At 34.0% G+C, this 57671-nt stretch carries 47 protein-coding genes, 1 tRNA gene and 1 riboswitch (1 of these 49 running past the window's edge); of the genes, 22 read left to right on the plus strand and 26 right to left on the minus strand.

What is annotated here, in order from left to right:
- Positions 1-185: 185 nt before the first annotated feature.
- Positions 186-587: a type ISP restriction/modification enzyme gene (locus ITJ86_RS12415; RefSeq protein WP_230080296.1), complete on the minus strand. Its 402-nt coding sequence runs from the start codon at positions 585-587 to the stop codon at positions 186-188.
- A gap of 181 nt (positions 588-768) precedes the next feature.
- Here ITJ86_RS12415 and ITJ86_RS12420 point away from each other — a divergent pair, with 181 nt between their 5' ends.
- Positions 769-2241 carry a T9SS type A sorting domain-containing protein gene (locus ITJ86_RS12420; RefSeq protein WP_195871969.1) on the plus strand — a complete coding sequence of 491 codons (1473 nt, stop codon included), beginning with the start codon at positions 769-771 and terminating at the stop codon, positions 2239-2241.
- A gap of 81 nt (positions 2242-2322) precedes the next feature.
- Here ITJ86_RS12420 and ITJ86_RS12425 read toward each other — a convergent pair whose 3' ends face one another.
- The 6 genes from ITJ86_RS12425 to recF form a co-directional block, all read right to left on the minus strand.
- On the minus strand, positions 2323-2757 hold the full coding sequence (locus ITJ86_RS12425; RefSeq protein ID WP_195871970.1) for a BLUF domain-containing protein: 435 nt from the start codon (positions 2755-2757) through the stop codon (positions 2323-2325).
- Between the two features lie 38 nt (positions 2758-2795).
- The gene (locus tag ITJ86_RS12430; protein ID WP_195871971.1) at positions 2796-3155 is read right to left on the minus strand and encodes a hypothetical protein; all 360 of its coding nucleotides are present in this window, start codon (positions 3153-3155) and stop codon (positions 2796-2798) included.
- Positions 3155-5572, minus strand: coding sequence for a penicillin acylase family protein (locus ITJ86_RS12435; protein ID WP_195871972.1), 2418 nt, complete (start codon positions 5570-5572; stop codon positions 3155-3157). The genes ITJ86_RS12430 and ITJ86_RS12435 overlap by 1 nt, the downstream gene beginning before the upstream one ends.
- Positions 5573-6313: 741 nt before the next feature.
- Entirely contained in the window at positions 6314-6610 is a 297-nt protein-coding gene (locus ITJ86_RS12440) for a DUF721 domain-containing protein (RefSeq protein ID WP_195871973.1), read from the minus strand.
- 120 nt (positions 6611-6730) lie between these two features.
- Entirely contained in the window at positions 6731-7150 is a 420-nt protein-coding gene (locus tag ITJ86_RS12445) for a lipocalin-like domain-containing protein (RefSeq protein WP_195871974.1), read from the minus strand.
- A complete protein-coding gene (gene recF / locus ITJ86_RS12450) occupies positions 7147-8226 on the minus strand; it encodes a DNA replication/repair protein RecF (RefSeq protein WP_195871975.1) in 1080 nt (359 codons plus the stop codon). The genes ITJ86_RS12445 and recF overlap by 4 nt, the downstream gene beginning before the upstream one ends.
- A gap of 140 nt (positions 8227-8366) precedes the next feature.
- On the opposite strand from recF, the gene ITJ86_RS12455 reads away from it, so the two are divergent.
- The 8 genes from ITJ86_RS12455 (at position 8367) to ITJ86_RS12490 (ending at position 14988) form a co-directional block, all read left to right on the plus strand.
- Positions 8367-9131, plus strand: a complete 765-nt coding sequence (locus ITJ86_RS12455) for a tetratricopeptide repeat protein (protein ID WP_195871976.1) — start codon at positions 8367-8369, stop codon at positions 9129-9131.
- A gap of 3 nt (positions 9132-9134) precedes the next feature.
- The gene (gene ribH / locus ITJ86_RS12460; RefSeq protein ID WP_195871977.1) at positions 9135-9641 is read left to right on the plus strand and encodes a 6,7-dimethyl-8-ribityllumazine synthase; all 507 of its coding nucleotides are present in this window, start codon (positions 9135-9137) and stop codon (positions 9639-9641) included.
- A 255-nt stretch (positions 9642-9896) separates the two neighbouring features.
- Entirely contained in the window at positions 9897-10112 is a 216-nt protein-coding gene (locus ITJ86_RS12465; protein ID WP_195871978.1) for a hypothetical protein, read from the plus strand.
- A gap of 7 nt (positions 10113-10119) precedes the next feature.
- The gene (locus ITJ86_RS12470; RefSeq protein ID WP_195871979.1) at positions 10120-10404 is read left to right on the plus strand and encodes a riboflavin synthase subunit beta; all 285 of its coding nucleotides are present in this window, start codon (positions 10120-10122) and stop codon (positions 10402-10404) included.
- Complete coding sequence (mutL, locus tag ITJ86_RS12475; protein ID WP_195871980.1) at positions 10404-12263, plus strand: DNA mismatch repair endonuclease MutL; 1860 nt, start codon at positions 10404-10406, stop codon at positions 12261-12263. The genes ITJ86_RS12470 and mutL overlap by 1 nt, the downstream gene beginning before the upstream one ends.
- A 3-nt stretch (positions 12264-12266) precedes the next feature.
- On the plus strand, positions 12267-13085 hold the full coding sequence (locus ITJ86_RS12480) for a rhomboid family intramembrane serine protease (RefSeq protein ID WP_195871981.1): 819 nt from the start codon (positions 12267-12269) through the stop codon (positions 13083-13085).
- 2 nt (positions 13086-13087) lie between these two features.
- Entirely contained in the window at positions 13088-13960 is an 873-nt protein-coding gene (locus ITJ86_RS12485; protein WP_195871982.1) for a rhomboid family intramembrane serine protease, read from the plus strand.
- 5 nt (positions 13961-13965) lie between these two features.
- Positions 13966-14988, plus strand: coding sequence for an endonuclease/exonuclease/phosphatase family protein (locus tag ITJ86_RS12490; protein WP_195871983.1), 1023 nt, complete (start codon positions 13966-13968; stop codon positions 14986-14988).
- Here ITJ86_RS12490 and ITJ86_RS12495 read toward each other — a convergent pair whose 3' ends face one another.
- From ITJ86_RS12495 to ITJ86_RS12565, 15 genes are all read right to left on the minus strand, one after another.
- Entirely contained in the window at positions 14989-15297 is a 309-nt protein-coding gene (locus ITJ86_RS12495; RefSeq protein ID WP_195871984.1) for a DUF6122 family protein, read from the minus strand.
- Positions 15298-15328: 31 nt separating this feature from the next.
- Positions 15329-15958, minus strand: a complete 630-nt coding sequence (locus ITJ86_RS12500; RefSeq protein WP_195871985.1) for a WbqC family protein — start codon at positions 15956-15958, stop codon at positions 15329-15331.
- 3 nt (positions 15959-15961) lie between these two features.
- Positions 15962-17584 (minus strand): signal peptidase I, encoded by a 1623-nt coding sequence (gene lepB / locus ITJ86_RS12505; RefSeq protein ID WP_195871986.1) that lies wholly within the window; start codon positions 17582-17584, stop codon positions 15962-15964.
- 62 nt (positions 17585-17646) lie between these two features.
- Positions 17647-18348 carry a 4-hydroxy-tetrahydrodipicolinate reductase gene (gene dapB / locus ITJ86_RS12510; protein WP_195871987.1) on the minus strand — a complete coding sequence of 234 codons (702 nt, stop codon included), beginning with the start codon at positions 18346-18348 and terminating at the stop codon, positions 17647-17649.
- A gap of 91 nt (positions 18349-18439) precedes the next feature.
- A complete protein-coding gene (locus tag ITJ86_RS12515; RefSeq protein ID WP_195871988.1) occupies positions 18440-19027 on the minus strand; it encodes a DUF5683 domain-containing protein in 588 nt (195 codons plus the stop codon).
- Positions 19017-19919: a ParB/RepB/Spo0J family partition protein gene (locus ITJ86_RS12520; RefSeq protein WP_195871989.1), complete on the minus strand. Its 903-nt coding sequence runs from the start codon at positions 19917-19919 to the stop codon at positions 19017-19019. Before ITJ86_RS12520 ends, ITJ86_RS12515 begins: the two co-directional genes overlap by 11 nt.
- Entirely contained in the window at positions 19919-20686 is a 768-nt protein-coding gene (locus ITJ86_RS12525; RefSeq protein WP_195871990.1) for a ParA family protein, read from the minus strand. Before ITJ86_RS12525 ends, ITJ86_RS12520 begins: the two co-directional genes overlap by 1 nt.
- Positions 20687-20826: 140 nt before the next feature.
- A complete protein-coding gene (locus ITJ86_RS12530) occupies positions 20827-23670 on the minus strand; it encodes a M16 family metallopeptidase (protein ID WP_195871991.1) in 2844 nt (947 codons plus the stop codon).
- 101 nt (positions 23671-23771) lie between these two features.
- Entirely contained in the window at positions 23772-24710 is a 939-nt protein-coding gene (locus tag ITJ86_RS12535) for an alpha/beta hydrolase (RefSeq protein WP_195871992.1), read from the minus strand.
- Positions 24711-24766: 56 nt separating this feature from the next.
- The gene (gene scpA, locus ITJ86_RS12540; RefSeq protein WP_195871993.1) at positions 24767-26890 is read right to left on the minus strand and encodes a methylmalonyl-CoA mutase; all 2124 of its coding nucleotides are present in this window, start codon (positions 26888-26890) and stop codon (positions 24767-24769) included.
- Between the two features lie 56 nt (positions 26891-26946).
- Positions 26947-28326 (minus strand): methylmalonyl-CoA mutase subunit beta, encoded by a 1380-nt coding sequence (locus ITJ86_RS12545; protein WP_195871994.1) that lies wholly within the window; start codon positions 28324-28326, stop codon positions 26947-26949.
- Positions 28319-28645 (minus strand): FtsB family cell division protein, encoded by a 327-nt coding sequence (locus tag ITJ86_RS12550; RefSeq protein WP_195871995.1) that lies wholly within the window; start codon positions 28643-28645, stop codon positions 28319-28321. Before ITJ86_RS12550 ends, ITJ86_RS12545 begins: the two co-directional genes overlap by 8 nt.
- Positions 28645-29250 (minus strand): uridine kinase, encoded by a 606-nt coding sequence (gene udk, locus ITJ86_RS12555; protein ID WP_195871996.1) that lies wholly within the window; start codon positions 29248-29250, stop codon positions 28645-28647. The genes ITJ86_RS12550 and udk overlap by 1 nt, the downstream gene beginning before the upstream one ends.
- A gap of 56 nt (positions 29251-29306) precedes the next feature.
- Positions 29307-29756 (minus strand): c-type cytochrome, encoded by a 450-nt coding sequence (locus ITJ86_RS12560; RefSeq protein WP_195871997.1) that lies wholly within the window; start codon positions 29754-29756, stop codon positions 29307-29309.
- Positions 29753-30853 carry a PQQ-dependent sugar dehydrogenase gene (locus ITJ86_RS12565; RefSeq protein ID WP_195871998.1) on the minus strand — a complete coding sequence of 367 codons (1101 nt, stop codon included), beginning with the start codon at positions 30851-30853 and terminating at the stop codon, positions 29753-29755. The genes ITJ86_RS12560 and ITJ86_RS12565 overlap by 4 nt, the downstream gene beginning before the upstream one ends.
- 207 nt (positions 30854-31060) lie before the next feature.
- On the opposite strand from ITJ86_RS12565, the gene ITJ86_RS12570 reads away from it, so the two are divergent.
- Positions 31061-31135: transfer RNA gene (locus ITJ86_RS12570), tRNA-Pro, on the plus strand.
- A 127-nt stretch (positions 31136-31262) separates the two neighbouring features.
- Here the strand turns inward: ITJ86_RS12570 and ITJ86_RS12575 are convergent.
- From ITJ86_RS12575 to ITJ86_RS12590, 4 genes are read right to left on the minus strand one after another with little or no spacing between them, the layout of a single operon-like run.
- On the minus strand, positions 31263-32195 hold the full coding sequence (locus tag ITJ86_RS12575; RefSeq protein WP_225035610.1) for a T9SS type A sorting domain-containing protein: 933 nt from the start codon (positions 32193-32195) through the stop codon (positions 31263-31265).
- Positions 32196-32233: 38 nt separating this feature from the next.
- Entirely contained in the window at positions 32234-33520 is a 1287-nt protein-coding gene (locus ITJ86_RS12580; RefSeq protein ID WP_195872000.1) for a YncE family protein, read from the minus strand.
- Between the two features lie 24 nt (positions 33521-33544).
- Entirely contained in the window at positions 33545-34633 is a 1089-nt protein-coding gene (locus ITJ86_RS12585; protein WP_230080297.1) for a YncE family protein, read from the minus strand.
- Between the two features lie 3 nt (positions 34634-34636).
- The gene (locus tag ITJ86_RS12590) at positions 34637-36424 is read right to left on the minus strand and encodes a TonB-dependent receptor plug domain-containing protein (protein WP_230080298.1); all 1788 of its coding nucleotides are present in this window, start codon (positions 36422-36424) and stop codon (positions 34637-34639) included.
- Positions 36425-36506: 82 nt separating this feature from the next.
- Positions 36507-36737, minus strand: a riboswitch (cobalamin riboswitch).
- A gap of 916 nt (positions 36738-37653) precedes the next feature.
- Between ITJ86_RS12590 and ITJ86_RS12595 the strand changes: the two genes are divergently transcribed.
- The 12 genes from ITJ86_RS12595 to ITJ86_RS12650 all read left to right on the plus strand — a co-directional run.
- A complete protein-coding gene (locus tag ITJ86_RS12595; protein WP_195872002.1) occupies positions 37654-38439 on the plus strand; it encodes a T9SS type A sorting domain-containing protein in 786 nt (261 codons plus the stop codon).
- A 486-nt stretch (positions 38440-38925) separates the two neighbouring features.
- Positions 38926-39486 carry an RNA polymerase sigma-70 factor gene (locus ITJ86_RS12600; protein ID WP_195872003.1) on the plus strand — a complete coding sequence of 187 codons (561 nt, stop codon included), beginning with the start codon at positions 38926-38928 and terminating at the stop codon, positions 39484-39486.
- A gap of 131 nt (positions 39487-39617) precedes the next feature.
- Positions 39618-40769 carry a FecR family protein gene (locus tag ITJ86_RS12605; protein ID WP_195872004.1) on the plus strand — a complete coding sequence of 384 codons (1152 nt, stop codon included), beginning with the start codon at positions 39618-39620 and terminating at the stop codon, positions 40767-40769.
- A gap of 135 nt (positions 40770-40904) precedes the next feature.
- Positions 40905-44327 (plus strand): SusC/RagA family TonB-linked outer membrane protein, encoded by a 3423-nt coding sequence (locus ITJ86_RS12610; protein ID WP_195872005.1) that lies wholly within the window; start codon positions 40905-40907, stop codon positions 44325-44327.
- A gap of 26 nt (positions 44328-44353) precedes the next feature.
- Positions 44354-45853 (plus strand): RagB/SusD family nutrient uptake outer membrane protein, encoded by a 1500-nt coding sequence (locus tag ITJ86_RS12615; protein ID WP_195872006.1) that lies wholly within the window; start codon positions 44354-44356, stop codon positions 45851-45853.
- Positions 45854-45868: 15 nt separating this feature from the next.
- On the plus strand, positions 45869-46930 hold the full coding sequence (locus ITJ86_RS12620) for a DUF4465 domain-containing protein (protein ID WP_195872007.1): 1062 nt from the start codon (positions 45869-45871) through the stop codon (positions 46928-46930).
- 128 nt (positions 46931-47058) lie between these two features.
- A complete protein-coding gene (locus ITJ86_RS12625; protein WP_195872008.1) occupies positions 47059-48438 on the plus strand; it encodes a TlpA family protein disulfide reductase in 1380 nt (459 codons plus the stop codon).
- Between the two features lie 237 nt (positions 48439-48675).
- Entirely contained in the window at positions 48676-50646 is a 1971-nt protein-coding gene (locus ITJ86_RS12630) for a protein-disulfide reductase DsbD family protein (protein ID WP_195872009.1), read from the plus strand.
- A gap of 87 nt (positions 50647-50733) precedes the next feature.
- Positions 50734-51603 carry a S1 family peptidase gene (locus tag ITJ86_RS12635; RefSeq protein ID WP_195872010.1) on the plus strand — a complete coding sequence of 290 codons (870 nt, stop codon included), beginning with the start codon at positions 50734-50736 and terminating at the stop codon, positions 51601-51603.
- A gap of 324 nt (positions 51604-51927) precedes the next feature.
- Positions 51928-54396 (plus strand): T9SS type A sorting domain-containing protein, encoded by a 2469-nt coding sequence (locus ITJ86_RS12640; RefSeq protein ID WP_195872011.1) that lies wholly within the window; start codon positions 51928-51930, stop codon positions 54394-54396.
- A 54-nt stretch (positions 54397-54450) separates the two neighbouring features.
- On the plus strand, positions 54451-55926 hold the full coding sequence (locus tag ITJ86_RS12645; protein WP_195872012.1) for an aminotransferase class V-fold PLP-dependent enzyme: 1476 nt from the start codon (positions 54451-54453) through the stop codon (positions 55924-55926).
- Between the two features lie 100 nt (positions 55927-56026).
- Positions 56027-57671, plus strand: partial view of a S8 family serine peptidase gene (locus ITJ86_RS12650; RefSeq protein WP_195872013.1) — the 5' portion only. Its footprint extends 230 nt past the window's final position; the window shows 1645 of its 1875 coding nt (coding positions 1-1645); its start codon is at positions 56027-56029; the stop codon falls past the right edge of the window.

Below are 57671 nucleotides of genomic sequence, written 5' to 3' on the forward strand. Positions count from 1 at the left end.
TTCTAAGGTTAATTCCGTAATTCTTTTTATGTATATATGTCGCTCCGCTGGAGCTAAGTGTTTGTGCTTTTGTTGTTTTAGATATTAATATGTTGCCACGCTGTGGCAATATGTTAAATATGGGTTCTTAATGTGAATTGAAGTGCTTTTAGTTTAGGCGAACCAATTGCATTTATAGTAGTAATCTAGGCGTCTGCTTTTGTTAATGCTAAAACGATGTCTTTATAACGAAATATATCAACCTCTTCTTTTTTAGAGATATCTAACAAATGTATTTGTCTTAATGATTTACCCAATCGTACTAATTCCCAAAATGTGTCTGTATGTTTAGGAATTGGTATATTAGGATCATCTATGACTAAAAAAGCGTTATATTTTTCTCTATTGCTTGGCGATTGTAAAAGAGCATAGCTATAATCTAAAACATCTATGGTTCTAAAACTTGTTTTGTAATCGTCTCTGAGTTCTTCACTATTTATAAAGCAAACATTGCCTTCGGGTTCAGTTTCTAAAATAAATGTAAGACCCAACCTTTTTGATATCTGCTTAGTAAGTTTTTGTATGTGGTTGGTTTGTAGTTCTTCCAAAATAATAAAATGTCTGTTTATTAACTATAACACGTTTATGTCTCTAATTTACTAAATAATATTTAATGCTGTTAGAATGGATATGATATTAGAAATCTAAAAGATTCATATTTAAAAATAGGTTTCGACGTTCAATACAGTCCATTTTTTTAACTTTATAAAAAATTTAAAACATTATTTTATGAAACAACTATTACTTAATTTATTTACTGTTTTTGGCTTTGTTGGACTAGTTTCAGCGCAATATATTACGCCAGATACAGGTATGACCTACAGCTTGGACGACCTTGTTGTAGAAAGTCCGGCTACCATTTCGGTTAGTGGAACGACGTATACGTTAGTAGAAGATTTAACCATTTCTGCAACGGATACTTTTAATATTAGTGAGGATATCACTTTAGAGATTGGAGAGGATATTAGAATTACCATTTTTGGAAATTTTAATGTCGATGCGGATACGGCTATTTTTACAGCAATCGATACTGCTGCTCCGTACGATGGTTTTCGTTTTGAGGAATCTTCTGCGATTAATATTCAGAATGCAACCATACAATATGGAGGTGGTATGCGTGTATTAACAGAAACATTTACGTTAAATAACTGTTTAGTGACTAACAATGTTGCTGGTGTTTCTTCAGGTGGAGCTATTGGTCTTTCTAGAGGTATGCCTCAAATTACTAATAACACTATAATTCTTAATCAAACTACGGCTATTGGTTCTGGTGCTACAAATCTAGTATCTCCTTACATTTTTAATAATTTTATTGAAGGGAACAATCAAGCGAATTCTAATCGACCTCAGATTAATTTAGGGCCACCAATGGCTGGTAATCCGACACAAATTATTCAGAATATTATAAAAGGTGATCGTAGTTTAACTTCGGTAGGTGGAATTTCTGTTTCAGATTTGTTGAGCACTCAAGGGGTTAATGCTGTTATTGAAGGTAATATTGTAAGCGATAACCGTTATGGTATTACAATACAGAGTAATGATGCTATTGCATTTATAACAAACAATGTCATTGAAGACAATAATTCTCAAGGAAACCCAAATTTAGGAGGAAGTGGAATAAATTTATTGGCTTCCGTGGAAGGTAATAACATTATTGCTTTTGGAAATGAGATTCGAAGAAACTTATGGGGAATTACACTTCAAGGCGAAGCTATGATTAACTTGGGTGATAATGTTGATAATATTGGTCAGAATGTATTTTCTGAAAATGGAAATGGTGGTAATGTTTACGCACTTTTTAACAATACTGACAACCCTGTAACTGCAATGCATAATTGTTGGGATGAAGACAATGCACCGATTTCACTTGCAGATGCTGAAGCTGTTATCTCACACCAAAATGATAATGCAACTTTAGGATTGGTGACGTTTGATCCTGTTGATTGTGGGTTTTTAAGTGTTGAAGAATTGGCTTTAAATGACCTAACGATATATCCGAATCCTACTAATGGAGAAGTAAATTTGGATAACAATAAGGTGTTTACGCAAATGAATGTTTTTAGTATTGAAGGTAAATTAATTATGCAAAAATCACTTCAAATAGGCACTAGCACATTACACCTTGATTTAAATTCTGGGATGTATTTATTGGAGTTTAATGGAGATACGTCAAGAGCCGTAAAAAAGCTTGTAGTTAAATAGTTTCTTTAACTACATAATATTGAAAAGCTCCACTGTATAGATTGGAGCTTTTTTTTTCTAATTATTTAAACGTCACACTTCTTAGAGGCTTGCATGCTGTTTTAGAGAACCACTTTCAATAATTCTTCGTACTTGACCCCAAAACGTTATTAAAGAATTTGAGGCGTTATCTGAAAGTTTTGAAAGCAATAATAGATTGTTTACATATTGAACAATGAATTGATCATCTGGTTTATGATAGGCCATATTCCAATCTATAAAAGACCTTCTGTCAACGTCATTTTCATAAAGCTTCATTATGCTGTGATGGCGTTTGTCTTCTTTAATTTTATTATAAACTTCGAGTACATCTTTTTTTTCTCCTTCTAGGATTTGAACAAAGCTTTCGTTATGGTATATGAGACATCCGGTGATATTTCTTTCTCCATTTGTTGAAGTCGCTTCATTAAGAATATTTTCTAGATTTTTAGACGTAAGTCCAGGAATTGATTTAGAATGGTAATTTAATTGATACATAAATTCTAGATATAATAATATATATGTATTGAAAATAGTTATTTCCTTCCAGTTAAGACCAAACTCAACTGCTTCCCAAAAATAGCAGCTATACCAGCGGCTAAACCACCAATAGCTCCTGTGACTAACATTAAAACATACGGATTTCCACCTAAAGGTAAGAGAACTGCAATGCGTTTGGCCAAAGTGAAATCGTTTCCACTACTTAAAAAATAACTCAATACAAACCAGAACAAAAGTATGGCTAAAAACGGGATAAAAAACACCCAAATTCGTTTTAATGGAATAAATAAAGCAGTCGCTACAGCGGCAACCATTACAGACCACCAAGGCAGAAATAATGAGAGAACGTAAGCTAACAGTATTGTGACTATAAAATTGATGATATTTTTACTCATTAGTTCTTAGGTGTTAAGGTTTGTGTGCCAATAATAACGTCGGTTGCAGTATCATTTTGTAAAAAATTAAGCTCGTGGTATTCTCCAGCAGCCCAATCGTCTATAAAATTATCGTAATATTTACTGCCAGGATTTCCCGATTGTCCTCCAGGATAAATACCTAAAGCTGTTGGAGGAGAGGTCATTTCTACAATCATTCGCCAAGATGGTCCATGATCTTCAGAAGTAGCATTAACAATGCTGCGATCTCCACCAATTGGAATATCGAATACCGAAAAGGCAGGTAATCCTTGTAATAAATGTGCAGCGTAAGTCGCTTTATACTTCAACCATGTGTAATCTCCTTTTTCTGCTTTAATTTCCATTAATCGTTCTGCAGCTGATTTAAAGGCTATTAAAAACAGATCTTTAGCTGTTTCTGTTTCGGGTGTGTCTTGAATATCCATAAAGGCATCATCTCCATTATTTTTGAGTAAATAAATGGTTTGGTAGGCAAAAGGTGTATCTAAAAGTGTATCGTCAACATCCATCTCATCCCAGACCAAATTATAAAGTTTGCCGTACCATTGTCTAAAAATACTTGGACCAACTTCATCAATATCGTTATTAAACCTCCAGGTTTTTATTTCATTATAGATAGCTTTTTCATCTGCTGTTAAATCAGATGCATCCATGTGCTCTAACATATAAGGTACTATTTCGGCAGCCTTTAAATTATAGTTGTTATTGTGTAAATCTTTAAAATCTTGAATATTAAACGTATCCTTAGAGCTGAAGTAATCATTTATCACTCGATTTCTGTACGTTTCATAACCATCATTAAACACATAATAGGGGTAATTTTCGTCTACAGGATGTTGATTTGCAGAACTTACAAACCCACGTTCCGGATTTTTGGTAAAAGCATTAAATTCTTGTGGTATAAAACTCTGCCAATCATTTTCAGATTTACTACCATCCATTACAAACTTCCCTTGACCTTCCCATTTATTAGGAAATAAGCCTTGTATCCAAATGGCGATATCACCTTCAGTGGATGCAAAAACAAAATTTTGAGCTGGTGCGACCCAGTGTTTTAAAGCCTTGGTGTAATCATCGTAATTCTTAGCTTTATTCATTTCGGTGAAGGTTTTCTGGCCATTTCCAGGGATATGTCCTGTCCACTGCATTGCATAACCCGATAATTCATTGTCAGATTTAAAATTTTTGTCATAAACCACAGGACCATGATGTGTGTACAGCACGGAATCCTTGTAAGTCTCCTTGCCTTTTATCTTTATCTCTTCAATTCTTACGGAAACGTCTTTCCATTCGTTGTCAAATTTGTATTGGGTTCTGTCTTTATTAAACTCAATTTTAAACCAATCAATAACGTCTCTTGTGGCATTAGTTTCTCCCCAAGAAATATGTTGATTAAATCCTGAAATAACAGCCAAAGCACCAGGAAGTGTAGCGCCAAAAGCATTATGATTAGGTGTGCTCAGCTGCATAACAAACCAAATAGAAGGTAGATTTAATCCTAAATGAGGATCGTTTGCTAAGATCGGATGACCTGAATACGATTTTTCACCAGAAACAGCCCAATTATTACTTCCATTATCTGGGTTGGGTTGGGTAATGGTTTCAGAAACAGCCTCTAAAATGGTATCATTTAGTGTCGTAGGACGAGGTGTTTGTGGAACATCAATATAACTCCAATCTGTTTCTTTTGGAATTATTGGATCTGTAATATCGAAGAAATCAGGAAATAATAAATCGAATCGGTCTTTTCCAAATAAACGCAATGCATTGGTGTTCTCCATGTCTTCATCACCTCCTGCTAGCATTTTGGTCATGTACATTAATAATAACGCCGTCTTTTTGGTCGTCCAAGTTTCGGGTTTGTAATCTAGTAGTTTGTATTCTACAGGTAAATCTTTAGGGTCTAATTGATTGATGTAACTATTAACACCATCGGCATAAGCCTGAACAAAGGCTGTTGTTTTCTCGTCTTCTGCCATTTTTTTTAAGGTTTGCTCAGCACCATAACCCATGCCTCGTCTACGCTCTTGACGGTCGTAATTTAATGCGGCTTCTCCAATGATTTCAGATAAGCGACCTGCAGCTGCAAAGGTTTGAAATTCCATTTGCCACAATCTATGTTTTGCAGTAATATAACCTTGTGCTCTGTATAAATCGATTTCATTTTGGGCAAATACATGTGGAATTAATTCCGCATCATAATGAACGGTGACTTTATCTTTTAAATCGGGAATTGAAACCTCTCCTGTGATGGATTCGTCGGTTTCATTTTGCCAAACTCCAGTGTAAGGGTTTAAGAATTTACCGATTGGTGGAATGGAGCCGAGCTTAGTGTTTAATGCGTAAAAAATGCCTATCGTTAGTACGAAGGATATAATTAGTTTAAGGTATTTCATGAAGTTCAGTTATAGAGAATTTAAAAGTAGGAAAATTATTGGAAATGTGAATGACTTATTTGTGCTAAATATCGGTAATGCTGAATGTGAATTGGTTTCGCAAAAATTACACGAAGAGTTATATAGAACTTGAAGTGACGAGACTCGAATTCCACTAATTAACACGAAAGCTGGACGGTTCAATGGCTTTGCGTCTTAGCGTCTTTGCGCGGAAGTTTTTAATTGTTAAACTAATATATATACAGAAAGAAATTACACAGAGTCTCACGGAGTTTTCACGAAGATTCACAGAGACAGTATAGAAAAAGAGACTCGAATACTACTAATTAACACGAAAACTGAACGTTTTAATTAGCGACTTCACATGAAAATTTCTATTTGTTTTTGAATCGTATACTTATGTGTGGAAAGTTTTTACAAAGAGTACCAAAGAGGTTTCACAGAGATGCACAGAGAGTGTATAGGAAAGAAATATGAATATTTCTAATTTACAAGAAAGCTGAATAGTTTAGCGACTTCGCTACTTTGCGCGGAATTTTTTTATTGTTTTTCAATCCTGTACTTATGAGTGGAAAGATATTACGCCGAGTTCCACAGAGTTTTCACGAAGATTCGCAGAGGTTACACAGAGATACACAGAGAAAAAAAAGTGTGATTTTAAGAACTATGTTTAAAAAGAAAAAAATATTTTACTAACAGCTAACAGCTAACAGCTAACAGCTAACAGCTAACAGCTAACAGCTACCGAAGCACTAATTTCTTTACAATGTCTTTTCTAAGCGATTCATTAAGCATTTTTATGATTTTTTCGGTGCCATAACTCAACTCTTCACGCAGGACACTAGAGCTTAATTGAACGTAAAGTGTATCGTGTTTAAGCTCGATTGCTGTAGTGTAATTATTGACTCCGTTTCCCATAAGATTTGCCCAAGCTTCACGAACATCTACTTTGTCTAAACCAGATTGTAAATTGTTGGTTTGTACAAACTCTTTAAGAATGTCTTGTATTGGTTGGTTATCGTTATTTCGTTTTGCCATCTTTCGTTGTCTTTAACGGTTTTTATCGATTTGTTATTACTGTAAAAGCAGGAATCTACTTGTTTGTTTATGTCAATTGGATTCGTGTCTTTCGCAGGAATAACATTAATTTAATTAAAATTATTCTAAATCTAATTTAATAGGTGTATATCTTTTATAAAGGTACACATTTTCATCTTCATTCATTATACGAAGTTGGTCAGAGTTGGCTTCTAAAACAGTTTCTTTCCAGTTAGCATAAGGTGTTGTATAGTAAATATTTAATGTGTTGTCTTCAATTTTTAACTGAATGGTTTCTGCATCATCAGACGTGAAATAGGTATCATTTATTCCTGGTTTTAGTTTTTTTCTAAAACCGGTTAAACTGTCACTAACACTTATGTAGTCTATGGTTTCGTTGAATTGATATTCTTTTTTACTACCATTTGCCATCGTTACTTCTTCTATTTCCCAATAGCCTTCTAAATGCGGAATAAAGGTTTCTGGGTTGTCAGCACAACTACATATAAGGAGGCAAAGCAGCCAGACGTAATTTTTCATAATTTAAACATTTTATAGGATTGATGTGTTTGTTTTATTACATCTTCGGTACGTTCTGCATGTGTATCGCTGATGAAAATTTGTCCAAAATGTTCATCGTCTACCAAGTTGATGATTTGAGTAACTCTGTTTTTGTCTAACTTATCAAAAATATCATCTAACAATAGAATAGGAGAGACTCCACTTTGTTGTTTTATAAAATCGAATTGCGCCAATTTTAAAGCTATTAAAAATGATTTTTGTTGTCCTTGACTTCCAAACTTTTTAATAGGAAAACCATCTATCGAAAACACTAAATCATCTTTATGAGTTCCAACACTTGTATATTGTAAGGCTTTATCTTTATTGATGTTTTTATTTAGAAGATCGTTTAATTCAGCATCAAACAAATCACTTTTGTAGGTTAAATCAATAGCTTCTTTACTCTGACTTATAGCCTCGTATCGCGATTTAAAAATGGGAATAAAGGTTTGTAAAAAAGCATCTCGTTTTTTAAATATTTCGGTACCGAACGTATGCATTTGTTCGTTATAGATAGCGAGTGTATCAGCATTGAAGGTGTTATTTAATGCAAAATATTTTAATAAAGCATTCCGTTGAGCTAAGACCTTATTATAACTAATAAGTTCTGTTAAATACCCTTTATCACTTTGCGAAATTACACTGTCTATAAATTTACGACGCGTATCGCTACCTTCTATAATTAAGTCGCGATCTGCAGGCGAAATAATAACCAAAGGAATAAACCCTATATGCTCACTAAATTTATCGTAAGCTTTACTATTGCGTTTAATTACTTTTTTCTGACCACGTTTTAAGGATACGATGATTTTTTCGGCACGTTCATTTTTTGTAAAATTACCATCCACTACAAAAAACTCGGCATTGTGATTGATGTTTTGAACTGCAATAGGGTTAAAGTAACTTTTTCCGAAAGCCAAATGGTAAATAGCATCTAAAGCGTTTGTTTTTCCGATACCATTGGCACCAACAAAACAGTTGATTTTGGCGTCGAAATCGAAAACTTGACTTTCAAAATTTTTGTAATTAACTAAAGATAGTGTGTTTAGATTCATGAAAAGATAACGTTATGCCTAATTTTACTGATGTAACAACGCATTTTGAGCCTATAATTAATAATTCAAAAATAACAAATAAATAGGCTTTTAAATCCCAATAAAAATTTTATTTTTGCGGACGCACAAAATGACAAGTTATGGCAACGTATAAGAAAAGAGGCTACAAACCAAAGACAGTAAAAGAGAAGGAAGAGGTTTTTGAAGAAGAATCAACAACAGCAGAAGTGTTTAACACTTTAGATGAAGGTGCTTCCAAAACAGAAGAGTGGGCTGTTAAGAACCAAAAGTATATTTTAGGTATTGTTGGAGCTGTAGCTTTAGTAGTATTAGCATTTTTAGGTTATAATAACTTAGTAGCAGAACCGCAACAAAAGGAAGCTATGAACGAAATGTACACGGCTAAAAAGTATTTTGACGATGCGGTTAGTGGTATATCTTCAGATTCGCTTTACAGAATGTCCTTAGATGGAGGTGAGGGTAAATACGGAATGCTAGATATTATTAATAAGTATGGAGGAAGTCCTGCTGCCAATTTAGCAAATTATTATGCAGGTATGGCTTATTTGAATTTAAAAGATTATCAGAATGCTGTTGAGCATTTAGGGAATTTTTCTAGTGATGATAAAATGTTGAATCCTATTGCAAAAGGCGGTATTGGTGATGCGTTTGTGCAACTAGGTCAAAAATCTGATGCCTTAGATTATTATGAACAAGCATTTAAAGCTAACGTTAATACTTTTACTACACCATTATACTTAATGAAAGCAGCACGAATTGCTATCGATTTAGGTGAGAATGAAAAAGCTTTAGGGTATTTAAAGCGTATTAAATCTGAATTTTCTGCATCAACAGAAGCAAAAACAGCAGATGTGTTAATAGGAAAAGTAGAAGCAAGCTTATAGTGTATGGCTACTGCAAATCATAATTTATCGGCTTACGATAAAGCAACAATCCCAAACGCGAAAGACTTTCGGTTTGGGATTGTTGTTTCAGAATGGAATGACAAAATTACCGAAGGTTTATGGCAAGGTGCTTTTGATGCCCTTATAGACTGTGGTGCGATTAAGCAAAATATTGTTCGTTGGAATGTGCCTGGTGCTTTTGAATTAACCTATGGTGCAGCCCGAATGAGTAAAAGTATTTATGCTGACTCCGGAATGTTAGATGCTATTATTGTGATTGGTTGCGTTATTCAAGGGGAAACAAAACATTTCGATTTTGTTTGCGAAGGGGTAACTCAAGGAATTAAAGATCTTAATGTAAAAGGCGATATTCCTGTTATTTTCTGTGTGCTTACAGATAATACAGAGCAACAATCTATTGATCGTTCTGGTGGAATTCACGGTAACAAAGGCACTGAAGCAGGCATTGCTGCAATTAAAATGGCGGCTTTGCGTAAGGAAACTGTTTGAGTCTTCAGTACACAGTCTTTAGTTCACAGTTTTCAGTCGTTTAATTAATTACGGGTAAATTAATTTTAGTAAAACGATTTTAGAATTCGTAAAATTTAATTTTGCCTACTGCCTACTGCCTACTGCCTACTGCCTACTGCCTACTGCCTACTAACTCTGGCATCCTTTTTGTTAATAATTTTAAGGAATCCTTAAGGGGTATTTACTTGTATTTTCAGTACTTTTGAGATTAATCAAGTTTAATTTAAGAGTCACTTGTTTCAGCAAAGAAAAAATAAACGTTTCTCATATAAACCTCGCTTTCAGGATTCCGATGACAAAGCGTCTAAAGAAGACTTTGAGACCAAATGGAATAAAGTAAAAGGTGGTGGCAAAAAACGCGGAAGTGTTTTAACAACGCTACCAGCGCTAATTATTATGTTGGTTTTACTTTTTGTTTTAATCTATATTCTTAATGGATATATAAAATAAGATTATTATGGGATTAATGAAAATGAAAAAGAATCGGAAGTATAATTATAAGCCACGTTTTTATAAAGGTGAAGGGAGTCCTTTTGAGCTTAAACACAAATTTGATGAACAACGAACAACGGTAAATCCTACTAAAGGTATTAAAGGTAAATTAAATGCCGCCTTGCATGACTATAAGCACAATCAAGATGAAAATGTAAATAAGCGTGTGCTTATTATTGTAGCTATTTTAGTGTTGTTATTTTTATTTATTATTGGTTTCGACCTATCTATTTTCCTTCCAAAAAGCTAATGTCAGATATTATTCAACTTTTACCAGACCATGTTGCGAATCAAATTGCAGCAGGTGAGGTCGTTCAGCGGCCGGCTTCAGTAGTTAAAGAGCTATTGGAAAATGCCATAGATGCCAATGCCACAGAAATTAAACTCATTATTAAAGATGCTGGTAAAACTTTAGTTCAAGTTATTGATAATGGTAAGGGCATGAGTACTACAGATGCTCGGTTGAGCTTTGAGCGTCATGCGACGTCAAAAATTAAAGCTGCTGAAGATTTATTTCAATTAAACACCAAAGGGTTTAGAGGTGAAGCTTTAGCGAGTATTGCAGCTATTGCGCATGTAGAATTGAAATCGAAACAAGACAAAGACGATTTAGGAACCGCCATTGTTATTGAAGGTAGTGACGTAAAATCGCAAGAAGTCTCTGTGACTCCTACCGGAACATCGGTTGCTGTAAAGCATTTGTTTTTTAATATTCCGGCAAGACGTAATTTTTTAAAATCCGATACCGTAGAGTTACGCCATATTACAGACGAATTCCATCGTGTTGCTTTAGCGCATCCAAATATTGCTTTTGCTTTTTATCATAACGGAAGTGATTTATTTAATGTGCCACAAGAAAATTATAGACAACGTGTTGTTCATATTTTTGGTAGTAAAACGAATGAAAAATTAGTGCCAGTTGAAGAGGAAACAGAAGTGTTAAAAATTTCTGGATTTGTAGGAAAACCTAATTTTTCTAAGAAAACAAAATCGGAACAATTCTTTTTTGTCAACCAACGCTTCGTTAAGAGTCCTTATTTGAATCATGCTATAAAATCGGCATTTGAAGGCTTATTAAAAGAGGGCTATCATCCAAGTTATTTCTTGAATCTTACGGTCGATCCTAAATCGATAGACATTAATATTCATCCTACAAAAACTGAAATTAAATTTGATGATGAACACACGCTTTATGCCATTCTACGTTCAGCAGTTAAACATAGTTTAGGACAATTTAATATTGCACCAGTTTTAGATTTTGAGCATCAGAGTAGTTTAAATACTCCTTATGATTATAAAGATAAAAAGGCGTCAACTCCTGCTATAGAAGTAGATCGTAGTTTTAATCCGTTTGCAGATGAAACTAGGGTAAAACAGAAAGCAACAAGTCAAAATACAAGGTTTAAATCTGCACCAACAACGTCATGGGATGGTTTGTATGCTGGTTTAGAATCTAATGGAAATGACTTACAGTCAGATTTTAGTCAAGTGACTTTTGAAAGTGAAGCAAAGGATGCATCAATTTTTAATGATTCAGCCATTGAAACCACTAAAACAACTTTTCAATTACAGCAAAAATATATTGTTAGTACCTTAAAATCTGGGATGTTAGTGGTCGATCAGAACAGAGCTCATCAGCGTGTTTTGTATGAGAACTTTTTGAAGCATATTACCATAAAGGAAGCCACAAGTCAGCAATTATTATTTCCTTTACAATTGCATTTTACGCCGAATGAAACAAAGATAATAGACGATCTAAAAGCAGATTTAGAACATACTGGTTTTGTGTTTTCAGAATTGACCGAAAAAGAAATAACCATAACAGGAGTTCCTGTTGGAGTCCCAGAAAGTGAGGTCTCTATTATTTTAGAACAACTAATTAGTGATGTTGAAAATGATGTGCCAGACACAAACTTTAGTGCTGCAGATTTATTAGCAAAATCTATGGCAAAGAGTTTGGCAATTAAAAATGGACAATCATTAAATAGTACCGAACAAGAACATATGGTAAACAGTTTGTTTGCTTGTAAGGAACCCAATGTGTCACCAACAAATAAACCAACGTTTATTACGATGGCAGTTGATGATATTGAAAAAAAATTCATGTAGTATATGAGATTTAATATAACAGATGGAGTAAAACATTTATTGATTATAAATGTTATAATGTTCATAGGAACCGTAGCCATAGGTGACGATTTGTTTAAAAACTTGTTTTCAATGTTTTTTCCAACAAACGATTTGTTTCAACCATGGCAAGTTGTGACGCACATGTTTATGCACGGAGGTCCTACACACCTTCTCTTTAATATGTTTGCACTTTGGATGTTTGGGACACCAGTTGAGCAACGCTTAGGAACCAAAAAATTCTTGTTTATATACTTCTCAGCTGGTTTTGGAGCCTTGTTATTTCAATTAGGTTATTATTATGTCGATTATTTTACGGCAATGCAAAGCATAGCTGATTTGAATATGGGAAGTGAACTTTTACATAGAATAATGAATATTGATGCGTCATCAGGAGATTATATTCAAGGAGAAATTCTTCATCAGAAAATGATACCACTATTAAATGAGGCTAATTTTACGACTAATATTTCGGGTGATAATTTTAAAGCGTTATTTGATTTGAATGTTCTAAACAGAAGCGCTATGGTTGGAGCATCTGGTTGTATTATGGGAATTTTAGCCGCTTTTGGGATGATGAACCCAAATGCAGAATTAATGTTAATATTTTTACCAATACCAATTAAGGCGAAGTATTTTATTCCAGGAATAATTCTATTAGATATTATCTCTGCAATTACAGGAACATCGTTCTTTAGTCCAAGTAATACCGCATATATGGCTCACGTTGGAGGTGCTGTCATTGGATTTTTAATTATGTGGTATTGGCGAAAAAATGACATGAATAAATACCGTTGGAATTAATTATGAGCACTGTTCAAGATTTAAAATATAAGTTCAATAACCTCGATACTTTTGGTAAAATCATTGCTATTAATATCGTGGTGTTTATTATTGGTCTCATTTTTAAATCGTTATTACGATTTAACTTGTTTAGTTATTTTGAAATGCCATCAGGTTTCATGGATTTTATTCTGCAACCATGGTCTTTAATTACGTATGGTTTTTTACATAATGGATTATTCCATTTGGCGTTTAACATGTTATTCCTTTATTATTTGTCTCGTGTTACCACAAACTTGTTTCGCCAAAAAATGGTGCTAAATATTTATTTTTTAGGCATTATTTGTGGAGGTTTAGCGTATTTGGCATTTGCAAATCTTATGCCTTCTAGCTTATTTGGTGCCCATGGAGTTTTAGTAGGAGCTTCAGCAGGTGTGAGTGCATTGTTATTGTTTGTAGCGACCTATATGCCAAATACTGAAATTAGATTATTTAACGCTTTCAATGTAAAGTGGAAACATGTTGCCATGGTTATTGTTGGGTTGGATTTATTTAGACTTTTGCTTGGGCTTAATCAAGGTGGTTATATAGCACATTTTGGAGGCTATTTGTTAGGTTATATTTATGCGACTAAACTTCTTAAGGGTACAGATATTGGAACAGGCTTTGAACGCACTATGGATAGCTTTATGGGTTGGTTTAAACCCAAATCTAATTTAAAGACGGTCCATAAAAATAAAACAAAAAGTACAACGACTCAAAAGACTAAAAATGCATCTGAAGCGTTAAATAAACAGAAAAAGATAGATGCTATTCTCGATAAAATAAGTAAAAGTGGTTATGAGAGTTTAACAGCCGATGAGAAAGCTTTTTTGTTTAAAGTAGGAAAAGATTAGTAGAGGTGAAAGGTTTAAAGTTAGGTAGTAAAATTATATTTGTCATCAATTCGTTGGCAGCATTTTTATTGCTTATCTCTTATGTTTTACCTTATGTTCCACCAAAGAGTTTTGCATCATTATCGGTTTTAAGCTTAGGTGTGCCATTACTTATTTTACTCAACGCTATATTCTTTGTTTATTGGTTACTTCGTGTAAAAAAACAAATGCTATTATCCTTAGTGGTATTATTATTAGGATGGAGTTATATTAATTCTATGTATAAGTTTTCGTCTTCTTCTGATGTTAAAGACGATGCTAATTTTTCGGTTATGTCATTTAACGTCAGACTATTTAATAGGTTTGACTGGTTACCGAGAAAAACTATAAAAGAAGATATTTTAAAATTTATAAAATCCGAAGAACCAGATATTTTATGTCTTCAAGAGTATAGATCAGGTGATCCTATAAGCCTTGATGGTTATTACGATTTTAATGCAAGGTATACTGAAGGCATAAAGTCTGGACAAACTATATTTTCTAAATTTCCCATTATTAATTCCGGTTCGTTAGAGTTTCCCAATACATATAATAATGCCATTTTTGTTGACATTGTTAAGCAAACAGATACGCTTAGAGTTTATACCTTTCACTTACAGTCTTCTGGTATTGAAACTGATGTAGAGAAACTAAAGAAAGAAACTTCTGGTCATTTATTTAAACAGGTAAGATCAACATTTAGGGCACAACAAGACCAAGTGGAGTTGTTTTTGGATCACAAATCGAAATCTAACTATAAAACTATTATAACTGGGGATTTTAATAATACGCCTTATTCTTATATATACAGAATGATAAAAGGAGATGAATTCAACGATACGTTCGAAGCTGCTGGAAATGGTTTTGGTAGAACTTACGACTTTAAATTTTTCCCGTTACGAATTGATTTTATTTTAGCAGATGAGTCGTTTACAGTGAATGGTTTTAAAACCTTTGATGTGAAACTTTCGGATCATTACCCAATAAAAACTACCCTTAGTTTACCATAGTTACATGAGCCAACAATCTACGGAGTCTGCAATAATATGAATGATTAATCCTAAACCAATTAATCGCGTCTTTTTAGGAATAAGTAATGCTACATAAACCGCAATAGCATAATAGGTGTGTAGTGGGTGGAAATTGATACTACAGCGGTTTGGATCAAAAATTGGACTTGCTAGTAAGTGGTCTAAATCAATCAACATACCTAACATCATAATGCCATACGCTTTTAACCAATACGTTTTATAAAATGTTATGGCAACAAATAATGGTAAACCGAAATGTATGCCGTAATGGATTGTGGATTGAAACATTTTGATTTATATTTTATTTACGCAAGTCACTTCAAGAATTTTTAACACCTTGAAGTGTTTGTCTTTTTAGGTATAACTCCGCATTGGGCCCATCGTTAAACACAAGATCTAAAACACTAAGATTAGAAATAAAACCATGTTTCTCTGTAAAAACTTGGGTGTAAGGCTCAAATGAATTGACCTTAGTATTTCGCTTTACTAAATGTCTAAAATCACTTTTATCTTTTGGTGTCTTTTCAAAACCTATTGTTTTTTTAGGTGTAATATTTAGCTGAAGACTACTTAAAAGTACATCGAGACATCTTAAATTAAAATCTAAAATATAGTCAAATCGTTTTTCAAACAAAGGCATTAAATCATCGATATAGTATTCAAAAAAAGGTGACATACTATAAGCCGATTGTAAAGACTTTAAATATAGTAGTTGCCATGGTTCTTCATTGGCTATTTTTACATCTTTATAAAGTTGCCTATTTTTTTGAGTATAACTCACAGGAACGGTTAAGGCTAATTTGCCGTTTGCGCCATAGATTTCTGTTCTGTTTCTATACGATTGCTTTTGATAATTGTCGCTGACTTCAATATGAATATGGTCTGCATTTACAATCGCCCAAAAGTGTGCAATGTTTGGAAAAGCAGTTGGATATATGAGAATATTCAAAATTTAATTCTTAGCCTTTTTCTTTTTTCTCCATTTATTAAATAAGGTAATTCCTATGATTAGGACAATAAATGGAATAAAATAAGACGTTCGCTTACCAGAACCACTAACCGTTGTGAAAATTCTGTCCCAACGGAACTTCCAGTTTTTAATCCCATCATTAATCCCATCAATACTCATCCAAATAAATACAGGCTTACCAATGACATGATTATAGGGAACAAATCCCCAAGCTCTAGCATCAATTGAGTTATGACGGTTATCACCCATCATCCAATAATAATTTTGCTTAAAGGTGTATGACGTAGCAGGTTGGTCATCAATAAATATTTGATCTCCTCTGGTAACAACCTTATGACCTTCATATTCTGAAATAGCACGTTTGTATATGGAAATATTATCCATATCTAAATCTACTGATGCACCAGCTTTAGGAATCCATATTGGACCAAAAAAGTTAGTGTTCCAGTTGTGTTTTAAATCGTGAGGAAATGTATTATCATCCCTTATACCTTCATCATCAGCATTAAATGTTATGGATTTAATATTAGGATGAACAACAGCTTGTTTTGCCGCTTCTGGTGTTGCCTGTATAACAAAATTTTCGGTTTGTGGGTTGTAGCCAATACCATCCGTTATATCGTATTTTTTTAGAATAGGTTTCACTTTTTGAGTAAGCTCATACATGGAGTTAGCATTCACATTGTTAAAAACAACATCGTAAGAAAACTGCACTCTTGCTCGTTCTGGTAGTTGATTTTGTTTTCCGTTTATATAAACCACACCATTTTTAATTTCAAGAGTGTCGCCAGGAATACCAACACAACGCTTAACTAAATTGGTTTTTTTATCAATTGGCTTGTAGTAATTACGGTCTGGTGTAAAGTTATTCATATCCACCAGAGTATCTGCCGGCTGTCCGAATACCACTATATCATTGCGTTCTATGTTTTCAAAACCAGGTAACCTAAAATAGGGTAGTTGTAGTTTGTTCATCCATGAGCTATTGCGTTTCTCATAGTTGTCGTTAAATAGATACGATTTTTTACCAATGATAGGAATGGTGTCATGTACCATTGGAGCTCCAACAGTTGTCATAGGTGTACGCGCTCCGTAATGAAATTTACTCACAATTAGAAAGTCACCAACTAATAACGATTTTTCTAAAGAAGACGAAGGAATTACAAAAGGTTGAAAGAAATAGGTGTGCACAATTGTTGCTGCAACTACAGCAAATAAAATAGATGCAATCCATTCTCCTGACGAAGTTTTAGGTTTTAATTCTCTGTTTTCAATATAGTTAACATCAGCAACATAGTTAAGGTAAAAAAGGTAAAAGCCTAAGGTTACAATACATAGAAGTGCGTCAACTTTACTATCTTTTCCATATGCACGAGCAGTTTCTACCCAAACGGCAGGAATCATAATAAGATTAACTATTGGTAAAAACATTAAAATGATCCACCACCAAGGACGCGTAATAATTTTCATTAATACGACAGCATTGTAAATTGGCACAAATGCTTCCCAAGCTTTTTTACCTGCTTTAATGTATAATTTCCATGTCGCTAAGCCATGAATAACTTGTATAATGAGTATAAAAATAAACCACTGTGTCCAGGTCATAATCTTATATTTTGTAAGGGTAAGTTGAAAATTATTTTAAATCGTTACAATACATTGGCAAATTAACCAATGTTTAACACATCCTTCATACTAAAGATACCTTTTTTATCTTTAATCCATTCTGCTGCAATTACGGCTCCCATGGCAAAACCTTGTCTGCTATGTGCAGTATGTTTAATGCTTATTGAATCTATTTTAGAATTATAAGTAACTTCATGCGTGCCAGGAACACCTTCAATTCGTTTAGCATCAATTTGAATTTCATTGGGTTTTGCATCGTTTAAAGTCCACGTTTTATAATTGGTACTTTTAATGATTTGTTCTGCTAATGTAATTGCCGTGCCACTTGGTGCATCTAGTTTTTGGGTATGATGGATTTCTTCCATTTCTGTAGTGTATTCAGAAAAACCAGACATTAATTCACTCAATTTTTTATTGAGTTCAAAAAAGAGGTTGACACCTAAGCTAAAATTTGAAGCATATAGAAAAGTACCGTCTTTTGCCTTACAATAATCAATGATGTCGTTGTAGTGCTCTAACCATCCTGTGGTTCCAGAAATAACAGGAACTCCGGCATCTAGTGCTTTTTTTATGTTAGTTGTGGCTACTGATGGAATACTAAAATCAATAGCAACATCTGCATCTGAAAAATCGTAATTTGAGGTTTCATCAGTAACTTTTAAGACAATGCTATGACTGCGATCTACTGCGATAGCTTCAATACTTTTACCCATTCTGCCATAACCTAGTAAAGCTATTTTCATGTGTTTATTTTTATTGTTTTTCTATGGTCACATGCTGTTCGTTATTTATCATTTCGTTGCGTGATAAATTTTTGAACGCGCTCGTTTCATATTAAAATTTAAAATTAAGTGTTAGGCCTAAGTCTGACGTATTTTCTAGTTGGTTATATTGGTAATGTGGACTTAGACTTAGATTTTCATCAACATTAAATTGAAGCAAATGCGCATCAATATTAGCATCGATAATATTTAGTGCGTATAAACCAAATGTAATTAAAAGCGACATTTCTTTGTTTCGTCTAAACTGTTCTTGCGCTCTAACAAGGCCGTCGTCCGAAATCACATTAAAAAATTCATCGTCCTTAAAACCAGCTAAACGACTTTTGTAAGCATCTCTATAGCGATTAAATTGATTATCGTTTCTTACATAAAAGTAAATACCAGCACCAATAGCTCCCCAAACAATGGGAATCTTCCAATATTTTTTGTTGTAAGCTTGGCCTAAACCTGGAAGTACTGCAGAATAAAATGCGGCTTTAGCAGGCCTTAATGGATCTATTTCTGTCTTAATTAAAGTTTCATTCGCGATAATCGGACTTTCTTCAATGTCAATACTAGTGCTGTCTTTTTTGGTTTGAGAAAACGAAAAAAGAAGCGAAAACAAGCATGCTAAAAGACAGTAAAACCCCTTATTTATCACGTTGAACTAATTTTTTAATGCGGTTAAAATCTTCTTCAGAATGAAAAGGAATTGTGATCTTTCCACTACCATTTTTTGCGACTTTAACATCTATTTTATGGCCAAAGTATGCCGAAAAGTCCTTTACACCTTTTTTTATGTGTTTAGGAATTTCAAACTTAGGGTCTTCGGTTTTAGTGGGTGCCTCAGAGTTTAAGTTTTTTACGAGTTGTTCTGTAGCTCTAACGGATAATTTATTAGTAATAATTTTTTCGTAAATTTCGAGTTGGTCAACTTGGTCTTCAACATTTACAATTGCTCGTCCGTGCCCCATACTTATAAAACCATCTCTAATACCCGTTTGAATAATAGGATCTAATTTTAATAATCGTAAATAATTGGCAATAGTAGAACGTTTTTTACCCACACGTTCACTCATTTGCTCTTGGGTTAATTGGATCTCGTCAATTAAGCGTTGGTAAGATAAAGCGATTTCAATAGCATCTAAATCTTGACGTTGAATGTTTTCTACCAAAGCCATTTCTAAAGACTCTTGGTCATTCGCAATTCTAATATAGGCAGGTATGGTTTCTAAGCCAATTAATTTTGAAGCTCTAAAACGACGTTCACCAGAAACTAATTGATAGTTGTTAAAGGCTAATTTTCTAACAGTTATAGGTTGGATAACCCCAAGCTCTCGGATGGAAGAGGCAAGCTCTTTTAATGTTTCTTCATTAAAATTAGTTCTTGGTTGAAATGGGTTAACTTCAATACTTTCAATATCGAGTTCCACAATATTACCCACTACTTTATCTGCATTTATGTCTTCTGCAGAATTAATATCGTTTTCAGGATCTTTCAATAAAGCTGAAAGTCCACGCCCTAATGCTTGTTTTTTAGTTGCTTTCGCCATTATAATTCATTTTTCTTAATCAGCTCTTTAGCTAAGCTCAAATAATTTACTGCACCTTTACTGCTTACATCATAATTAATGATGCTTTCACCATAACTTGGTGCTTCTCCTAAACGCACGTTTCTTTGAATAATAGTATCAAACACCATATCACTAAAGTGTTTTTGTACTTCTTCTACAACTTGATTAGATAATCGTAAGCGCGAATCGAACATCGTTAGCAGTAAGCCTTCTATGTCTAACGCTTCATTATGTATTTTTTGTACACTTTTAATAGTATTTAACAGTTTTCCTAAACCTTCTAATGCAAAATACTCGCATTGAATTGGGATAATTACAGAATCGGAAGCCGTTAAAGCATTTAAAGTTAATAAGCCTAAAGAAGGAGCACAGTCTATTAAAATATAATCATAGGTGTTTTTTAAATCTATAATTGCATTTTTTAACATGTACTCGCGTTGGTCCTTATCTACCAATTCAATTTCTATAGCGACAAGATCAATATGTGCTGGTAATACATCTACGTTAGGTGCATTAGAAGGTACGATGGCTTCTGTTGCATCTGCAGTATGTTCTAAAACTTGATAGGAGCCAATTTCAACAGCTTCTACATCAATGCCTAAGCCAGAACTGGCATTGGCTTGTGGATCTGCATCTATAAGTAATACTTTCTTCTCGAGAGCACCCAGTGAAGCGGCTAAATTTACAGAGGTTGTTGTTTTACCAACTCCGCCTTTTTGATTTGCTATTGCAATGATTTTACCCATTTAATAATTTGGTTAAATATAAGGGCTTAAAATTACGATTATTTACGACTTTAGGAAATTGAAGTTGTTAACAGTTCTATAAAAAAAAACAGCCGTCACTAGAAATTGTGAAGGCTGCTTAGTAGTTTACTAAGGAAATCTTATTTTTCTGGATTGTGAATACCTGTGATGTGGCCTTGTGTTAAATATTTTTTGGCCGCATTATGTAAATCGGACATAGTTAAACTGTTTACTGCGTCCTCAAATTTTAAGATATTGTGAGCATCTTTTTTAAGGTAGTCGGCATTTTTTAGTTGCCTTAACCAAAATCTATTTGTTTTTAAATCTTCTTTGTAGTCTAAAATTTGTGCTTTTTTAACTTTGTCTAAATCCGTTTCAGTTGGGCCATCTTTTATTAACATATCAACCTCTTTCATTGTTGCAGCAATTAGTTTGTCTACATTTTCTGGTCCACATGGAAAGCTAATATTAAATCTAAACCAGTCATAAGGCATATTACTTATGCTGGCATTGGCACCAGCTCCATAAACTCCTCCTTCTTCTTCACGAAGTTTTTCTGTTAATTTAATGGATAAAACTTCTGCTAAACTCTGTAAGGCATGTGCTTCTTTTTCATTGTAATCTGTTGGTCCATGATATGTAATTCTCACCGAGCTTTTTGGATCTTCACCTTTTTCTACAATTTTTTGATGAGAACCAGTTAACGGTCTAAAATCGGTTACGTTATAAGATTCATTGCTTCCTGTTGATGGTAGGCTAGCTAAGTAAGTTTCACATAAATCAACAAGTTTTTCTTCGTCTATATTTCCAACGAAATAAAAATTGAAGTCTCCAGCATCAGCAAAACGTTCCTTGTATTTTTCGTATGCTAAATTGTAATCAGCATTGTCCATGTCTTCTGCCGTTGGAAATCCTGAATATCTTGGGTTTTTTCCATATATAAATTCGGACAATTGATCTTGGAAGTAAAATTGTGGACTAGATAATAAGTTGCCTAAAAATGCTTTTTGTTTATCAGCGAAACTTTTAAAGGCTTTCTCATCTTTATTTAACGCTGTAAAATGTAAGTGGGTTAATTGAAAAAGCGTTTCCAAGTCTTTAGGTGTTGTATTTCCTGAAACACCTTCACTATACGTGCCAATGGACAGTCTCACATTTGCTATTTTACCAGACATCATTTTACTTAGTTCAACTTTATTAAAACCATTAACTCCAGCTTCTGTTAAGCCTCCGTTAGCATTAGATGTTGCTTTGTATTCTTCATCTGTATATAATGACGTACCTCCATAGCTAAAAGCATCAAATAAAATTTCATCATTTTTAAAGTCGGTCTTTTTATAGGTTACCGTTGCTCCGTTGCTTAAAACTAAGGTTGTGGTACCAAGTGTATCGTCAGTTTTGTATGCTGTTATACTGCCTTTTGTTGGCATTGTAGTTATTAAAGATGAGGCAACAGCTTTGTCCTCGTAAGGTTTTAACTCCATGCTATTAACAGATTTTAGAAGCTTTAATACTTCACTTTCTTTCACTTGTTCTAAACCTTCTTTTTCTGGACCTGTAAGAATAACGACTCGGTTATCTTCTTTAAGATAAGATTTAATTAAAGCATTAACTTCATCCAAAGTAATGGTAGGTAGTTGTGAGTTTGTAAAATCGAATCGCCAATCCATACTAGGAATAGGGTTTTGTTCTAAGAAATTAGTAATGTAACGCCCTACAATTCTACTCGATTCCATTTTGTCTCTATCTTTATACGCACGCTCTGTATTTGCAATAATGTCTTTCTTTGCACGATTAAATTCGCCTTCAAAGAAACCGTGTTGACGCACGCGTTCGTTTTCAACTAACAGTGTTTTTAGAGCATCTAATTGTCCGGTCGGACTGGTCATAGCAGAGGATTGAAAGGCGTTTTTTGTACGTGCATACGTACCTCCATAATAGGTAAATCCAAATACAAAAGGTGGATTGTCTCCATTTCTAATTTCATCCAATCGGTTGTTAATCATTTGAGAAAATAAACGCTCAACCATTGATTTTCTGTAATCACTGTAAGTAACATCTGGTTTAGAGTTCTCCTTGTCTTTAAACATTATTTGGACATTAGAGAATGGTGCTTCTTTGTCAGATTCGATAGCTATAAAAGTTTCTTCGTGATTAGGTAGATCGAATGAAGGTCTAGGTCTAGGGTTTTCTGGATTTTTAATATGACCAAAATGGGATTTTATTTTTTCTTCTAATGTTGTAATATCAATGTCTCCAACGGCAATTACAGCCATTAAATCTGGTCTATACCAATCGTGGTAATAACGTTTTAGACTTTCGTATTCAAACGTTTCTAAATTTTCTTTAGTACCAATAGGAAGGCGTTCTGCGTACATTGAGCCGTGCATCATTTTTGGTAGGTACTCTTGCATCATACGCTCGTCTGCACCTTTACCTAATCGGTATTCTTCTAAAACGACTCCACGTTCGTTGTCAATTTCTTCATCAGTAAGTAGAGCATTGTGCGCCCAATCTTCAATAATTTGGAAGCCTTTTTCAAGTTTTTCTGGATCATCACTAGGAATAGGAAGGATGTAGACCGTTTCATCAAAACTAGTGTACGCATTTAAATGTGCTCCAAACTTTACTCCAATACTCTGAAGGTAATCAACCAATTCGTTTTTTTTGAAATTTTTAGTGCCATTAAAACACATGTGCTCCATAAAGTGTGCAAGTCCTAATTGATCCTCATCTTCTAGGATAGAACCAGCGTTAACGACCAGCCTTAATTCTACTTTGTTTTCTGGTTTGGGATTGTTTTGGATGTAATAGGTGAGACCATTTTCCAAGACTCCGGTTTTTACATTTGGATCAGTAGGAATAGGATCTGAGGGATTATACTTTGCTGCGGATTCTAATTTGGTTGAAGCCACCTGTGCATTTAAAGGGAATACGATGGTTAGGCACAACAAGACTATTGCACCAAGGAATACATTTTTCATTGATTGATGAGTTTAATGGATTAATAAATTATAAGAATATTCTTCTAATTTAAATATAAAATGATGATACTGAAAGAAATAGTAAAATTTTAACTAAAAATTCAGTTAGAAGAGAGTGTCTGGTTGTTAAGAAATTCTAGAATAGAGTAAAAGAATTTATCACCACCAACCGTCCAAATATCATTATGACCTGCTGATTTTAACTCTATAAATTTTTTGTCCTTACTTTTAATATTGGCGAAGTTGGTTTTGCCTTTCGAAATATTAATGGCGATATCTTTTCTGCCATGTACTACAAGAACTGGTTGTGTAATTTTTTTTGCATATTTAACCGGACTTGCCTCATCAGCATTAAAATCACCAATACTACCAGCTCTTTCGGCTAAAAAATTACTAAGTAGAGCAAAGCTAAATCCTGTGTTACGCCGAAAAAAGCCTTGAACATTAGATTTTAAATCGGTATAAGCACTTTCTGATATTCCGTATTTTATACGTTGATCTGTTCCCATAGCTTGTAGGGCAAGTGCGCCTCCAATAGATTGGCCCCAAACACCTATATTATCTAAGCCTTCCTTATTAATTAAATCATCTACCCATTTTTGAATGTCTTTAGTTTCATTGACTCCATAGGTAAAAATCTGACCTTCGCTTTCGCCATACCCTCTTATGTCTAATGCAACAGAATTAAAGCCATTGGTTGACAGAAACTCACTTAATTCTAAAAAATGTTCTTTGGTATGGCTACTGCCATGAAGTAAAATAATAGTGCCTTTAGATTCGGCTAAACTAGAATAGGTGAGTAGCGCATATTGTTTTAAACCATCATAGGTTGTTATTGTTAGTTTTTTTCGTTTGAATTCAGGGTTGTCATTCTGCTCAAGCGAGGAACTTATGGTTTGTTGTGTTTTAAATGACTCTATAAGTGGATTTCTTTTTTCTATGAATAATCGAGGAAAAATGAAATATAAAAATAATAAGCCTATAGCTATCAGGATTAAACAAATGCGTTTAATAAGTTTGATAACTCTGGTTTTGGGCATCTTTTAATAGTAATTGTGAATTTTGACTGTTCTTAGTTTAAGCAGTACATTTTAGTTTAATCAATCAATATCTCTAATATCTGAATTGCAGCCTCACTAATTTTAGTTCCAGGTCCAAAAACGGCTACAGCTCCTGCGTCAAATAAATACTGGTAATCTTGCTTAGGAATAACACCTCCTACGATAACCATAATGTCTTCACGACCATATTTTTTGAGCTCATCTATAACTTGGGGAACTAATGTTTTGTGTCCTGCTGCTAATGAAGATATACCTAGAATATGAACATCATTTTCTACGGCTTGTTTGGCTGCTTCTTTAGGTGTTTGAAAGAGTGGTCCAATATCTACATCAAAGCCCACATCAGCATAACTTGTAGCGACTACTTTTGCACCTCTGTCGTGGCCGTCTTGTCCCATTTTTGCAATCATAATTCGTGGTCTACGGCCATCTTGCTCTGCAAATTGGTTGGCGAGTTCTCTTGCTTTTTGAAAACTTGAATCGTCTTTGATTTCTTTACTATACACTCCTGAAAATGATTTAATTTGTGCTTTATAGCGTCCAAACTCAGCTTCTAATGCATCACTTATTTCTCCTAAAGTAGCACGTTTTCTTGCTGCATCTACAGCTAAAGCTAGTAAATTTTCATCACTAGTCTTTGCTGCTGTTGTTAGTCTTGATAATGCTTCAGTTACGTCAGAATTATTACGACTTGCTTTAATTGTGTTTAGTCGTTCAATTTGTTGTAGTCTAACAGTTTGGTTATCTACTTCTAACGTAGAAATAGGGTCTTCTTGTTCTAATCGGTATTTGTTTACTCCAACAATAATGTCTTGTCCGGAATCTATGCGTGCTTGTTTGCGTGCAGCAGCTTCTTCGATTCTTAATTTTGGAATGCCAGCTTCAATAGCTTTGGTCATACCTCCTAATTCTTCTACTTCTTGGATTAATTTCCAAGCTTCATTTACGATGTCGTCGGTTAGTTTTTCTACATAATAACTGCCAGCCCAAGGATCAACTGTTTTCGTAATGTGCGTTTCTTGTTGTAAATATATTTGTGTGTTTCTTGCGATACGAGCAGAGAAGTCTGTAGGTAATGCAATAGCTTCATCTAGTGCGTTGGTGTGCAGGCTTTGTGTGCCTCCAAAAGCTGCTGCAGACGCTTCAATACAAGTTCTGGCAACATTATTAAAAGGATCTTGCTCTGTTAAACTCCAGCCAGAAGTTTGGCAATGAGTTCTTAGAGCTAAAGATTTTTGGTTTTTTGGGTTAAATTGCTTCACGATTTTTGCCCACAGCATACGTGCAGCACGCATTTTTGCAATTTCCATAAAGTGATTCATGCCAATCGCCCAAAAGAACGATAGTCTTGGTGCAAAAGTATCAATATCCATACCAGCTTCAAGCCCTTTTTTAATGTACTCTAGGCCATCTGCTAAAGTATAGGCTAGTTCAATATCGCATGTGGCTCCTGCTTCTTGCATGTGGTATCCTGAAATACTGATACTATTGAATTTAGGCATGTTATTGCTTGTGTATTCAAAAATATCTGAGATAATTTTCATGGATGGAGTAGGTGGATAGATGTAGGTGTTACGTACCATGAATTCTTTTAGGATATCATTTTGAATGGTTCCTGCGAGCTGTTCGGGTTTTACACCTTGTTCTTCAGCAGCGACTATATAAAACGCCATAATAGGTAGAACGGCTCCGTTCATGGTCATGGAAACGGACATCTTGTCTAGTGGGATTTGATCGAAAAGTACTTTCATATCCTCTACAGAATCGATAGCGACACCAGCTTTTCCAACATCTCCAACGACGCGTTCGTGATCTGAATCGTAACCACGATGTGTTGCTAAATCGAAAGCAACCGATAATCCTTTTTGTCCGGCAGCTAAGTTTCGCCTGTAAAATGCGTTGCTCTCTTCTGCTGTTGAAAAACCAGCATATTGTCTAATGGTCCAAGGTCTACGAACATACATTGTGGAATATGGGCCACGAAGGTTTGGTGCGATACCTGCAACAAAATTAAGGTGCTCTAAATCTTGAATATCATCTTTTGAATATGTCGACTTTACCTTAATGTTTTCGGCAGTTAGAAAGTCGTTTTTCGCGATGTGCTTCGTGCTCCGTGCTTCGTGCTTAAGTGTTATATGTTGCAGATTTTTTCTTGACATTATAAAAGTATTTTTTAAGGGTAAAACGTTACTATAGGTTTTATCTATAGTGAGTTTTACTCTTTGTCTAATCTTGTGATTTCCAATTTTTCAGATAATCTTTTCTCAATAATTGGTTCAATTAGTGTTTTGCGCTTATGTATTTCTAAAAAAGGACTGATTTCTAAATCGGTTTTCATCTTGTCTTCTAAATTAGGGTGCTTATTTGTTCCTAATAGAACTAGTTTTTCTGTGTCAAAATCCGATTGTTCTTTGGAAGCACTTTCTTTGATTTTTCGCTGAATGGTGCCTTCTTTTAATTGACTTAAAAAGCCTCCATTGGCTTCAATATTTTTAAAAAGTTCTAATGCTTTTTCGGCTAATTGCTCGGTTAAACTTTCAATATAATAGGCTCCATCTGCTGGATTATTTACTTTATCAAAGTAGCTTTCATTTTTTAAAACCAAAAGCTGATTTCTCGAAATGCGTTCACCAAATTCGTTTGATTTGTGGAATAAAGCGTCATAAGGTAAATTATAAATTATGTTTGATCCACCAAGAACTGCGCTCATGCATTCGGTAGTGGTTCGTAGCATATTTACATTATAATCGTAAATGGTTTTATTGCGCTTGCTTGGTGTAGCATTGATGTGGCATTCGGTGTTTGCTCCATATTCTGATGCTAAGGTTGACCATAATTGACGCAGTGCTCTGATTTTTGCAATTTCGAAAAAGTAGTTTGAACCTGTTGCGATGTTGAAGGTTATTTGGACGTCACTTAAAGAATAGCCTTTCTGGCGTTCAAAATAGTTTAAATATTCGTTGCTATGCGCTAAGCTATAAGCTAATTGTTGAATAATGTTTGCGCCTGCATTTTGATATAAGCTTAAATCTACACTTATGTGATTGGTAGATTTTACGATGGCTTCAAATTTATTGTGATCGTCGTTAAGGTTGTTGTGCCAATTGCCTGTTTTGGCTAGGTTACCTATGATATCATTGTGGATTTGTATGTGAGACTTCTTAACTGCGCTCGAATTGACTTTTAGCAATTTTTCTATAAATTCTACTGAAAGAAATTCACACTTAATAGCAACGCTTATTTTTTCAAAATCTATATTTTGAAACAAGTCTTCAGCGGATACATCTTCAGATGTAATGTAAAATAAAATGTTTTCTGCGCCTCGATTAATTGCATCTAGGGCTTTTAGGTTTGCTTCTTTTGCCGTTTTTACTGTAATACATTGACCTATTTTCCATTCAGTTGCTTTGCTTTTTGAGACATTAGGTAGTGTTTCAAATTCATCTGCATGATAAAATGGTTTAACATTAATGCCTTCGTTAGTTTTCCAGATTAGCGTGTTATTGTAATCTGCACCTTTAAGGTCTACTTGTATTTTTTGTTTCCATGCTTTTGAAGATACGTCTTCAAAGTCATTAAATAATGATTTACTCATCTTTTTTGTGTTTCGGAATACTGTCTTCGTATTCAATAATGAAAATGTCTTCGTTAGACTTTTTCATGTAATAAGTTTCACGCGCTGTACGCTCAATGCCTTCATCTGTACTTAACTCTTTAATGGCTTTATTGTCTTTTGCCATCTCGTTGCGGTAGTGTTCTTTTTGGTATTCTAATTCGTTAATGTCGCTATTTAACTCATGATGAAACAACCATGAATGCGCATCAAAAAACAACATCCAAACCACAAAAACAATAAGAACAAGGACATAAATGTTCTTAAATGGTTTTAGATATTTAAAATTGATTTTAGACATTATAAGCGTTCGTTGATTATGGTTTTAACGATATCTACAGCAACCGTATTGTATTTATTGTTTGGTATAATGATATCAGCATACTCCTTCATAGGTTCAATAAATTGCTGATGCATAGGTTTTAAGGTTGATTGGTATCGTTGGAGCACTTCATTAATATCTCTACCGCGTTCAGTTATATCGCGTTTTAAACGTCTAATTAAGCGTTCGTCAGAATCTGCATGGACAAATATTTTAATATCGAAAAGTTCACGAATTTCAGGATGAGAAAGGATAAGTATGCCTTCTACGATCATTACTTTTCTTGGTTTTGTAATAACTATGTCGCCGGTTCTGTTGTGTTTCACGAATGAATAAACAGGTTGGTTAATTGATTTGCCTTCTTTTAGTTCTTTGAGGTGCTCTTCTAACAATTCAAAATCAATTGATCTTGGATGGTCGAAATTAATTTTTACACGCTCTTCAAAACTGAGGTGTGATGTATCTTTATAATAAGAATCTTGCGAAATAACACCAACTTGTCCTTCTGGTAACTCTTTTAAAATAGTATTTACAACAGTTGTTTTTCCGCAGCCTGTACCGCCCGCGATTCCAATAATTAGCATATTAACTTTGATTTGTTAGACTGTTGCAAATTTAATTATTTAAGTAGAATTTGAGTTTATAATTCGGAAACTTTCTGTGGTGTTACAAAGTTATTAATTGAATTTCCCCAACTGTTATTAATATAATTCATTACATCAGCGACTTCCTCGTCTGAAAGCCCTAAAGGAGCCATAGTACTGTTGTAAGTTATACCATTCACCACAATTTCTCCAGACATGCCATATTTGGCTGCTTTAATACTTTCAATCTGATTTTCTCTTAAAAAATCAGAATCTGCCAATGGAGGAAATGCTTTGGGTACACCTTTCCCATTGGGTAAGTGGCAGGTAATACACATGTCCGAATAGACGCTTTCACCTCTTTTAATGCTTGCTTCTAACTTTGGTTTATCTTGGTCTTGAATAGCTGCGTATTCATTTTGAGCTGTTAAATTTGGTTTGTTTTTGTCCGATTTACATGAAACACAGGTAAATAGAGAGAGTGTGATGATAATTATATTTTTCATTTCCTGATCAGTTTTACAATTCCTAAGTTTTCAACGCCTACATAAATATAGCCATCAGGTCCTTGATTTATAGATCGTATACGACCTAATCCGTCGAGTAAACGTTCTTCTTTAATTACTTTATCACCTTTTAGAGTGCACTTATCTAAATATTGAAATTTTAAAGATCCAACAAGTAGGCTGCCGTCCCAATCACCATATTTATCACTGTTAATAAAAGCCATTCCGCTAGGTGCTATAGATGGATCCCAATAGTGAAGTGGTTGTTCCATACCTTCTTTTTCTGTAATATCTGTAAATGATGTACCACTATAGTTAATACCATAACTTATTATAGGCCAGCCGTAATTTTTTCCTGGCTGGATAATGTTAACTTCGTCTCCTCCTCTTGGGCCATGCTCGTGTGTCCAAATTTGTCTCGTTTTTGGGTGTATACTCATGCCTTGTGGATTTCTATGGCCGTAAGAGAAAATAGCAGTTTTAGCATTAGGTTCATTTACGAATGGATTATCTTGAGGAATAGTACCATCATCATTAATTCTATAAACTTTTCCGCCGTCTCTAGTGATATCTTGCGGGTTTTCATCTCTATTGCCACGATCACCTATAGTAAAATACAGATAGCCATCATCGTCGAAGATTAATCGTGAGCCAAAGTGTTGACCTTTAGTTGTATTTGGTGTTGCTTTGTATAGTACTTCTAAATTTGTTAAGCTATGTTCTTTTAATTGAGCTCTAGCGATTGCCGTGTTTCCTCCAGAATCGCCACCACTTTCAGAGGCATAAGATAGATAGATCCAGTTGTTTTCTTTAAAATTTGGATGTAAGATGACGTCTAATAATCCTCCTTGACCGCGATCATAGATTTCTGGGAGACCAGATATTGTTATTTTTTTGCCATTTTTAAAATGAATGAGGTCTCCAGATTTTTCGGTAATTAGTATAGATTCATCTGGTAGAAATGTAAACCCCCAAGGATTGCTAAGTTCTGAAACAACAACTTCATGAGTGTTTTCGGTGTTTGTAGGGTTTTTATCTTGTGCACAAGCGAAAGTACTTGTAAAGATTAAAGTAATAAGAATGTTCTTTAAGTCCATATAATTACTATTTAAAAAGATTAAGACTTTAAAGTTAGGTAAATGTTATTGGATTCTAAAGAAATATTCTATATTTGCAGTCCGAAACAGGAAAACCAAAAATTCGGGGAGTAGTACCGCATCAAGTGTGGCATAAACTACCTTCAAAATTTGGTTTAACAATTGTATAATTTGAGTTTGAATTTAATTCTAAATTATATCAAAATTCGGGGTGTAGCGTAGCCCGGTTATCGCGCCACGTTTGGGACGTGGAGGCCGCAGGTTCGAATCCTGCCACCCCGACTAAAAAAACTCTATAAGTCTAACGATTTATAGAGTTTTTTGTTTTTTAGAATGTTTAGATGGGAAGAGAAGAAATAAAAAAAACTGCTTTCCAAATTTATATGAAAAGCAGTTTTTTAATCGGTTATTACTCTTTTATGAGCCGATGTTGACTTATTTTTCCGTTTGAAACAATTTTAACTAGGTAAATACCGCTCTTAAGTGAGGATATTTCAATAGCATTATTAGAATCAACTTCTTTTGAAATCACCACTTTACCTAACATGTCATAAATACTCACTTCAACGTTTTCGGTAGAATTGATGTAAAATTCATTTGAAGCAGGGTTAGGATAGATAGTAGTTGCTGAGTATTCTTTATCATCAATACTTAATGATTGCTGATTAATAACACCGATGCCATCCAAATCAAACCCACTAGAATAAAAAGGTGTGGGAAAAGGATCATTGATGGCATTACCATAACTATCATAACTAGCGTAAGCTGGGTCAATACTTCCAACTACATCAATTATTTTGATGTGGGTAATATTGTTTTTGTCTAGTAAAGCATCCTCCTCTAAGTCTGATAAATCAAATGGTGTTCCAAATAACCCTTTGTATTTTCCTGCTAGATTATTTAAGTAGGATGGATCTAAAATTTCAAAGCCTCCAACTTGTGTTTCAGTTTGTGTTTCGCTGTGAGATGGAAACCTAACATAATTAACGCCATCAGAACTTACTTCAACAAATGCTAATTCTAGAAATGTATCGCTAAAACTATTTTCAAAAACAACAAAATCAAATCCATCACCATCTCCTATTGGTGTTTCAAAGGTTAGTATGGCTTCACCGGCATCACCTAGACTCACTACATTATTAGTTGGTATGCCTAAGGCATCTTCAGCAGTTCCATACGTAGCATAATTACTACCTTCATGTTCTTGCGAAGGATTAGAAATATTTACATAACCACGTTGTAGTTCTATGCCAGTTGCCCAAGCTATAAAAACATCGCTGTCAGCAGCAATTGCTGTTGATCCTGGTTGCCCTGCAGCGGGTGGGTAGCTTTGTGCCTGCATAATAACGCTAGAACATATGAAGAGGATGATCACTTTGATCATTTTACGATTAATTTTAAAGTTGTTGAACTTCCTTTAACTTCAATATTTACTAAGTAAATACCAGCTTCAATACCATCTAAAGCTATTGGTTGTGTGTTTGTGTATTTTATGTCTTTTACTATTTTTCCAGAGACATCATACATTTTGATATTTGCATTTTCTGTAAGGTTTAATTCGAAACTCTCTGATGCTGGGTTAGGATATAAGGTTGTTGTTTCAAAAGCAAAATCATTCACACTTAAAGTCCCTTCGTTTTTATACACTCCATTAGGAAGTGGTCCTACGGTGTATTCTGTTATTAAACTTCCACTTTCATCATATACAAATACTTTTCCTGGGCTTACATAGTCTATGGCATCTAATAAATAGAGCTTGTCGTCAATCTTATCGAAACCATAAGAAAGTTGTACATCATTAGATGTATTAAAAGCGACTGTTGGAAGTGTAGTGTCTGTAGAGGCCATTTTATAAATGTTATTATTTAGAACATAATATAAATCGGTATCATCTACAGCTAAATAACTTGGATGTTCTGTAGTTTCAAAATTAATTGTAACATGGTTTTGGTAATCTGACAAATCTATTTTGTGAATACTACCCTGAGTTTCATCACCTGTCCAAGCTTGTTTTCCACTAGAAAGTACATATAAGTAATCATCGTCAATTTTTATTGTTGATGGTACATCGCCTACTATGATTGATTCCACAGCACTCGTTGCTATATCAATTACAGAAACAGAATTACCGTATCCGTAACCACCTTGATGTGCGACAAATAATTTTCCATCTTTCTGTACGATTTTTTCAGGACCTTCAGCAACTGATATTGTTGAGGTAACGGTATTTGTAGTTAAATCGATTACAGCAACATAATCATCTGTTGTATCTGCAGGATCTCCCCAATTAGTCACATAACCTTTTCCGTCATAAAAAGCTATATTACGTGGTGCGCTCAATTGATCTGTAATACTAGCTTCAAAAGCAAAAGTAGTGCTATTCACAACCTTTATTTCATCACTATAATGAAGTATAACATAAGCAAAATCACCATAGAAGCCCATGCCTTGTCCTGTATCTCCTAAGGTCATACCTGGATTTTGAGTTGCGAAAATGTCATTTTCTAAGGTTCCACTGGCGTCGATATGTGAAACTGAAGCCGTATTAGTACCAAATAAACCTTCGCTCAAAACAAATATACCATTAGAATAGTCTTGCGCATAACTGGTTGCAGAGAGTAAAACTGCTGCTAGGATGTGAAATGTTTTTTTGTAATAGTTTTTCATGATTAAATTGTTTTTAATTAATTATTATAAGTTGTTAAAATAAAATGCATTTGGAATGATTTGAACAGAAAATTGATGCTGTAAGTCACCATCTAGAGTATAAATAAATGCTTCACCATTAGATGTGTAATCTTTAGCGTCAGCGATATAGATAGTCCCTTCATGTACTTCAAAACCATAAAGAATTTGTACGCCATCTTCAACTGGTGAAAAAGAAGGATTTTCAGAAAACTGAAAATTAGTGCTATCTATAGTATAGACTTCATTATTTAAGATGTAATACAATATTCCATCTTCAAACTCTAGATAGTTTGGGTGTTGCTCTGCTGAAAAATTAAGCGTTGTTATGTCATTACTATCAGATAGGTTGATCTTGAAAAGTTTTGCTAGGGTTTCTTCTCCTGTCCAAGAAGCTTTACCAGAGCACATCACATAAAGAAAGCCATTATCAATTACTATTCCGTCGGGTACATCTGCAACAGTAATAGTATTCAAAACACTTTGCGATGCTGCATCAATAACACTGATGGTATTGCCATAACCATAACCACCTTTGTGAGTTACGTAGAGCTTACCGTTTTCTAATAATATTTTTTCGGGACCTTCCGCTACTGGAATTGTGGTTTCGATAAGATTTGTATCTAAATTTAAAACAGCAACATAGTCGTCATTAATGTCATTTGGATCTCCCCAGTTAGTGATATAACCTTTGTTGTCACTGAATTCAATATACCTAGGGTTTACAATCATATCGCTCACTGTTGCTATATATTCAAAAGTATAACGGTTAACAACTTCTACTGTAGCTGAGTTGTTAACAACGAGATAAGCGTTGTCACCATAAAACCCCATGCTTTGTGCTGTGTCACCAAGACTCATTCCGTTTACTTCAGAGTAAATAGAATTAAAAACGTCGTTGGTGTTGTCTAAAAAAGAAACAGATGCATTAGAGTATCCAAATCCACCTTCATTCAAAATAAAAATTCCGTCTGTATAATCTCCAGAAGGCGGTTGCACGGAAATAGGATCATCTCTATCATCACTAGTACATGATGTTATGGTGATTAAAACTACCATAAGTAGACCTGCAAGTTTGTAAACGTGTTTTTTCATTGTTTAAAATTTTAGATGTATATAGAAATTGAAATTCCGGCCTGGCATTGGACGGTTGAGAACGCTTTCGTAAGATTCGTTCCAGAAGTTTAATATTTGCGCTCCTATTTTATAGTCACGATTTTTTCCTAATGTGTATTCGGCTCCTAAATTAGCCACCATATAGCTATCTAAAATATGTTCGGTAGCATGATCTGTGGTGGTAAAAACCTCATCATTATTAAGGTATTGATAATAGGTCGAAATTCTTTTATAATTATACCCAAAGGAAGTGGTGAATTTGTAAAACGGCACATAGATAAGCTGTTTCCCTGTGTCTTTATTTTCTGAAACTGTGTATGCAAATGTTGCAGAACCTGTAAATTTGTGATTTCCAAAAGATTTCTGAAGTGTAACGATCGATTCTAGTCCGTAAATTTTAACTTTATTAGTATTCTCTGGTCTAAAAATACCAGAGCTGTCAGGCACCCAACGTAATAAGTTTTCTACGTAATTATAATAACCGGTTAAGGAAATAGAAAGATTTTTAAAATTGAAATTATTGCTAATTTCACCTTGATAAGATTCTTCAGGTTTTAATTCTGTATTTCCAACACCTTGCCAATACAAATCATTATAAGTTGGGATTCGGAAGTTTTTAGACGTATTAACTTTTAGTTGGTAAACATCGGTGAGTTGAGCGCTAAAACCTGCAGAATATAATAAGGGATCTCCATATTGTTCATTTGTTTCTTGGCGTAACCCTAATTCGTAAAGAAACGTTTCTGAAAGTACGTGTTTAAAACTGATTAAAGCAGCTGATAAATTACGGGTTTCTGAAGCTATATTAGAACCACGACCATCGTTATGTGTGTAATTAAGTCCGGTAGTAAGTAGCATTTTATTAGACAGCGCGAAGTCTAATCCGTATTTAGCAATAAAACTCTTCACCTTTCCGTAAGTATAAAAGTCATTGTCAATGTTTCCAAAATAACGGTATTCTTCTGTTGTAGTTGCTATTTTTAAATTAGACTTCAACTTATTGAATTGACTTTCCCATTCTACGAGCGAGCGAGTGTTAAAGTCTGTATATTTTGTTTTTAATGCGTTTGGTGTTGGTACTGAAAAATTTCGTCTACCATCATAAACATTCGCGAAAATTTTAAGGATGTTATTTGAGTTTAATTTAGAAGTCGCCGCTAAACTGATATTAGTATTGTGATATTGGCCGTTAATATTGATACGGCCAGTTTCGGGATAAGGGTAGTCATTATCAGAAGCATTGCGTGCAACACCTAAAAGCACGCTAAACTTTTCTGATGAATAATTGGTTTGGTAATCTATGCCATAGGTATTAAACTCTCCGTAGTTAGCAAAAAGTTCATTATGAAATCCTTTATTAAAGCCAAGTTCATTTACCAAATTGATAGAACCGCCAATAGCTCCGCTACCATCGGCAACACTAGAGCCGCCTGGTTTTATTTCTATTTTATTATAACCACGTGTATTTATGGTATTAAAATCGGTTTGTCCGGTGGTTTGTGAGTTAATGTTAATACCATTCCAAAGTACAGAAGTTTGTGATGCTGTTGTACCGCGAAAAGAGGGGGAAGAAACCATGCCTAAACCATTTTCCTTAAAATAAACTGTACTATTAAAGTTTAGAAAATTAGTTAGAGAAGCTTGGTTTTGTTTTAAGACGCTATCCTTTACAATAGTTATATTTCTTGTATAGGTGGAATCTTTAAGTTGATAGGCAACAAGGCGTACCTCTCTCAAAGCCGTGATGGAATCGGTTTGCGAATGGAGCATAGAATAAAAACCTATGCAAAACAAAATGGTGCATACAATATATCTCATAAACCCGATGCCTTTTACCCGAAAGCTACTGTGTTAATTGTTTGTAAAATTGGCAGGTCTCCTGACTCGTGTCCTAACTAATGGTCCTTCCCATTCTGTAAAGAACAGTGGATGTTGAAGAGTTTCATTAGTGGCATCCCAAACGGGACAAAACTTACAGTTGCGGGAACAGTTCAGGATTATTAAGTTAGCTACTTTTTTACCTGATTCCCTTTTAATCGTATCTATAAAATTATAGACATAAACCAATTGCGTGCAAAGATAAATAATTGTATTTTAGTTATATCAAAAATTCGTCTTTATTAGTGGGAATATTCAGCTAGATTTAAAGGCTCAAAAAAAAGTGCTGACTTGTGTTTTGTCAGCACTATGTATACAGATAAATAGAGTAATCGCATATTTACTTTATATTGGCAAAGGTTCTACTTTGTGAGCTTGTTTCATCGGTTACCGAATAAAAATAGAGGTAGTCGCTTGTGTTAGTTTCATTAGTAATTTTGATGCTGATTAGAAATCTCATTAAACGTCAATCTAACTTCAATATTAAATTTCCGATGTATAAATGGGTTTACAGCTTCTTTTAGCGGTTTTAACTCGCATGCTTCATCTTTAATGTCAAGGTTGTGGTCGTCACAATTGTGATAAAATCTAGGCTGTAAAATGTCAGCGCTCTGTAGTCTATAGCCTGAACTTTTTAAAGTTGTTCTGAAGCTCTGGGGAAACTTCAGGGTAATTAAAAGAATTTGTGGGCTTTTGTTTATTAATAAATTTTCTAAAGATTATTCTATTGAATAAGTCTTGCTAATAAATATGTATCTCAAATGTATTAACTGTAGATTTAAAAGAACGCTCCAGGCTTATTGGGCCTAAAATAAGACTGCCATATTAATCTTCATTCAACTTGTTTTAATTCGTCAAAAAGTGTTAAAATTTTGTACAATTATTAAAAAGTTAACTTTTTTTTTAACCCTACTAAAGAGTTTTGTCGTCTTAGATAAAAATACTAGTCATGACTCATGTGAAAAATTAGTAGAAATCATGATTATAGCTAAGTAGTGTAGGGCGTCGCTTTTAAAAGATGAATTCTCTTGTTAATTAAAAAACGCAACGTGCTATATGTGATAATTTTATAAAAAATTAAAACCAATATATTAACTATTAACCATTAAATTCTAAAAAAAATGAAAAACATTTACAAAAACTTCTTATTAGCTATTGTAGTCTTATTAGCAACAGATTTATCTCACTCACAAGCATGGGGTAATTTTATCAATACAACATCAGGTTCATTAGATGGTGTATCGTTTACTTTTTCAATATCTGATGAAACTATCGCAACTAAATCTGGTTCAAATTTTGAAGGTGCCAACGAAGGAGATGCTTTTTATGCAGCACCTGGGTCTTGGTATGAATCTGCAATTAAAGTTAGAGAGCTTTTAGAAGGAAATTCGTTCACCATTACGTTTGATTCGCCTATCGAAAACTTAAAACTTTATCTTAAAGATTTAAGAGGTGGGTCGTTCAGTTTTGATCAAGAATTTACCGTTTTATCAGATTATAACTTTACAGCTGTAGATGCTACTACATTGTCAACGGGGCTTCCTGCGAGTGGAATCTTGCAGTTTAATGAGCCTGTTACTACATTAACAATGACTGTGGTTTACGGTGTTGATGCCGGTGCTGCTAATCGTTACATAGCATTTTCTAACCTTGAAAGTACATTAGGAATAGATGACGTGTTTAAAGAAACGAATGCACTTAAGGTTTATCCAAACCCAACTGCAGATTTTATTCAAGTTTCAGGATTAAAAGCAACAGAAAGTTATAGCGTATTTAATGTTTTAGGAGAAGAGGTTCGTTCTGGGTTAGTTTCTGAGAATGATCAGATTGAAGTAGGAAATTTAGAAAGCGGATTATACTTTTTAAAACTTGAAAGTGGAAACACAATGAAGTTTATGAAAAAATAAATAGAAATACCGTCAACTAACGAGGTAGTAAAGAGTAGCAGTTGAGAACAAAAACAAAGTTTAGTTCTTAACTGTTATTTTTGTTTTAAACTGAAGATAACATTGTGTTCACTTAACGGATTTATTAAAAGAATTGAAGTAAAAATAAGTGTCTTCTTCTTAAATGTTATATGAGTCTTACAAATTCAAGTCGCTGATTTTTGTAAGCTTTTATGGTGTCATTTTTTTTGAATGCTATAAAACGTTTTGCTGTGGATTCCATGCCTCAAGCGTAGCGATTTATTTTTTTATAAAGCAGAGAAAAAGTATGTCGTAAAATTGAAGGGTTTTCTTAATTTTAACTGTTTTGCAAATAATTTTAATTAAAAATGAACTAATATATTTTTTTTCTTTATATATGTAGTTAAAATATAAATAGGACATTCCAAATTATTATGTTGCTTACGATTTAAGTGGATTTGGATGTATAAATTAATTAATAGCTAATTGTTCCCTAAACAAGAAAAATATTCGTTGTCAATAAAAGCATATAAGAATGTCTTCGATTCTTTGTATACTTCATTATGTGTTTTTGCATCGAGTTATGTTGGTAATATTGATGTAGCGAAGGATTTAGTTCAAGATGTGTTTATAAAAGTATGGGAAGATAAAATTGATTTTAAAAGTGAACTCGCTGTTAAATCTTATTTATACACTGCTGTAAAAAATAGGGCGTTAGATTTTTTAAAAAGTAAACGGTTTAAGGCTACAGATCATATGTCAGTTGTTGAACTGGACCATCTGAATAAAGAATCATTTTATTTAAAAGAAGTGGTTATCGAAGAAGCGGCAACTGTAATTGAAGAAGCAATTAAAACACTTCCTAATAGATGTGCTCAAATTATGAGGTTAAGTATAAAGGAGCTGACAAATATTGAAATTGCTAAACAATTAGAGATATCTGTGAATACGGTTAAGGCACAAAAAAAAATAGCATACAAAAGATTAAGACCATTGCTAAAAGAGCATTTTGTATTAATAGCATTTGTTTTTTCTTCTTCTAATTAATAAACTTTACTACACTATATATTTAATTATCGTGAAATGTTAAAAAAATGAACTTTGGTGAAAATAAGTTGGTTTTCTTTAACCCTTCAGTACAGTTTTGTCGTCTTAGTTAAAAATAGTAATCATAATTAATGATAAATTTTAATAAAATCATAATATTATCTAAGCAGATAGCCGCTTCGCTTTTAAAAGATGAAAAGGCAGAATCCTTAGAGTCTTCAGATCTGTTTTCTCAAGAAGAAAAAGACAATATTTTAAAAAGATTAACAGATAAATCAGAGATAGCATCTCGGTTCCAATTAAAAAATAAAATTGATAAAAAGGAAGATTGGCAATCTTTAAAATCGAAGTTACATCTCCCTAAGAAAACGTATTATTGGCAGTATGCAACCGCAGCGTCTATAGCGTTGATTATGGCATTAACATTTGTATATCATAAAATTGATACACAAAAGGTTGATCCTGTTTTGGTTGATACCAAAATTGAAATTGGTACAGACAAAGCCATATTAACCCTTTCGGACGGTTCTACAGTGTTATTAGATAGTACAAATGTCTATCAAAATAAAAGTGTGAATGGTAATGGAAATAAAATTACATATGGAAGTGCCGAAAGCAACAATCAAGAATTAGAATTTAACTATTTAACTGTACCAAGGGGAGGGCAGTATCATGTAGAATTATCTGATGGTACAGAGGTTTGGTTAAATTCAGAATCTCAACTAAAATACCCTGTTAATTTTATAGAAGGAAATCCAAGGGAAGTGGAGTTGGTTTATGGAGAAGCTTATCTTGAAGTTTCAAAAAGTACAAAACATAACGGAGACACCTTTACTTTAAAAACAAAGGAACAAAACTTAACCGTTTTAGGAACCATCTTTAATGTTAATGCTGTAAAAAACGAAACAGAAATTATTACCACCTTAGTGGAAGGTAGTATTTTGTTGAGTAATGATTTGAATACAAGTATTTTAGTGCCTAGTCAACAAGCTCGGCTATCTCAAGATAAAAGCGATTTTGAAATTTCTACAGTAGAGGTAGAAGAGTTTATTTCTTGGCGCAATGGTGTATTTAGCTTTACAAATAAATCCTTAAAAGATATTATGAAGGTATTATCAAGATGGTATGATGTTGATATACTAATAGTTAATGAGGAAATGGAGAACGTAGGTTTTACAGGAGTTTTAAATAAACAACAATCTATAGAAAACATATTAGAAATTATAAAGAGCACAAATAATATGAATTATAAAATAGAAAATAAGCATATAACAATAGAGTAAAAAAGGGATAAAACTAAACATCTCACCGCCAGTGATATCCCTAATTAATTGATTAATAAACCAACATGTAAATTTATGAAAAAAAAACTTACTAATCATCTTCTCTTTTCGGAGAGAAGGTTTTTTACGCTTCTCATGAAAACATTTATTTTTCTATTTTCTTTGTCCGTATTTAGTTTGACTTCAAAAAGCGGATTTTCTCAAAATGCTAAAATTAAAATTAAAAAGGATCAGGTTGTTTCAGTTGACGGAGTGTTTAAATTAATAAAGGATCAAACAGATTACACTTTTGTTTACCGTGCTGATTTGTTTGAAAATTACCCAAAAGTTCCCTTAAAGAAAGGCATATTTCCAGCAGACAAACTTTTAGAGATGAGCTTGTCAAAAGGAACATTTATCTGCGAATTTTCAGAACAAAATACTATTCTTATTAAAAGTAAGGTAACGGACAACACCACGGTTGTAAAACCCAATACCATATTACAACAAACAGTAAGTGGTAATGTGATTGACGAAACAGGGCTTCCGCTACCTGGAGTCGATGTAGTGGTGAAAGGTACTAGAAACGGTGTGTTTACCGATTTGGATGGTAATTTTACTCTCAAGATAAACGACGTTAGTGAAACCACTACACTAATTTTTAGCCATATGGGCTATAAAAAAATAGAGCAGCTTATAGGTACTCAAACCTTTTTTAAAGTTAAAATGATTCCAAACCTTGATAATTTAGACGAGGTAGTTGTGATTGGGTATGGAACGTCTAAAGTAAAAGATGCTACAGGGGCAATTGCTAGAATAACAGCTAAAGATATTGAGAATGCACCTATGGAAGGCACTATTGAAAGTTCACTTCAAGGTAAAGCATCAGGCGTAAGTGTTCAAGTGCAATCGGCTTCACCGACATCACCGATAAGTGTAATTATTAGAGGGCAATCATCATTATCTGGAGACAATCAACCACTATGGGTTATAGATGGTGTGCCACAATATACTAGCACAACTTCTGGGGGAGTTTACAACTCCCTAAATAATTTAAATATGAACGATATTAAAAGTATCGATATATTGAAGGATGCTTCTGCAACAGCAGTATATGGATCAAGAGCAGCTAATGGTGTTGTGATTGTTACAACAAAAGAAGGAAAGCATAATATGAAACCGATAGTTCAGATATCATCACGTTTAGGACTAACGGCTATGGATTTTAACGATTACGCATTATTTGAAACTGATGCATATAAAAATTTCACAATAGCAGCTAGTAGGGAGTCGGTTATTAGTAATGGGAGTTTTAATTATTTTATACTACCATATTTAGACGAACAGGCTTTTTTTAATTTAAACACTAGCGAATATGACGCTTCAGATTTACAAGTGTTACCAGATGCTTTTTATGATTCCAATACCAATTGGCAAGATGAGATGACACAAAATCCATTAGCTGTTCAACATGATTTTTCTGTTCGTGGAGGGTCAGAAAGAAGCACCTATTTTGTCTCGTTTAATTATAATGAAAGAGAAGGAATTATTAAATCTGGACAAAGTGAGTTATATGGTGGTCGTCTAAATTTTGACACAAAAATTGGAGAGAAACTTACATTTGGGTTAAATATAAATGCGAGTAAACGTACAGCAGACGAAAAGGATGGCATGCTAAGATCTTTGAAGTACACGCGTCCAGACCTTCCCGCTTTTAATGAAGATGGTTCAATATATACGGCAGATATATATACTGAAAATCCTTATACTACACTCTTAAATACCTATTCAGGAAAGAATTTTATATTTAATGGAACAGGGTATTTAGAATACGAAATAATTAAAGATTTATCCTTAAGAGGAGCTGTTACAAGTAATCATTCAGATAATGAATCATTACGTTATCACCGTTTAGGGAGTAGTGATAATAATGCGTTTAATAATAGAACTTGGTATAGTTATAAAAGAACATTTAATGTCATGGAAGGGACGTTGTCTTATGCTAAAGTCTTTAACAAACACAATTTTAATCTTTTATTAGGATATTCTAGTGAAGGAAGCAAGAGTAATAACTATTCAATGAGTGCTCAAGATTTTCCAGACGATGATGTTCTTAATAATTTTGGTTCTGCAGCAGATATTACCGGTGTGTCCGAAACTGAGTCACAGAATGCATTGATTTCTCAATTTGCCCGCCTTCATTATAAATTTGATGACCGTTATATTATATCTGGAACAGTTCGTCGTGATGGTTCTTCTCGTTTTGGTGAAGACAATCGTTTTGGAATTTTTCCATCTGGAGCTTTCGCATGGTTGATTACAGAAGAAAGCTTTATGAAATCTTCAAAAATTGAAAAATACATCTCGTATTTAAAATTAAGAACATCTTTAGGTATAACTGGTTCTCAAAATCTTAGTAATTTTGGTTGGATAACGTTAATTGGTTCTACAATTTATGATGATAGTCCTGGCTTATCTCCATCAACAATTGGAAACCCAGACTTAGGATGGGAACAAACGGAAATGTTTGATTTAGGTCTAGATTTTGGATTGTTTGACCATCGGGTCTCGGGGACAGTTGGGATATATGAAAAGAAAAGTAAGGATTTGATTTATAAAAGACCGATAGCTTGGAGTTCTTCCTTTAGAGACGTAACATCAAATGTAGCGACAATTAGTAATAAAGGTTTCGAATTTGATATCAGATACAATATCATTCAAAAAACGAATCATCGCTTATCTTTTGATTTTAATTTTTCTAAAAATGTAACCAAAGTAACTAAAATTAATGGTTCACTCGAAGAGATACATTATCCATCAAGTCGTTACCCATATATTAGATTAGTTGAAGGAGGAGAGATTGGACAATGGTATGGATTAGAAACTGCAGGTCGTTTTTATGTAAATGCGGAAGACATGTATGGTTTTGTTGATAATACAGCTTCTACGGGGCAAGCATCACATTTTAACACATCTACAGAGACAACAGGAGATCTTATTTTTATTGATCAAGATGGAGATGGTAAAATAACTGATGACGATCGTGTAAATATAGGAAGCTCAACACCAAAAGGTTTTGGAGGTTTTGGTTTAACCTATCAATACAAAGGCTTCAGTATTAATACAACATTTAGTTATGCGTATGGGCATAAAAGATTCTGGAATTTGCCATATACAGATGTTGCAAACACTAGAAATTATAACCAAAGTAATTTAATAGCAGGACAAAGTACTATTCTAAACAATCCATACGATGCACTTTATCCAAGAATGGCTCCTGGTGGACTAGGTTCTAATAACAAGTTTTCAGATTTCTATTTACACGATGCATCTTATGTTCGTTTAAATGCACTAAATATTAGTTATAAGTTACCTAGTGATATATTTTCTTCTTCGACAATAAAAGGAATAGAACTTACGCTGCAAGGCACAAATTTATTTACAATTACTAAGTATCCAGGATTCGATCCTCAAGGGAATTGGTCGAGTACGTCTATCGGTTCAGGAATGTCAATAGATTCTAGTAGATATCCTTCAGCACAAGTTTACAGCCTTGGAGTAAAAATGAGTATACAATAAAAACACACACAATAAAAAATACACACATGAAAAAGATATTTTATATAGCGTTAATTGTTTTTGGGCTTGTCATTAGTTCTTGTGAAGACAACTTAGATTTAACACCTAGTTATTCTTTAAATGAGACTAATGCTATAGCTAATGCAGAAGATGCACGTGCAGCTGTTAATGGGGCATATGCAACCATAGTAAATACAGATAATTTCTCAGGTAAGCTTTTTGTTTCATTAGCGTCTAGAGCTGGATTTGTTGATTGGTCTGCTGCTGATTATAATATGGAGTACTCACAATCAAATGAGACTACTTCAGATATACCAAATAGATGGTTAGACTATTATGAGACTTTAAATGCAGCAAATTTTGCAATAAGCAATATTGGTAAACTAACTCAAGACCAAATAAACCTCGAGGAAAAAGATGCTTTATTAGCTGAGGCAAGATGTATAAGAGCATTTGCAAATATGTTTGTGTTCTGGAATTATGGACATTGGTGGTCTAGTGACGATAGTAACCCGAATGGTATAATTTTCCGTGAAGAATCAATTACTTTAGGAGATATTGAAAAAGAACGCCTAAATGTAGGCGATAGTTATGAGAAAATATTTGAAGATTTTGATTTCGCTATTGAACACTTAGATAATTTTACGAATAATAGATATATGTCTAAAGAATTTGCAAAAGTTTTAAAAGCTAAAATCATACTATACAGAAATGGATATAACGACGGAACAGCTAATCTAAATGAAGCGATTACCTTAATAGATGACGTTTTAAATACGAGTACTCCAGGTTTTTCCATGCAAGGAGATTTAGCTAAGGTCTACCAAGATTCCTGGGATTCTAAAGAAAATCTATTTTGTAGTTATGTCTCTGATAACGCAAATCGAATTGATAACATAAGTTATACATACTCATATTCTATAATCATGTTCTATGCAACCAAGTTACCTGTTGCTCCATATGATCAATTGGATGCAGGATTAAATTTTGGTCTCGAATGGTTTGTAAATGATCCACGTTGGGATATCGTTACGGGAGAGGCGAGGGCGCCTATTGCATGGGATACGGATCCAAGGTTTACATTTACTAAAGTCGCAAGGTTAGGTCAGTATGAAGGGCAATTAGCGAGTCCAGAAGATCTTAAATATAATACCTATTTCTTTAGATATCCAGAATTATATATTCTAAAAGCTGAATTATTAGCAGGAACAGGTGCTTCTGTTGCAGAAGCGATTGCTCCAATTAATGAGATGCGCTCTAGAAGAACAAATCCTATTTTAGAAAGCTTAAATCCTACAACACAACAAGAATTGATGGATGCTATATTTAAAGAATACTTTTTAGAGACTTTTGTTGAAAACGGAAGTGAATATTTTGCTTCTTTACGATTTAAAGATAGTTCAGGAAAACTTTGGATGGAAGCTATCAAAGGGGAGCCAATAGATGAAAATCACCTATGCTATCCTATTCCTAATGTTGAGATGCAGTATAATACATTAATAGATCAAAACCCTGGTTTGCAATAATTTAAATTATATTATATGAAATTTATTCCAAAATATATAGTTGCCATAGCTTGTATAGCATTGTTCAATGCTTGCGATGATGAATTAGAGGTTAGAATACCATATCCAAATGATATCACCTTTAATGAAATAGAATTAGACCGCTTTACTTACGAAATTTATGATGCTCCATTTAATGTTGGGAATAATGCGTCTGGTGTCGTCACCGTAAATGTATCTAATCCTGTTGGTGGGAATTTTAGTGGTTTCGCGTTATCTAATAAAAATTTTCGTTCTTACCCTTGGAGTTTAAGTAGAGATTTTGCTCCAGAAGGAGGTCTTACACCAAGTGAAGTGCAACAAGCTATAGACTCAACAGCTTTTAGTGTTTATACAGATAAAGTCAACAGAACAGAGAATTATCTTGTAGGGAATACAACTGGAGATAACGCTTATTTTACCTTAGTGGAACCTGGTATTGTAGAACATGTTTTAGTCGCAAATACATCTTACAACTACCTTTTATCAAGCTTTGGATCAATCTATTCTGCAACATACGAACCTGACACACAAGCTTATTTGTTTGATGGTCAGGCCGTACGAAATCACCAAATTGCAAACCCAAATAGTAATCTATTTAGTGCATTTAGTCTGCCTGCACCAAATAATGTAGAGGCTGTAAGTTTAAGAGGTCACAACGTACTGACTAAACGTGCGGCAGGAGAAGCAGCAGGAGAGGTAGCTGAACAAGCTGTTTTAAATGCAGGAGGTACGGAAGAAGAAGCAGAAGAAGCCTATGATGAAGCTTATTCTGATGCTTTTGATGCTGTAAATACAGGGTATGTAAAATTGATTATAGAAGGTTACTTAAATGGAAGTACGACGGGTAACGTAGAAGTTTATTTAGCCGTAAGGCAGGAGGTTGATCCTGAAAACCCTGAGCATGGTTTTATTTTAAACGATTGGCGAAAAGTGGATTTAACCTCTTTAGGGGATGTTGACAAAGTTGTATTCAAAATGACCTCTTCTTATGTTGATGATCAAGGAAAAATGATCTATCCAAATACATTTTGTCTAGATGGAATTCGACTTCAATAAAACATAATAATATAAACAAAAACGGAAATTAAGTTTTCCATAGATAAAACACGTATTGAAATTCAAATAAACTTTTCTCGTTTATAGTTTTCAATATTTAATCGATTCATATTTCTAAAACTTCTAAAATGAAAACAAATATTGCGCTATTACTTCTATTTACGTTATTCTTAACGTCTTGCGGAGACAACAACCAAACAAAAGATTATATAGTACTTTCTGGTACCATTGATAATGCCTCTTCTACAAGGTTCATGCTTAGCGGTGATAATATAAAGGCAAGAGATATTGAGTTAGATGAAAATGGATCCTTTTTAGATACCATAACTTCAGGTGAAGGACGCTACATTCTTTTTGATCCTAGAAATAGATTTGACTTTTATTTTACTGATGGAGGAGAATATAATTTGACGGCAGATTTAAAAGATTTTAAGAAAACAGCAAAATTAACAGGTACAGATGTTAATGCTTCAAACTATCTATTTACTAAAATAAATAATATAAAGAAAGTAAGGGGTAATTATGTTAAGTTTAATTCTTTAAATGAATCAGATTTTTTAGCTAGACAGGCAGAGCTTCACACGCAATATGTTAGTTATTTGGATAGTTTTCCAAACTTGCCAAAAACATTTGAAAAATTTGAGCGCCAAGAATTAGAAAATTATAATTTTTTAACCTTAGCTAAGTATCCAAGCTTGCACAGAATGTATACTAAACAGCCAGATTTTGATGTATCGGCAGACTTCTATAAGAAATTAGAATCTGTAGACTATCTAGATGAGGAAGCCTATAACCGAGGAGGCTCTTATGAGAAATTAGTAACATTGCATTTTAATCGTAAAGCTGAAGAATTAGCAGAGAAAGAAGATATAGATAAATACTTTGCTAAATTAGAAGTGTTTGGTGCAATCCCTAACGATACGATTAAGAATAGCCTATTGTTCTCAGCAGCCAACCGCGATATTAGCTATACAGATAAAATTGATGACTATTATAACACGTTCATTTCTTTTTCTACTGACTCAGAGGATAAAGAAAAGATTAAAGAAAAGTATGACACTGTAAAAAAGTTAGCTAAAGGACAGCCGTCACCAGTTTTTACAGATTATGTAAATCATGCCGGAGGTACAAATTCTTTAAGTGATTTTGAAGGGAAGTATGTATATATTGATGTATGGGCAACTTGGTGTGCCCCTTGTATAAAGGAGATACCTTCGCTTAAAAAAGTTGAAAAACAATATCATGATAAAAATATAGAATTTCTTAGTATTTCTATCGATGTAGAAAAAGCACACGACTCTTGGAGGAAAATGGTAACATCAAAAGAACTTGGTGGTGTTCAGTTACTTGCAGATGAAGCTTGGAAAAGTGAATTTATTAAAAATTATCAAATTAGTGGCATACCACGTTTTATTTTAATAGGTCCAGATGGTAATATTGTTGATGCAAACGCACCTAGACCATCGTCTTCTAAATTAATCTCATTATTTAATGAGCTAAATATTTAAATACATAAGTCGCCATTAATTTTAGCAAAATTAAAGGAGACTTGCAGTTACATCTTTCCTTACAATTTTATTGGTATTAAAACATTTGAGTTAGTCATAATCAAAGGTTAGGAGGATTATATTGGGTTATTTGAAAAAGTAACCCTTTTAAAATTGTTTGAAATAGTTGTCCTTTTTTTTATAGAAAACCCTATCCAGTAGTTTTTTAACAAAAGCAAAAATTAAAATACATATTTAATGAAAAATATAATATTAGCAATCGCTTTACTAATGTTTGGTTTCGTAAATAGCCAAGTCTTTGATCCTGTAAAATGGACGACTTCTGTAGAGAAAATATCCGATACAGAATATCAGTTGATTTCTACTGCAAATATCGATGCTGGTTGGCATTTGTATTCGCAAACGGTACCCGATGGAGGTCCAATACCTACGACATTTACGTTTGATAGTTCAGGAGAAAATTTCACTTTAAACGGAGCGACAAAAGAAGGTGAGGGGCATACGGTTCAAGATCCTATTTTTGAAATGGAAATTAAATATTTTGATGGAGAGTCAAAATTTATTCAAAATATAACAATCGATAAAGCGACAACGTCCGTCCATGGGTTTGTAGAATTTATGGTCTGCGATGATACGCGTTGTTTACCACCAACAGAAGTTGATTTAGAATTTTATATTGGTGATAAAAAAGAATTAACTACAGAAACGAAAGGAGATGTTACAACCGTAGCACCAATAGAAAAAAGTGTTAAAACGAGTGAAGATTCGGCCACTAATAAAGGACTGTGGTCTATCTTTTTTATAGCATTTTTATCTGGTTTTGCAGCCTTGTTAACGCCTTGTGTGTTCCCGATGATTCCTATGACAGTGAGTTTCTTTACTAAACAAAGTAAAAGCAGAGCTGCAGGTATAAAAAACGCCGTTATTTATGGTATTAGTATCATCGTCATCTATTTGTTATTAGGTATCGCTGTAACTGGAATTTTTGGTGCCGATGCCCTCAATGCACTCGCCACAAGTGTTTGGTTTAATGTTATTTTCTTTATTATTTTAGTTGTTTTTGCAGTGTCTTTTTTAGGAGCTTTTGAGATTATGCTACCCAATTCATGGGCTAATAAAGTAGATTCACAGGCCGATAGAGGTGGGTTGGTTGGTATATTTTTTATGGCGCTAGCTTTGGCTATAGTCTCATTTTCATGTACAGGGCCTATTGTTGGAACCTTATTAGTTGAAGCAGCATCTAAAGGTGGTTTAGCTCCAATTATTGGTATGTTCGGGTTTTCATTAGCAATAGCTTTGCCTTTTGCTTTGTTTGCAGCTTTTCCAGGGTGGTTAAATTCACTGCCTAAATCAGGAGGTTGGTTAAACACCGTAAAAGTGTTTTTAGGATTTTTAGAATTAGCCTTAGCATTCAAATTCTTAAGTCAAGCCGATTTAGTACTGCAGCTTCATATTTTAGAACGCGAAGTATTTATTGCGATTTGGATAGCTATTTTTGGAACCTTAGCGCTTTATTTATTCGGAAAAATTAAATTACCGCACGATTCACCATTAACGCATATTTCAGTAGGTAGATTAAGTTTAGGACTTGTTGTTTTAACCTTCACAATTTATATGATTCCCGGACTCTGGGGCGCACCATTAAATCTCATTAGTGCGTTTCCACCTCCATTAGAATATAGCGAGTCTCCTTATGGTGTAGGGTATTCTAAATTAGGATCTGGCGGAAGTGCTTCAGCTCATGTCGATTTGCCTGAAGGTGCTCACCTATTAGCGCCACACGATATTTTGGCCTTTAATGATTATGATAAAGGTTTGGCCTATGCAAAACAAGTAGGTAGGCCAGTGATGTTAGATTTTACAGGTTGGGCTTGTGTGAATTGTAGAAAGATGGAACAAAATATTTGGCCAAATCCAAAAATTTTAAAAATATTAAAAGAAGACGTTGTATTAATCTCTTTATATGTTGATGATAAACGAAAACTTGAAGATGATGAGGTGGTGCCATCTCAACTTAAACCAGGGAAAAATTTAAAATATATAGGACAAAAATGGAGCGAGATGCAAACTATAAAATACAAGTCAAATTCTCAGCCATTTTATGTTTTAATGGATCATAACGAAGATAAACTTATAGAACCTGTTGGTTATACTCCAGACGTAGATGACTATCACACTTGGTTAGAAACGGGGATCTCAAAATTCTAAAGGAAAACAATAGGTAGTAGAACAAATTTTAAATAAAATCACAAAAAAAATAAAACCATGAAAATTAATTATATCCTATATCTAACTATGATATTAGTAGTTAACAGTTGTAATTCAACTAAGAAAGTTTCAGAAGCACACCATGCCTCAATTGAAATATCAGATGATGAATCAGAAAATAGTACGGAGTTTGTCAATGCGGCTCGTCTAGAGGTAGATAAATTGGTAGCGGCTAATGAGCATACTCCTTTTGAAAAACTTAAAGAATATAGAGATAAAAACTTTGAAGCAAACTCAGGGGTAGAACTAACGCGTACTGAGCAAACAAAAAAAACGGGTAACCAAATGTATTATCACCTGCAAAAAAGCACATTATATATAGGTTCATCTTATTTATGTGATAGATGTCCTAATGTTCACTTAAGTGCGGCATCGGGTTTTGTAATTCACGAGGATGGTGTCATCGTAACCAACTATCATGTTATTGCGCCTAAAGATAAATTTGAATACGATGGCCTTTTTGCAATAGATCACGAAGGAAATGTTTATGTGGTGACGGAAGTTTTGTCTGCAAGTAAATCTAATGATTTAGCGATTCTTAAAGTAGAAACAAAAGGAAAGAAATTAAACGCGCTACCGTTGGCTGAAAATGAACTAATTGGAGAAGATATATATGTGATGGGACACCCGTTTAAAAATACCTTTTTTATGACCAAAGGGATTATTTCTAGAAAACATGTGAATTCTAAAGGCGGAAACCCAAGAATTTCAATTACAGCAGAGTTCGGTTTAGGGGCTAGTGGTGGGCCTGTAGTTAATGATTCGGGTCAAGTTGTTGGTGTGGTAAGTGCTACACGTGCACACTATTACGGAGGAAACTCTAAACATAAAGGGGATTTGCAGCTTTTAGTAAAAGTAGCTGTGCCTGTAAGTCAACTCAATAAGTATGTTCAATAGTAAATGTAAAAAATACCATTTAGTATACGTGCTATTTTAGACGCTATGGTCTAGGATGATGTGAGGTAGATACCCCCTAAGAAGTCGAATTAGGAAATGAAAGTAATGCGTTGTTGACTAAGGCTAGAGCAATTTTTAATCTCATAACAGAGATTGAAAAAAGGAATTAAACATTGTCCGCTTATCACTTTTGTTATGTTGTCCGTCGAAATAGTCAAGCCCTTTAGCGAAAAGATGAGGTGGTTTCTTTAGTTTTTATTCAAATAGAACTAATTGGTATTCAGTTTTTTAAATGCAGCTTATTAATCCTTAATTCACTTTATGATGAAAAATTTACTAAAAAAATTATTGCTTACTTTTTCGTTAGCTCTAACCGCTGTGACTTTCGGTCAAGCTAGTTTTGAATTCACTGGCAAACCAGCTGAAATTCACCCCAATGGCACTTTAATCCCAACTGATCCTTTTGTTTTTATAGTGAGCAATGTTCCTGATGGACAAAATAATGATGTTCTATTTAGTCTGTATCCTTACCCCAATGGTGTTGACATGAGTGCTTATCGTCATGGCTGGCAGAGTGGATCTGATAAGGTTAGGATGGCTTTAAGCAAGTTAAATGACCCAGATGTAAATAATGGTTTTTTTAAAACAGAAACAGTAGACAATGAGGATGGCACATTTACAAAAACCTATACGATATTTAATGTTAGTAAAGACAATTTATTTCAAAATACAGCTAAAAATGGAGGTATAGTAGATGGTGAAAGTTATGCTCCAATAGTAAGGATAATTCAGGCTAATGCACAGATTCTAGACGCAACAGGACAAATGGCTACTGGAAGTAATCCATTTGAGGTAGATCAAGCAAGCTTAGATAGAAGTCCTGATTATATTACAACTAGTTTTGCATTTAGTTACTATCCTCCAGAAGAGAATGCAACAACAGGAGGAGGAGAGCACCCTCATGTTACAGCGAATGCTTTAATTGATTTATATGATGATGGCACTGGAACTGGTAAACAAAATCAAATTATATCATTTGATCATCAAATCATAAGAAAATACTCTACTGATGATCCTTTTACCATTTCAGCAACATCTAGTTCGGGCTTAACAGATATAACTTATAGTGTTGTATCGGGCCCTGCAACTATTAGTGGCAACACTGTAACATTAGATGGTAATTCTGGTGGTATTGTAACCATAAAAGCAGCACAGGCAGGAGATTCAAATTATAATGCTTCAGAAAACTACTTACAATTTGAGGTTGTAGATCTAAGTATTTATAGTCCTACCATTACAACAAGACTTACTGAAGATTATCCAATCGAGATGCCTTCGTTATATGCATACCCAATTTATTTAACAACTGAAATAGACGAACCTTCCGTTTTAAATATAGATAATGCAGAAATTAAGGTTAATGACGTACCCCTTGAAATAATTGGAGAAAACGGTATGTATTACGGGCTATGGACACCAGATTCGTATGGCCTTCATATAGTAGATATTACAACGAATGCTAATAATGGACAAAGTACAACCATTACAAAAATCGTAGAAGTTACTAATACTATAGCCTCTCAAAATGTACAAACTATAGAAGATGTTGTCATAGAATATGGTGTAACAGGACAATGGCATTACGGTACATATACGATGCCACAGCATGTAGGAAGTTATAATGAAGTTATTGCAAACCTTCAGTTTGACTGTCCGTCAAATACAGGAGATTGTGATGATTGGGACCGTAGAGCTTTTATTGATGTTAAAGCTCCAGATGGTAACTGGATTCAGATTATTCGTTATAATACGCCATACGGTATAGCGTGTGGTCATACAATTGATTTAACAGATTATGAAGCGCTTCTTCAAGGTGAGGTAGAGTTTAGAGTCTTTATTGATACCTGGGGAACAGGAGGCTGGCAAGTTTCTTTAGACTTAGATTATCAACAAGGAACACCTGAATATTTATACTCCAAAGTAGTAGAATTATGGGATGGTAATTGGGATTTAGGTAATCCTACTAATTTACAACCTGTACCTGTTGTAAACTACACTTATGATTCTAATGTGTTGAGTTCTCACTTACGTTTATCTACTACGGGACATGGTTGGGGAGATCTTAATTCTCAAAATGCTGCCGAATTTTATGAAGCTTATAATTATATTGATGTTGATGGAGTAGAATACTATGAGCAACACTTGTGGAACGATTGTAACCCTAACCCTGATAATTGTATAGGGCAGCTAGGTGCATGGTATCACAACAGAGCAGGGTGGTGTCCTGGAGCAATTGCTCCACCTAGCCTTACTGATATGACACCACTAATCATTAGAGGCACAGTTGATTTTAGTTATAGATTTGATCCTACTTATATAGATTATTGTCATCCTAATAATCCTGATTGTATTACTGGAGTTACTTGTGCGGATTGTAATGACAGCTTTAAAGCACAGTACTATATTGATGGGCAATTAATTAATTTTAGCAACGCTCCGTTAATACAGGGCACTTTAGATGTTGAAGAAATTAATAACACCGAAGTATACACGTTAGCAGCACACCCAAACCCATCTAATGGCATCTTTAATATAACAACTACAGCTACTCTTGGAAAATCAGTAATGCAAGTTATAGCTGTTTCTGGAGAAGTTTTAAAAACCTATTATTTTGATTCTTCTGAAGCATTAAACAACACACCAATTGATTTGTCTTCTATTGCTACTGGTATGTATTTTGTAACAGTTGAAAATAATGCTGGTCGAGGGCATTTAAAGATTATTATAAAATAATGTAATGAATATTATAAATTTCTTAAAGGTAGTTTTAATTCAAAAAAAGCAGTAGTGTCAGAATCAAATTTAGAACAGTATTTTTCAGAATTTAGAAAACATGTAGTTGGTTTAGATCAAACGTTTGTATCTCCTTATGGGGAAAAAAATATTATTTATGCAGACTGGACTGCTAGTGGAAGATTATACAGACCCATTGAAGAACAAATTTTAAATGTTATTGGTCCTTTCGTCGCAAATACTCATACAGAAACCTCTATTACTGGGAGTGTAATGACCCATGCTTATTCTGATGCACGATCTATTATTAAAAAACATGTTAACGCCTCTAGTAATGATGTATTATTAACAGTAGGGACTGGCATGACAGGTGCTATCAATAAGTTTCAACGTATTTTAGGAATCAAGATTAGCGAAAACTTAAAAGCGCATATTGAAATTCCTGAAGAAAAAAGACCTATAATTTTTGTCTCACATATGGAGCATCATTCTAATCAAACGTCTTGGTTAGAAACTATTGCACGAGTAAAACTTATTCCGTCAAATACAGAAGGTTTACCTTGTTTAGAAGGTCTCGAGCAGTTGTTACAAGACTATAGTGAAACTCCTATAAAAATAGCTGCGATTACGGGGTGCTCCAACGTTACAGGTATTAGAACACCATATCATGCGATTGCAAAAATAATGCATAAAAATAACGGTTTGTGCTTCGTAGATTTTGCATGTTCTGCACCTTATGTTAAAATAGATATGCATCCTAGTGATACAGAGGAATATTTAGATGCCATTACATTTTCGCCTCATAAGTTTTTAGGAGGCCCAGGGACAACAGGTGTTTTAATTTTTAATAAAAAATTGTATAAAAACTTAGTGCCAGACAATCCAGGAGGCGGCACTGTTAGTTACACCAATCCATGGGGAGACCATGATTTTATAGATGATATAGAAAGCCGTGAAGATGGAGGCACACCAGGCTTTTTACAAGCCATTAGAATTGCACTTTCTATACGGTTGAAAGAAAAAATGGGAGTTCAAAATATTTTAGATAGAGAGCACGAATTGAATACGATTGTTTTTGAAAGATTATCAAAAATCAAAAATTTAAACATTTTAGCTCCTAAGAACTTAAATCGCTTGGGCGTTTTTTCTTTTTATATTGAAAATGCGCATTACAATTTAGTAGTAAAACTACTCAACGATAGATTTGGTGTGCAAACAAGAGGAGGTTGTTCGTGCGCAGGAACTTATGGGCATTATTTGTTGAATGTAGACCAGCTTACTTCAAAATCTATAGAACTAAAAATATTGGAAGGCTGTTTAGCAGAGCGTCCAGGTTGGGTGCGTATGTCTATTCATCCCACTATGCTCAATACTGAAATTGAGTTTGTATGTGAGGCGATAAAAGAAGTGGCAGATAACTTCTCAACTTGGTCTAAAGACTATGACTATAATGCTTCTAAAAATGAATTTATTCACAAAGACAACTATAACACAGAGAACGAAATTATTGAGGAATGGTTTGTAAATTAAAATTGGTTAAAAAAAACACATCAAGCAGTATATGTTTGATTTGCAATGACTTAATGGTGCTATATTCTTTGCGTTGTAAAATATCTAAAACTATGAATTTATGAAAAAATGTAACCTTTTACTTCTCGCTTTATTTTTATCGTTAGAGCTGTTCTCTCAAAATCAAAAAGATAGAGAAATTATAATCAGTCATACCAATGTTGAAAAATTGAATCAAATTTCAGAAGAATTCTTAGCGATACAGGATCAATTTTTGGACAGGGAAATACTAGAAATATTAATTACTGACCAAGGGGATAAAAAGTATTTTTCTCATTTCGATACCACTGGAAACCCAGTTTATTATTCCTTAGAAAATGAAAGCTCTGCAATATCGTCTAAAGTAGACCTTATTAGAACCGGTGGTACTTCAGGGTTAAATTTAGATGGTAGTGGTATAGAGTTTGGTTTATGGGATGCTGGACCACCTAGAATTACACATCAAGAATTCAATAATAATATCACGGTAATTGATAACACAACGGTGTCCTCGCATGCAACACATATTTCTGGAATATTAATAGCTTCAGGAGTAGATCCCCAAGCAGAAGGTATGGCGCCTTCTGCAACAATTAAATCATATAATATATCAAACTGGATTTCGGAGCTATCAACTTGGGCTGCTATAGGAGGTTTAATATCAAGTCATTCGTATATTATAGCCAATCCAAACACGGATTATGAGAAGTACGGGATTTATAATCAATACTCACAATTGTGGGATGAGATTTCTTATAATGCACCTTATTTAATTATGTGTACAGGTGCCTCTAATAACGGGAATAAAGGCTATAATCCTGATGGTTCTAGATATGACTTACTTGCGAGTAATAAACTTGGTAAAAATTCAATTGTCGTTGGAGCATCATTAGATGTATTAAATTATACTGGGCCAGAATCAGTGGTTCAAACTGCTTTTACAAGTTGGGGACCAACTGATGATTGGAGAATTAAACCAGACCTTACTGCTGTTGGTTTTTCTTCCTATTCTACAAGAGATGCTAGTGATTCAAATTACGCTACAGGAAATGGTTGTTCTTTTGCTGCACCTATTGTTTCTGGAGGATTAGGACTTTTGCAACAACATTATTATAACAACAACTCAGTTTATATGAAAGCTGCAACGGCTAAAGCTTTAATTTTAAGTACTACTGATGAAGCAGGAGACTACGATGGTCCAGATTTTTCTAACGGATGGGGATTGTTTAATGCCTTCAAAGCCGCAGAGGTGATTACAAATAATGGGGAATCTGCAATAATTTCTGAATTAGTATTAAATGAAGATGAAACATATTCGGTAGAAATAGAGGTGGATGGTACACAACCATTATCGGTTGCTATTTGCTGGAATGATCCAGCAGCAGAGCCTTTAGCAGATGAACTTTATAATGATGCAACTCCAATGTTAATAAATGATTTAGATGTTAGAGTTGTGTCAGATACAGAGGTGTATTACCCATGGATGATGGAGCCTAATGCTAATTATAATAATTACGCGTTAGCTGCTTCTAAAGGAGATAATTACAGAGATAATATCGAAATAATTAATGTTAAAGATATTAGTCCTGGACAATATACGGTTAATGTTAGTCATAAAGGGACTTTAGTAAATGAGTTGCAGGAGTTTTCATTAGTTATTAATGGTGTACTATCAGAAAATCTTTCAATTGCACATATTGATAATATGGCAGATGGTATTTCCGTTT

Source organism: Winogradskyella marina (assembly GCF_015645385.1).
Classification (GTDB): domain Bacteria; phylum Bacteroidota; class Bacteroidia; order Flavobacteriales; family Flavobacteriaceae; genus Winogradskyella; species Winogradskyella marina.

What these genes read in the sequence shown, in the direction of transcription:
- ITJ86_RS12420 (WP_195871969.1), top strand. Translation starts at nt 769, where the DNA reads ATGAAACAACTATTACTTAATTTATTTACTGTTTTTGGCTTTGTTGGA.
- ITJ86_RS12425 (WP_195871970.1), bottom strand. Translation starts at nt 2,757, where the DNA reads ATGTATCAATTAAATTACCATTCTAAATCAATTCCTGGACTTACGTCT.
- ITJ86_RS12430 (WP_195871971.1), bottom strand. Translation starts at nt 3,155, where the DNA reads ATGAGTAAAAATATCATCAATTTTATAGTCACAATACTGTTAGCTTAC.
- ITJ86_RS12435 (WP_195871972.1), bottom strand. Translation starts at nt 5,572, where the DNA reads ATGAAATACCTTAAACTAATTATATCCTTCGTACTAACGATAGGCATT.
- ITJ86_RS12440 (WP_195871973.1), bottom strand. Translation starts at nt 6,610, where the DNA reads ATGGCAAAACGAAATAACGATAACCAACCAATACAAGACATTCTTAAA.
- ITJ86_RS12445 (WP_195871974.1), bottom strand. Translation starts at nt 7,150, where the DNA reads ATGAAAAATTACGTCTGGCTGCTTTGCCTCCTTATATGTAGTTGTGCT.
- recF (WP_195871975.1), bottom strand. Translation starts at nt 8,226, where the DNA reads ATGAATCTAAACACACTATCTTTAGTTAATTACAAAAATTTTGAAAGT.
- ITJ86_RS12455 (WP_195871976.1), top strand. Translation starts at nt 8,367, where the DNA reads ATGGCAACGTATAAGAAAAGAGGCTACAAACCAAAGACAGTAAAAGAG.
- ribH (WP_195871977.1), top strand. Translation starts at nt 9,135, where the DNA reads ATGGCTACTGCAAATCATAATTTATCGGCTTACGATAAAGCAACAATC.
- ITJ86_RS12470 (WP_195871979.1), top strand. Translation starts at nt 10,120, where the DNA reads ATGGGATTAATGAAAATGAAAAAGAATCGGAAGTATAATTATAAGCCA.
- mutL (WP_195871980.1), top strand. Translation starts at nt 10,404, where the DNA reads ATGTCAGATATTATTCAACTTTTACCAGACCATGTTGCGAATCAAATT.
- ITJ86_RS12480 (WP_195871981.1), top strand. Translation starts at nt 12,267, where the DNA reads ATGAGATTTAATATAACAGATGGAGTAAAACATTTATTGATTATAAAT.
- ITJ86_RS12485 (WP_195871982.1), top strand. Translation starts at nt 13,088, where the DNA reads ATGAGCACTGTTCAAGATTTAAAATATAAGTTCAATAACCTCGATACT.
- ITJ86_RS12495 (WP_195871984.1), bottom strand. Translation starts at nt 15,297, where the DNA reads ATGTTTCAATCCACAATCCATTACGGCATACATTTCGGTTTACCATTA.
- lepB (WP_195871986.1), bottom strand. Translation starts at nt 17,584, where the DNA reads ATGACCTGGACACAGTGGTTTATTTTTATACTCATTATACAAGTTATT.
- dapB (WP_195871987.1), bottom strand. Translation starts at nt 18,348, where the DNA reads ATGAAAATAGCTTTACTAGGTTATGGCAGAATGGGTAAAAGTATTGAA.
- ITJ86_RS12520 (WP_195871989.1), bottom strand. Translation starts at nt 19,919, where the DNA reads ATGGCGAAAGCAACTAAAAAACAAGCATTAGGGCGTGGACTTTCAGCT.
- ITJ86_RS12525 (WP_195871990.1), bottom strand. Translation starts at nt 20,686, where the DNA reads ATGGGTAAAATCATTGCAATAGCAAATCAAAAAGGCGGAGTTGGTAAA.
- ITJ86_RS12530 (WP_195871991.1), bottom strand. Translation starts at nt 23,670, where the DNA reads ATGAAAAATGTATTCCTTGGTGCAATAGTCTTGTTGTGCCTAACCATC.
- ITJ86_RS12535 (WP_195871992.1), bottom strand. Translation starts at nt 24,710, where the DNA reads ATGCCCAAAACCAGAGTTATCAAACTTATTAAACGCATTTGTTTAATC.
- scpA (WP_195871993.1), bottom strand. Translation starts at nt 26,890, where the DNA reads ATGTCAAGAAAAAATCTGCAACATATAACACTTAAGCACGAAGCACGG.
- ITJ86_RS12545 (WP_195871994.1), bottom strand. Translation starts at nt 28,326, where the DNA reads ATGAGTAAATCATTATTTAATGACTTTGAAGACGTATCTTCAAAAGCA.
- ITJ86_RS12550 (WP_195871995.1), bottom strand. Translation starts at nt 28,645, where the DNA reads ATGTCTAAAATCAATTTTAAATATCTAAAACCATTTAAGAACATTTAT.
- udk (WP_195871996.1), bottom strand. Translation starts at nt 29,250, where the DNA reads ATGCTAATTATTGGAATCGCGGGCGGTACAGGCTGCGGAAAAACAACT.
- ITJ86_RS12560 (WP_195871997.1), bottom strand. Translation starts at nt 29,756, where the DNA reads ATGAAAAATATAATTATCATCACACTCTCTCTATTTACCTGTGTTTCA.
- ITJ86_RS12565 (WP_195871998.1), bottom strand. Translation starts at nt 30,853, where the DNA reads ATGGACTTAAAGAACATTCTTATTACTTTAATCTTTACAAGTACTTTC.
- ITJ86_RS12575 (WP_225035610.1), bottom strand. Translation starts at nt 32,195, where the DNA reads ATGCAGGCACAAAGCTACCCACCCGCTGCAGGGCAACCAGGATCAACA.
- ITJ86_RS12580 (WP_195872000.1), bottom strand. Translation starts at nt 33,520, where the DNA reads ATGAAAAACTATTACAAAAAAACATTTCACATCCTAGCAGCAGTTTTA.
- ITJ86_RS12585 (WP_230080297.1), bottom strand. Translation starts at nt 34,633, where the DNA reads ATGAAAAAACACGTTTACAAACTTGCAGGTCTACTTATGGTAGTTTTA.
- ITJ86_RS12590 (WP_230080298.1), bottom strand. Translation starts at nt 36,424, where the DNA reads ATGCTCCATTCGCAAACCGATTCCATCACGGCTTTGAGAGAGGTACGC.
- ITJ86_RS12595 (WP_195872002.1), top strand. Translation starts at nt 37,654, where the DNA reads ATGAAAAACATTTACAAAAACTTCTTATTAGCTATTGTAGTCTTATTA.
- ITJ86_RS12605 (WP_195872004.1), top strand. Translation starts at nt 39,618, where the DNA reads ATGATAAATTTTAATAAAATCATAATATTATCTAAGCAGATAGCCGCT.
- ITJ86_RS12610 (WP_195872005.1), top strand. Translation starts at nt 40,905, where the DNA reads ATGAAAACATTTATTTTTCTATTTTCTTTGTCCGTATTTAGTTTGACT.
- ITJ86_RS12615 (WP_195872006.1), top strand. Translation starts at nt 44,354, where the DNA reads ATGAAAAAGATATTTTATATAGCGTTAATTGTTTTTGGGCTTGTCATT.
- ITJ86_RS12620 (WP_195872007.1), top strand. Translation starts at nt 45,869, where the DNA reads ATGAAATTTATTCCAAAATATATAGTTGCCATAGCTTGTATAGCATTG.
- ITJ86_RS12625 (WP_195872008.1), top strand. Translation starts at nt 47,059, where the DNA reads ATGAAAACAAATATTGCGCTATTACTTCTATTTACGTTATTCTTAACG.
- ITJ86_RS12630 (WP_195872009.1), top strand. Translation starts at nt 48,676, where the DNA reads ATGAAAAATATAATATTAGCAATCGCTTTACTAATGTTTGGTTTCGTA.
- ITJ86_RS12635 (WP_195872010.1), top strand. Translation starts at nt 50,734, where the DNA reads ATGATATTAGTAGTTAACAGTTGTAATTCAACTAAGAAAGTTTCAGAA.
- ITJ86_RS12640 (WP_195872011.1), top strand. Translation starts at nt 51,928, where the DNA reads ATGAAAAATTTACTAAAAAAATTATTGCTTACTTTTTCGTTAGCTCTA.